32 protein-coding genes are annotated in these 44,085 nt (G+C 70.4%); 10 read left to right on the forward strand and 22 right to left on the reverse strand.

Annotated features, from left to right (window positions below):
* The 6 genes from E1298_RS09785 to E1298_RS09810 all read right to left on the reverse strand — a co-directional run.
* Positions 1-1,964 (reverse strand): helicase-associated domain-containing protein (locus tag E1298_RS09785; protein WP_131891437.1); only part of this gene is annotated, 1,964 nt, incomplete at its 3' end.
* A 61-nt stretch (positions 1,965-2,025) separates the two neighbouring features.
* Positions 2,026-4,170, reverse strand: a complete 2,145-nt coding sequence (locus tag E1298_RS09790) for a hypothetical protein (protein WP_131891440.1) — start codon at positions 4,168-4,170, stop codon at positions 2,026-2,028.
* Complete coding sequence (locus tag E1298_RS09795) at positions 4,170-6,344, reverse strand: hypothetical protein (RefSeq protein ID WP_131891442.1); 2,175 nt, start codon at positions 6,342-6,344, stop codon at positions 4,170-4,172. Before E1298_RS09795 ends, E1298_RS09790 begins: the two co-directional genes overlap by 1 nt.
* Before the next feature lie 77 nt (positions 6,345-6,421).
* Positions 6,422-9,640, reverse strand: coding sequence for a Tc toxin subunit A-related protein (locus tag E1298_RS09800; protein ID WP_131891446.1), 3,219 nt, complete (start codon positions 9,638-9,640; stop codon positions 6,422-6,424).
* The gene (locus tag E1298_RS09805) at positions 9,540-16,229 is read right to left on the reverse strand and encodes a neuraminidase-like domain-containing protein (RefSeq protein ID WP_131891449.1); all 6,690 of its coding nucleotides are present in this window, start codon (positions 16,227-16,229) and stop codon (positions 9,540-9,542) included. The genes E1298_RS09800 and E1298_RS09805 overlap by 101 nt, the downstream gene beginning before the upstream one ends.
* A 48-nt stretch (positions 16,230-16,277) precedes the next feature.
* On the reverse strand, positions 16,278-24,134 hold the full coding sequence (locus tag E1298_RS09810) for a SpvB/TcaC N-terminal domain-containing protein (protein ID WP_131891452.1): 7,857 nt from the start codon (positions 24,132-24,134) through the stop codon (positions 16,278-16,280).
* 435 nt (positions 24,135-24,569) lie between these two features.
* On the opposite strand from E1298_RS09810, the gene E1298_RS09815 reads away from it, so the two are divergent.
* From E1298_RS09815 to E1298_RS09825, 4 genes are read left to right on the forward strand one after another with little or no spacing between them, the layout of a single operon-like run.
* Positions 24,570-25,475 carry a metallophosphoesterase family protein gene (locus E1298_RS09815; protein ID WP_131891455.1) on the forward strand — a complete coding sequence of 302 codons (906 nt, stop codon included), beginning with the start codon at positions 24,570-24,572 and terminating at the stop codon, positions 25,473-25,475.
* Between the two features lie 49 nt (positions 25,476-25,524).
* Positions 25,525-26,076, forward strand: a complete 552-nt coding sequence (locus E1298_RS49375; RefSeq protein WP_207944531.1) for an MFS transporter — start codon at positions 25,525-25,527, stop codon at positions 26,074-26,076.
* A complete protein-coding gene (locus E1298_RS49380) occupies positions 26,073-26,747 on the forward strand; it encodes an MFS transporter (protein ID WP_207944532.1) in 675 nt (224 codons plus the stop codon). The genes E1298_RS49375 and E1298_RS49380 overlap by 4 nt, the downstream gene beginning before the upstream one ends.
* Positions 26,744-27,691 carry a TolB-like translocation protein gene (locus tag E1298_RS09825; RefSeq protein WP_207944533.1) on the forward strand — a complete coding sequence of 316 codons (948 nt, stop codon included), beginning with the start codon at positions 26,744-26,746 and terminating at the stop codon, positions 27,689-27,691. The genes E1298_RS49380 and E1298_RS09825 overlap by 4 nt, the downstream gene beginning before the upstream one ends.
* 107 nt (positions 27,692-27,798) lie before the next feature.
* On the opposite strand, the gene E1298_RS47965 is transcribed toward E1298_RS09825, so the two are convergent.
* The 5 genes from E1298_RS47965 to E1298_RS09850 all read right to left on the reverse strand — a co-directional run bounded on the left by E1298_RS47965 (position 27,799) and on the right by E1298_RS09850 (position 32,928).
* Positions 27,799-28,425: a hypothetical protein gene (locus E1298_RS47965; protein ID WP_165975388.1), complete on the reverse strand. Its 627-nt coding sequence runs from the start codon at positions 28,423-28,425 to the stop codon at positions 27,799-27,801.
* Positions 28,426-28,708: 283 nt separating this feature from the next.
* Positions 28,709-29,578, reverse strand: a complete 870-nt coding sequence (locus E1298_RS09835) for a hypothetical protein (RefSeq protein WP_131891459.1) — start codon at positions 29,576-29,578, stop codon at positions 28,709-28,711.
* A 247-nt stretch (positions 29,579-29,825) separates the two neighbouring features.
* Complete coding sequence (locus E1298_RS09840) at positions 29,826-30,719, reverse strand: helix-turn-helix domain-containing protein (RefSeq protein WP_243725492.1); 894 nt, start codon at positions 30,717-30,719, stop codon at positions 29,826-29,828.
* 94 nt (positions 30,720-30,813) lie between these two features.
* Positions 30,814-31,632 carry an SAM-dependent methyltransferase gene (locus E1298_RS09845; RefSeq protein ID WP_131891464.1) on the reverse strand — a complete coding sequence of 273 codons (819 nt, stop codon included), beginning with the start codon at positions 31,630-31,632 and terminating at the stop codon, positions 30,814-30,816.
* A 348-nt stretch (positions 31,633-31,980) separates the two neighbouring features.
* A complete protein-coding gene (locus tag E1298_RS09850; protein ID WP_131891467.1) occupies positions 31,981-32,928 on the reverse strand; it encodes a TIGR03620 family F420-dependent LLM class oxidoreductase in 948 nt (315 codons plus the stop codon).
* A 74-nt stretch (positions 32,929-33,002) separates the two neighbouring features.
* Here E1298_RS09850 and E1298_RS09855 point away from each other — a divergent pair, with 74 nt between their 5' ends.
* Positions 33,003-33,557, forward strand: coding sequence for a TetR/AcrR family transcriptional regulator (locus E1298_RS09855; protein WP_131891470.1), 555 nt, complete (start codon positions 33,003-33,005; stop codon positions 33,555-33,557).
* A 287-nt stretch (positions 33,558-33,844) separates the two neighbouring features.
* Here the strand turns inward: E1298_RS09855 and E1298_RS50260 are convergent, their stop codons facing one another.
* Entirely contained in the window at positions 33,845-34,165 is a 321-nt protein-coding gene (locus tag E1298_RS50260; protein ID WP_243725490.1) for a hypothetical protein, read from the reverse strand.
* 28 nt (positions 34,166-34,193) lie between these two features.
* On the opposite strand from E1298_RS50260, the gene E1298_RS51785 reads away from it, so the two are divergent.
* Positions 34,194-34,430, forward strand: a complete 237-nt coding sequence (locus tag E1298_RS51785) for an ATP-binding protein (RefSeq protein ID WP_424923090.1) — start codon at positions 34,194-34,196, stop codon at positions 34,428-34,430.
* On the opposite strand, the gene E1298_RS09865 is transcribed toward E1298_RS51785, so the two are convergent.
* On the reverse strand, positions 34,417-35,028 hold the full coding sequence (locus E1298_RS09865; protein ID WP_131891476.1) for a TetR/AcrR family transcriptional regulator: 612 nt from the start codon (positions 35,026-35,028) through the stop codon (positions 34,417-34,419). The genes E1298_RS51785 and E1298_RS09865 overlap by 14 nt on opposite strands.
* Before the next feature lie 198 nt (positions 35,029-35,226).
* Here E1298_RS09865 and E1298_RS09870 point away from each other — a divergent pair, with 198 nt between their 5' ends.
* Positions 35,227-36,186: an alpha/beta fold hydrolase gene (locus E1298_RS09870; RefSeq protein ID WP_131891479.1), complete on the forward strand. Its 960-nt coding sequence runs from the start codon at positions 35,227-35,229 to the stop codon at positions 36,184-36,186.
* Positions 36,187-36,295: 109 nt separating this feature from the next.
* Here E1298_RS09870 and E1298_RS09875 read toward each other — a convergent pair whose 3' ends face one another.
* From E1298_RS09875 to E1298_RS09900, 6 genes are all read right to left on the reverse strand, one after another.
* Positions 36,296-37,342 (reverse strand): CU044_5270 family protein, encoded by a 1,047-nt coding sequence (locus tag E1298_RS09875; protein ID WP_131891482.1) that lies wholly within the window; start codon positions 37,340-37,342, stop codon positions 36,296-36,298.
* Positions 37,339-37,929, reverse strand: a complete 591-nt coding sequence (locus E1298_RS09880) for an RNA polymerase sigma factor (RefSeq protein ID WP_243725491.1) — start codon at positions 37,927-37,929, stop codon at positions 37,339-37,341. The genes E1298_RS09875 and E1298_RS09880 overlap by 4 nt, the downstream gene beginning before the upstream one ends.
* 109 nt (positions 37,930-38,038) lie before the next feature.
* On the reverse strand, positions 38,039-38,491 hold the full coding sequence (locus tag E1298_RS09885) for a hypothetical protein (protein WP_131891488.1): 453 nt from the start codon (positions 38,489-38,491) through the stop codon (positions 38,039-38,041).
* Between the two features lie 81 nt (positions 38,492-38,572).
* Positions 38,573-38,785: a hypothetical protein gene (locus E1298_RS09890; RefSeq protein ID WP_131891491.1), complete on the reverse strand. Its 213-nt coding sequence runs from the start codon at positions 38,783-38,785 to the stop codon at positions 38,573-38,575.
* Positions 38,782-39,174 (reverse strand): site-specific integrase, encoded by a 393-nt coding sequence (locus E1298_RS09895; RefSeq protein ID WP_131891494.1) that lies wholly within the window; start codon positions 39,172-39,174, stop codon positions 38,782-38,784. Before E1298_RS09895 ends, E1298_RS09890 begins: the two co-directional genes overlap by 4 nt.
* A gap of 26 nt (positions 39,175-39,200) precedes the next feature.
* Positions 39,201-39,461: a hypothetical protein gene (locus E1298_RS09900; protein WP_131891497.1), complete on the reverse strand. Its 261-nt coding sequence runs from the start codon at positions 39,459-39,461 to the stop codon at positions 39,201-39,203.
* Positions 39,462-39,655: 194 nt separating this feature from the next.
* Between E1298_RS09900 and E1298_RS09905 the strand changes: the two genes are divergently transcribed.
* Together E1298_RS09905 and E1298_RS09910 are read left to right on the forward strand one after the other, a co-directional pair.
* Positions 39,656-40,813 (forward strand): helix-turn-helix domain-containing protein, encoded by a 1,158-nt coding sequence (locus E1298_RS09905; protein WP_131891500.1) that lies wholly within the window; start codon positions 39,656-39,658, stop codon positions 40,811-40,813.
* A gap of 123 nt (positions 40,814-40,936) precedes the next feature.
* Entirely contained in the window at positions 40,937-41,209 is a 273-nt protein-coding gene (locus tag E1298_RS09910; protein WP_131891502.1) for a hypothetical protein, read from the forward strand.
* On the opposite strand, the gene E1298_RS09915 is transcribed toward E1298_RS09910, so the two are convergent.
* Positions 41,183-42,037, reverse strand: a complete 855-nt coding sequence (locus E1298_RS09915) for a methyltransferase domain-containing protein (RefSeq protein ID WP_131891505.1) — start codon at positions 42,035-42,037, stop codon at positions 41,183-41,185. The two genes, E1298_RS09910 and E1298_RS09915, sit on opposite strands and share 27 nt — an antisense overlap.
* Before the next feature lie 530 nt (positions 42,038-42,567).
* On the opposite strand from E1298_RS09915, the gene E1298_RS51790 reads away from it, so the two are divergent.
* Entirely contained in the window at positions 42,568-42,792 is a 225-nt protein-coding gene (locus E1298_RS51790) for an ElyC/SanA/YdcF family protein (RefSeq protein ID WP_131891514.1), read from the forward strand.
* A 457-nt stretch (positions 42,793-43,249) separates the two neighbouring features.
* Here the strand turns inward: E1298_RS51790 and E1298_RS09925 are convergent, their stop codons facing one another.
* Together E1298_RS09925 and E1298_RS51540 are read right to left on the reverse strand one after the other, a co-directional pair.
* Complete coding sequence (locus E1298_RS09925; protein WP_131891508.1) at positions 43,250-43,897, reverse strand: SDR family oxidoreductase; 648 nt, start codon at positions 43,895-43,897, stop codon at positions 43,250-43,252.
* 36 nt (positions 43,898-43,933) lie between these two features.
* The coding region (locus E1298_RS51540) for a TetR-like C-terminal domain-containing protein (RefSeq protein ID WP_207944535.1) at positions 43,934-44,085 on the reverse strand (152 nt) is incomplete at its 5' end.

A 44,085-nucleotide genomic window follows, 5' to 3' on the forward strand; every position in this document is an offset into this window, starting at 1 on the left:
GAGGGGCGGGCCGGGGCGCGTTCGATCAGCGGCGTGCCGCTGTTGTCCGTTCCGACCGGGATGTAACCGGCTTCCCGGAGAGCGTCCAGCGTCGCGTCCGCCGGCTCGGCACTGGCCAGCACTGTGGGCGCCAGTTCCCGGAGTCCGAGCTTGCGCAGTTTGCGGTGGACGAGGATCTCGGCGAGCAGGGCGGGACGGGAACAGCAGATCGCGCAGGCGAGCGGAGTGACCGTGACCTCGCCATGCCTGCGGTGGACGTCGTCGATCAGGTACGCCAGCGGCTGCGGTAGATCGGCGCCGGCGGCGGATCGCAGGTCGGAGCGGAGCCGTTCGGCGGAGAGACCCGCGTCGAAGGCGCGGCGCACGGTGGACGGGCCGAACCGCCATACCGAGGCCGTGCCCCGGGACTCGCGATCGGCGACGAGATCGAGGAGTTCGGCCAGCCACGGTGCGGGCGGTCCTGGCACCACGGCCGTCAGGTCGCCCTGGAGCAGCACTCTTCCGCATGCCGATTCCACTGCCTCCGCGACGGCCTCGTCCAGCGACACCGGGCTTTCGGCGCCCGCCAGCACTCGGCCCGCCGGGGTCAGCGTGCCGTGGGCGAGCACGCCGAGCAGTTCCGCCTCGCGCCAGACCGCCGTGACGTAGGGCAGCGCTATGCCGGGGTCCTCGAACAGGAGCGGGCGCCGCCATGTCACCGCCGCCACCAGTTCCTCTGGACGGGGCGCGCCGCGCCCTTCGGGAAGGCCCGCGAGGGTTTCGAGTACCGCGGCGCGGAGCCGGGGAGCCGCCGGGTCGTCGGCCCGCGGGTCGAGGGGGGCGCCACGGCCGTCTTCGGGATCGTCCAGCAGCGGGAGGCGCGGCATCCGCACCCAGGTGCGCAGCATCGAAGTGAGGCGCACATCGGCCGGCCGGCCGTCGCTTTCGACGGTCGGGCGCCGGTCGAGCAGGCCCTCGGCCGCTGCCAGCTCCAGCCAGAGCCGGGCGGCGGTCTCGTCGCACCCGGCCTGTTTCGCCGTCCGCCGCAGTTCGCGGATGCCGACGCCGCCGGACTTGAGGCGGGCCGGCGGCGTGGAGCCGCACGATCGGACGAGTGCGGTGGCCTCCGTCACCGCGCGGGCCGAAGCCGCGGCGCACTCGGCCGCCACCGCGGCTGCGTCCACCGCCACCGTGGCGGGGGACGGCTCGTCCGGCGTGAAGGGCGCCCGGTAGGACGGGCCGCGCAGCGCCAGCGCCACTTCCGCGGGCATGACGGGCTCCTGCCAGTCGAGCTGGACGAGCAGTCCCCGCGCCAACGCCCATGCGTACGGTCCGTCATCACGGACCGGGTAGATGACCTGGTAGCCCGCCGGACAGCCGTCGCGCGCGGCCGTTTCGATCAGACTCCGCACCCGCTCGGGCGCGGCGGCGACCGCACGCCGCACCCGATCGGCGTCACGCAGGCCCTCCAGAGCCGCCTCCAGCAGGTCGGCCTTGCGCTTCCCGGCCGGGACGATGCCCAGTCCACTGACGATCCGGCGCAGTTCGTCCGCTCTCAGGCCCGGCAGCAGCGCGGCGACGGGCGGGCCCAGGCCGAGCGGCCCGTACCCGAGCGGCCAGTCCCGCAGCGGTTCCACGAGGTGCAGCAGATCACCCTCCGGCCACACGAGCCCGCGCCGGGCGAGCTCGTCCGCCGCCCTCTCGACGTCGTCCGGCGCCGCGTCCAGCAACGCCTCGGCGTCCGCCCTCGACGCGCCGTCGCCCAGGGCCGCGAGGGCCTCGGCCAGTTGCATCGACGGCAGAGCGCACTCCGCGAACGCCGTGATCACTCCGCGCGGCCAGGACAGCCGCTCCGCGAGCTCGCCCAGCGTCAACGGCTCCGGCGCGGCGACCGCCTCCGGCCGCTCGGCCAGCAGATCGGCCAGTTCCTCGATGCTCAGCTTCGCCAGCCAGATGCCGAACGATCCTTGGCCCGTACTCGTCACCCCTCCACGATGTCACCGGAAGGTGCCTCCCAGCGAGCCGAACCAACGAGTCACCGTGCGCTCAGGTGCGTTCTGGTGTCGCGATGTTGACTCGTCGGTCGGCGTCCAGGACCACTGCGCACGGCATGTCCAGCAGTGTCGCGGCCTTTCCGCCGGTGATCGTGGTCGTGGCGGGCCGGGGGTCCCATCGCGTCCACGCTCCGGGTGTGGTGGAGGGGGTCACCCAGATCTGCTGGTCGCCTCCGACCACCGCTATGAGGCAGCCCGAGGGGTTCGCGGGGTCGGGCATGGTCCCGATGCCGCTGCGGATGCGCGCGTCGGTCGGGCGTCCGTGTTTCGTCCAGTGCGAGGGTCGTCCCCGCGCCCACCGGTGGCACCATACCTGCCCGCTCTGGGAGCCCACCGCGATGTCCAGCGCGGAGGAGTCCGGCAGGTCGGCCACGACCTCGATGCCGATTCCGGCGACGATCTTCTCGGACGGGGCGGGGGTGCCCAGGTCGGTCCAGTGGAACGCGTCGCCGTCCGAATCGGTGATCCAGAGGTGGCCGTCGCCGGTGATGACGACGGCGGCCGGCAGCAGTCCCGCCAGGCTCACGGGGGCGGCCGCGCCGACGATCGCGAAGATCAGCTGCCCTTGCGGCACACCGCAGTCGATCCAGCGCGGGCCTTCGGCGCTCATCCAGATCCGGCCGTCGTCGGCCAGCGCGAACACGGTCGGCCGGCCGCTCAGCAGGTCGACCGCGAACGGCGGCACGCCCGTCTTGATCGATCTGCCGGGAGGAGCGCCGTGGTCGACCCAGGTCCAGCCGCCCCGGTGGCCCCTCTTCGCCCACAGACGCCCGTCGCCGCCGATCACGAATGCCCAGGTGGGCCGCGCGGAACCGATGCCCGCGGTGAACACCCCGACCCCCTCGGCGCAGGTGACGCCGGGTGCGGGCTGGCCGTGGCGGGTCCAGAAGCCGCGCGAGTCGGAGAGGCCGGCGCCCGATCGTCCCCACCGGTCGCAACTCCACAGCGCGCCGTTCGCGTCGATGACGTGGACGACGACCCGGCGCTTTTCGAGAATCTCGAAATCGTCGGTGTGGGCTCCGACGACCGACGCCGCCGGGGCGGGGCGGCCGTGGTCCTCCCAGTGCCCGCCGGTGTCGTCCGACTCGAAGGTCCATAGGTCGGACGACGAGGATACGCCGGCGGCCCACACGCGTTGCCCGTCGAGTTCGAGGGCGGCGGTCGGGTCGACAGAGCCTTCTCGCGGTGTGGCTCCCAGATCCGTCCAGTCTCCGGTCAGCGAGCGCGCCCAGAGGTGGCCGGGGGAGGCACTGGCGACGAGGACCGGCTCGGCGCCGGGTCGCGGATCCGGGCCCTTGTCCGTCAGCACGGCCTCTCTGATCCGGTGCCGGCCGGGCGCCTGCCCGAGATCGACCCACCGCCAGTCCCGGCCCGAGCCCGTGACCATCATGGCGTTGTCGTCCGTTCCGATGACGGCGGCGCACGCCTGGAGGCGGCCGCCGCCGTCGCGGAAGCTCGTCGCCGAGAGCGCGTGGATGAACCCGTCGTTCGGGGGGCTGCCCGGATTGATCCAGGTCCAGCGCGAGTTCTCCAGGACCGCGACGCGGAGGGCGATCTCGTCCCAGGTTTCACGGTCCACGGTCACGGCGAAGATGTGCTGCTGCGGCTCCGCCCCGGACGCGACGGACGCGAGCGCCGTCGCGAGTTCGACGACGATCCAGTCGGCGTCCGCCGCGATCTGGAGCCAGGCGGCGGCGCCGGGGTCGACGCCCTGGCGTATCCACGGCCGTCCCGCCGCGCTGCTGACCACGAGGGTGTCGCGGACTTCCGCGCCGAGGCGCGTGGTGCTCAAGGCGATGTCGGCGGAGTCGAACCGCTCCAGGTCCGCGTCCGGATCCGGGCCGGTGAGGCGGGTCCACGGCCTGCGCCCCGCCTCGGGCTGGTGCAGCCACACCCGCGAGTCGCCTTTGCTGTCGCGGGCGAGCACCGCCGGCGTGCCCGGGAGCAGGGCCGCGCCGAGCACGTCGACGGCGCCGGGCGGTCTCCCGGCGTGCTCCCACCGCCATCCGGCTCCGCCACGTCTGCGCAGGTAGAGGTGGCCGCTGGAGGTGCCGACGGCGATGACCGCGGCGTCGGCGGCCCGCGCCCAGGTGACCTCGCCCAGACCTCCGAGACCGGTCCACTCGGCGGGCGCCATCAGGACATCCCGCCGTCGTCCGGCGACACCGCGACGGTCACGACGTGGACGCGCCGGCCGTCGTCCAGCACCGCCGCGCACGGCCGGCCGCCCAGCAGGACGGCCCTTCCTTGGACGATCGTGGTCGCGGACCGCGGGTCCCATCGCGACCACGCCCCGGGCGCGGTGGAGGAGGTAGCCCAGACCTGCTGGTCGTTTCCGATGACCGAGATGAGGCAGCCCGCCTCGTCCGGATCGCGGACGGTTCCGACACCGGCGCGGATGCGCGCGTCAGCAGGCCGCCCGTGCGCCGTCCAGAGCGGAGGTCTTCCCGGCTCCCATCGGCTGCTCCACACCTGCCCGCTCGGTGAGCTGACGACCACGATGTCCACCGCCGGGGAGTCGTCGGACACGGCCTCGGCGCCGATCCCGACGACGATCTTCTCGGTCGGGGTCGGCGTGCCCAGATCGCTCCACCGGAAGGCGTCGCCGTCCGGGACGCTGATCCACAGGTGCCCGTCGCCGGTGACGGCGGCGACGACCGGCTGCGGTCCCGCCTCGCTCGGCGGGGCGGCCGCGCCCGCGATGGCGAAGATCAGCTGGCCCTGCGGCACGCCGCGATCGGTCCAGCGCCATTCGCCCCCGGAGATGCGGCGCATCCACAGGCGGCCGTCGTCGGCCAGCACGTGGACGGCCGGCGGGCCGCCGAAGACGTCGACCGCGACCGGCGGGGCGCCGGTCCTGATCGGCCTGCCGGCGGGGGCGCCGTGGTCGACCCAGCTCCAGGTGGCCTCGCCGCCCTCGTCGCCGGCCGTCCTCGCCCACAGGCGCCCGTCGCCGCCGACCACGAACACCCAGGTCGGCCGCGGTTCGCTGCCCTCCATGTTGAGCACCCCGACGCCCAGGGCGGCCGTGACGCCGGGGGCGGGCGGGCCGTGGAAGGTCCAGGCACCGGGGTTGACGAAGCCGTCGGACGGGTTCCCCCATACGTCGCAGCTCCACACCGCGCCGTTCTCGTCGACGACGTACATCATCCCCGGGCCGATCGAGACCCCCAGAACCGCGGTTACCGAACCGGGGCGGCCGTGGTCCTCCCACCGCACGCCCGCGTCGTCCGACTCGAAGGTCCACAGGTCGGACTCCCAGGACACGCCGGTGCTCCACACGCGGCGCCGCCCGTCCGGCGCGGCGGCCTCGAAGGCGGACGTCGGGTCGACGACCGCGGCGTCCTGCGGTGTGGTCCCCCGGTCCGTCCAGGCGCCGGTCCGCGAGCGCGTCCAGAGGCGGTGGCCGGCGCGGGCCACGACGAAGGGCTCGTCGCCGGGCTGGGGTGCCGGCCCTTTCTCGGCGACGACGGCCGCGCTGAGGTCGTTCGGGACGGGCGGCCGCCCGAGGCCGGTCCACTGCCAGTCCCGGCCCGAGCCGATGACCATGCCGACGTCGCCGGTGATCGTCTGCCGCACGATGGCGCACGCCTGGAGCCGTCCGCCGCCATCGCGGACGCTGGTCGCCGAGAGCCCGTCGACGCTCAGGTCGGCCCCCGGCGGCGGGCCGCCCAGATCGGTCCAGATCCAGCGGGAGTTCTCCAGGACGGCGACGCGGAGGCGGGACGCGGAGGTCTCGGGGTCCTGGCTCACGGCGAAGATGTGCGGCTGCGGCTCCTGGTCGGACGCGGCGGACGCGAGCGCCGTCGCGAGTTCCACGGCGATCCAGTCGGCGTCCGGCGCGAGCCGGAACCAGGTGGCGCCGGGTTCGATGCCCCGGCGTGTCCACGGTTGTCCTGAAGGGCTGCTGACCACGAGCCTGTGCTGGGGCGCCGCGCCGCCGTGCGAGGTGCTGACGGCGATGTCGCCGCAGGCCGCGAAGAAGGGCAGGTCCGGGTCGGGGACCGGGCCGTCGAGGCCGATCCATGGCGTGGCCGCCCCCGGCCGGTACAGCCAGACCCGGAGGTCGTCTCCGACCACGATCGGTGTGACGGCGCTCGATCCCTCGGCGGCGAGCAGGGTGGCCCCGAGCACTTCCGCCGCGCCGGGTGGGGCCCCGACGTGCTCCCAACGCCACCCGGCCTCCTCGCGTCTGCGCAGGTAGAGGTGGCCACCGGCGGTGCCGGCGACGATGACCGCGGCGTCGCCGGCCGTCCGCGCCCAGGCGACCTCGCTCGGACTCCCGAGCCTGCTCCACGTGACGGGGGCCATCAGGGCCTCCCGTCGCGGGGAGTCGTCATCCAGGGAACCTTCACGCTCATCGTGGCCGGCCCTCTCTCGGCTGCGGGTCAACGGATCGTGTAGCGGACGATGAGGTAGGGGTCGGCGGTCCGGTCGCGGCGCAGGACGGCGTCGTCGGCGGGAACGGCCAGAGTGAACGCGCCCTCCGCGCTGAGCTCGGCGTCGAGCGCAGGCAGCGCGTCGGCGGCCAGCGGCGACGGTCCCCGGACGAGGTCGTCGCCGGTGATCCCGTACAGCTCGACCGCGCTCAGCGTGAGCGTGGCGGACTGGGTGAAGTACGGGAACCAGCCCTTCTCGATCCGCAGCGACAGGTCGTCGCCTCCGGCCAGGAACGCCGCCCATGCCGTGGGGAAGTCATGACGCAGGCTGAACGACCGTGCGAGGGTCCGCTGCGTGGCGGCCGCGAAGCGCTCGCGCAGGTCGGCGGCCACGGCGTCGGCCCGCACACCCGGGCGGGCGGTGTAGCCGATGTGCAGGACGGCGTCGGAGATGGTCGTGTAGTCGAACGTGCGCAGGTCCGCGGGCAGGCTCAGCGTCCATTCGCTGACGGCGCCCGCCCCCTCGAACGGCAGGTAGCGGTCGTCGCGCGGGGCGGCGTCGACCAGCCCGGCGTCGCGGACGGCGGTGCTGGTCACCACCGACTCCAGCGCACCGGGGTAGTCCAGGAACCGCGGGTCCTCCCCCGGCATCCGGGTGTACCGGTTGTCGAGCAGCCCCGGGTCGCGCCGGACGGAGCTGCGCCGCAGCGACAGCGTGGCCGCGACCGAGGTGTAGGGGCCGGTCACGGCGGGCAGGCTGAGCGCCACCGTGCGGACGCGGCGGAAGTAGTGTCCGGGCGCCTCCAGGTCGTACAGCCATTCCGGCACGCTGAACTGGCAGGACCCGCGCGAGCGCAGTTCGAGCAGGGCCAGCGGGTCGAGCATGCGCAGCGAGACGTGGGTGGTCAGCTCGAACTCGCGCCGGTTGTTCTCCAGGTAGGCCATCTGCAGCCGGGTGAGGTCGTGGTGGAGGCGCTCTCCGGCCTGGAGGCCGCGGCGGCCGGTGTCCCAGTGCGAGAAACCGATGAAGGTCGTGTCGTCGATCTCGGGGCGCATGAGCTCCCGCTTCACGGCCTGCTCGGCGGCGCGCGCGACGTCGACCGCCATCCGGTAGCGCTCGGCGAAGCTGCGCGCTACCTCGCCGCGCAGCCACGTGTACAGCTCGGTGTTGGTGTCCTTCGAGGCCAGGTACGCGTCCACCTCCTGGGCCCGCTTGATCTGCTCGCCGGCGGCGTCGTGGTCGCGCCGCGCGACCTGCTCGTGGACGAGCGCGGCGATGAGCTGGCGCCCGTTCTGCATCAGCTCCAGCGCGGCCTGGTTGCTCTGCTGGACGAAGTCGAGGTCCCTGCGCTGGTACCCGGCGATCTTGGCGGCCCGGCCGCCCTCGTAGACGTCCTGCTCGGCGGCTCCGCGGGTGGCCGAGGCGAGCGTCCGCCCCACGGCCGACAGCAGCGGCCCACCGAACTCCACGTGCCCGCCGAGGCCGAACGGCTCGATGTCGATGCCCATGTTCGGCAGCATGCCGAGCACCCCGTACATGATGTCGATGTCGGTGGCCTCGCGCTGCTTGTCCCGCGCCGCGGGCATGTGGATGTTCAGTTCGGCGAACTCGTTGGCGATCAGGTCCAGCGATCCCTGGCTCTGCGCGCCGGCCTGGACCCGCGGATCGCCGTCCCGCGCCAGGCGCGGCGCCGGCCGGCTCTCCTGGGCGATCGCGGTGGCGTACCGTCCGACCAGCTGCTGGTGCACTTCGGAGAAGTTCTCCTCGGTCACGGGCACGCGGGTCAGGCCGACCTCGCGCAGCTTGTCGACCTCGGATTCGGGACGGCCGAGCAGCAGCTGGAAGTGGCGGTAGCGGGCGAAGCTGATGGCGCGCGCACGCAGCAGCGCCTCGGTGTTCGCCTCGGCCTCCTTCCAGCCGAGGAAGCGGACGTCCCGCGCCAGCCGCGCCATGCCGATCTCGTGCCCCTGCCGCAGCCGCGCGAGCTCCTCGCCGTCCCGCCGGTCCATCGCGGACAGCAGCGCGGCTCCGGCCGACCTGACCTCCGCCGTGATCTCCAGCGCCTTCTGGATCAGCAGCGCGGCCCGCACCGGCGAGGCGGGCGCCCTGGTCCCCGCGACCGCTCCGGCGATGTCGATGCCCGCCGCGGTGGCGCGGGACATCAGGCCCGGGTCGAGGGCGGGCGCGAAGAGCGAGAGCCTGCGCACGGCGCCGGTGATGTCCTGGCAGTTGCGGATCTTGAACAGCCGGTCGGCGACGGCGTCCCAGTACCCGACGAGCTGATCGTTGCGCGGGACGCAGAAGTAGAGGCTGCGCCCGATCCCCAGCAGCGCCGTGCCGCCCGTCCCGGCACCGGCCGCCCCCGGCGCGGTCGTCTGGGCGAACGGCAGCAGGTTCTCCAGCTCGACCAGCGCGTTCCCGAACGCGCCGAGACCGGCGTCCTTGAGCCGGCGGTAGCTCATACGCGGCGCGGACCGGTGCCGGGGCACCTCCGCCGGGCGCGGGCCGAGGATGTTCCCCGCCAGGACGTACAGCTGGGTCGCCTCGTTGATCGACTCCGCGGTGTCGAGCCGGAAGAGGCTGTCGCCCCAGGCGATGAGGTTCTCCAGGTACTTCATCACCACGTAGTACTGGTAGGCGACCACCCGGGTCCGGGCCACCCGGTGCGGCCGGAAGGGTTCGCGGCGCAGCGCCTCGTAGCTCAGCGCGGCCGAGGCCAGCAGGATCCGCTCCTCGGGGCCGAGCTCGGAGGGCGGACGGCTCAGCACGGCCACCAGCTCGTCCACCCGCGGCATGTCGCCCGGTCGCGGATCGCGGAACCGGACGAACTTCCAGAACCGGTCGGGGACGGGCGTGGTGGAGTCGGTGTTGGTCGGGTCGAAGACGTGATGGAACCACCGCTGGGCCTCGGCGAAACGCTGGTTCTTGCTCAGGTGCACCGCGATGGTCACCGGCGCGTGGAAGAACAGCTCCCAGTTGTAGACCGAGTACGGCCCGGCCTCGCCGACGTCGATGTTCTTCGGGAACGAGGTGACCTTGAAACTGGCGTCCTCGCCGGGCGCGGCCGGGTCGTTCGGATCGTAGCTCCGGTCGAAGAACGGCTCGGAGACCTGTTGAACCGCCAGGTCAAGCAGGCCGTCCACCGACTGTTGGTTCAGCCGTTCCACCAGCATCCCCACGTACGGATGGAAGTGGTTCTGGAACACGAAGGATTTCGTGTCGGCCATGGCGGATCCTCTCGGCCTCGGATGAAGGGTCGGCCTCGAACGAAGGGTCGGCCTCGAACGGAGGGAACGCCGGCGGCGCGGCCAGCGGCCCGGGGAAGCGTCCGAACGGGTGGGACGGCACCGGATCGGTCGGGTCGGGATGGACGTAGAACACGTGCCTGCTGTCCTGGAAGAAGAACGGGGCCCGGTGCGGATCCTTCAGCCGGTGCATCGGCCCGATGGCACGGTAGGGCGATTGGCCGGCGCGCAGGACCGTCAATTCGTGGAACGGGTCGTCGCGGTAGCTGACGACGAGCGGACCCGAGGTGGAGAACTGCCGGTCGGCGGGGAATCCCGGCGAGCCGCCCGCGTCGTCCTGCTTGCGGACGGGCAGGCTGTGCGTGGTGTAGAGGCGGAAATGGGTGTTGCCCGTCCCGCCCGGGCTGGGATTCAGTACGATGATGCCGAGACTGTCGCGGACCCCGGCGCTGTCGGTCTCGATGTCCGAGGCCAGGCGCAGCGCCAGCGGATCGCCGATCACGCTGAACTCGGCGCCCAGGTCGATCGGACGGTCGGGGTCGGACGTGCGCGGCGACTGCCACCGGCCGTTGTAGTACTCGCTCCAGAACAGGCTCACGGTCAGGGACGCCGTGGTGCGGAGGGTCAGGTCGCGCAGGGCCAGGTCCCCCAGCCGGGTCTGCTTCGGCGCGTTCGCGGCGAACTCACCGGGCTGCCTGCCGTCGGGCTGCTTGGACACCTTCAGCCAGAACAGCAGGAACCGGCCCTTCCAGATCACCGGGAGCACCGGGTCGTCCGGGACGTCGACGTTGACCCGCTCCCATGGCCGCCAGGTCCCGTCCAGGGTCCGGTGGAAGTAGGCGCGTTTCGCCCCGGAGGTGCGCCCGATGACGTGCACCACCGGATCGGGGACCCCGGTGCCCGCCGCGACGCGCTCGTCGACGTGCATGCCGGCGATCTCCAGGTTCGCCACCTCGTCCAGCCGCTCCAGGTAGTGCCCCAGAGCGGTGGCGGCCGCCTGGTCGGTGATGTCGGACTGGAGCAGCTCGGACTCCAGCTCGCGGAAGAACGGCGACTTGTCGTCGCGCAGGTCGGGGTCGAGCCAGTTCTCCGGGAAGAGGAACACCCTGCGGTTGGCCTCCCAGATCCGGTAGCGCTTCATCGCCTCCCAGCGCTGCGGGTCGACCGACTCCGGCGAGACCTCGGGTTCGAGGTTGAGCAGGAACCGCGCGACGAACAGCTGCACCGTCGAGATCGCCTGCGCGATGCGGGACGTCGTCATGCAGGGGTCCATCCGCACGTCGATGAGCAGCTTCTCGTAGAGCTGCTCGGGAGAGGTGAACCCGCCGGTGACCTCGTCGACGTTCAGGTCGGGATCGGGGTTCTCCAGGTGCAGGACCCGCTCGACCAGTGCGTCGCGAGCGGCGCGGCGCAGCTCGTTGTGGACGGGGCGCACCGCCTCCGCCCACGCGTCGTCGTCGTAGCGCGCGCGGATGCCGTCCCGGACGTCGCGTACGTCCTGCGCCGATGGCGTGGTGCGGACGGCCCTGGCGAGCGTGCTCACCGGAAGCGCGACCTTGCGCACCAGGTCCAGCACGCCGGCCACCCGCCACAGCCCGTCGAGCTTGCGCAGCGCGGCGCCGTCCGTCCCCAGGTGGGCGGCGGCATCGTCCACGATCGCCGGGGTGACGCCGCCGAGCGCCGCGACCACCTCGGACGGCGAGCCCGGCGCGGAGCCGTCGAGCAGATCGATGATCGCGGTGCCAGTGACCGCCCAGCGCTCGCACAGCCGCCGGTACCGGGCGAGGTCGGCGACGGCCCGCACCAGCGTCGGCGAGGCATCCGCGCCAGGGGCGGGCACCGCCGACAGCCAGCCGACGTCGCCGATCCGATGTTCGGGTGCGCGCGCAAAGAATTGCATCTCGCGGATCGAGAGCCCGAACGCGGCCGCCAGTTCGAGGGCCGCCAGCAGCCGCCGGTAGCCGCCGGTGAACGCCGCGACGGCATCCGCCGGGCAGCACACCGCACCGGGCAGCACCACCTGGGCGACCCCCTCGGCCCGCCACCGCAGGCTCAGCCGCGCGGTCAGCTCGGTGGCGGTCAGTTCGAGCCGCACCGGCCGGCCGGCGACGAGATCGACCGGCGCCGTCGTCGTCCAGGTCCCGCCCTCGCGGCGCAGGGACACCGCCCGGCCGTCGATCTGGAGGGTGACCGCGGAGCCGTCCGACTCGACCGACAGCGCGTAGGCGCCCGAGACCGCCGGGTCGACGTACGCGGCCCACACTCCGCTGAGCGCTCCGGCGGGTATCTCGGCCGCCTCCCGCAGACCGGCCGCACCCGGCCCGTAGTCGATCTCCGGCGCGAGCGAGATCCGCGCCGGGTCGCCGGCGGATGGGCCGGCCACCGGGCCCGCCCAGAAGCGCACGCTCAGGCCGGTGGCGGTCACGGCGGCCAGGTCGTCACCCACCGACCGCGGCACCTCCGACCCCGGCATGGCGGAGGCGTCCCCGACCAGGGCCGCGACGGCCTCGGGATCCGTGCCGGTCGCGGCGCCGAGCACCTCCCCGAGCCGGCGGCTTCGCAGGGCGGGGCGCAGATCGTCCAGCAGCGCCGTCCCCAGGGCCGCCCGCCGTGCCTCGCCGCCCGGATCGGCGGGGTCGTCGGGCGTGGCGGCCCAGACCCGCCAGCGCTCCGCCAGGACCGGGTGGGCGCGCAGCAGCGGCAGATATTCGGCCTGCCCGGCGTTGACCAGCCGCGCGACGGCCTCGGCCAGGCCCACCGGCAGGTCCGGCAGGGCCGTCACCGCGGCGGCGGCCTCAGGGGGCAGGACGCCGCGATGGATCAGCAGCGACCGGGCCGCGTCGTAGGAGAGCCGCGGCGCGGCCGCCAGCACCGGCTCCGCGAGAGACGCCTGGTCCTGGTTGTAGGCGGTCGTGTACGTCGAGGCCCCCGCGAGCAGGCCGAGGAACGCGTCGCTGACCTCCGGCGCGAACACCGACGTCAGGACGGTCCGCAGCGCCGCCTCGCTCCACTGCCCGCCGCCCGGTGCGCGGGGGTCGGCGAGCGCGGTGCGGACCGAGCGGAGGACCGGCATGATCGCCGCGTCCGGGCTGGCGTCCGTGCCGAGCGCCAGCGCCACGAGGCGCGCGAGCGGGAGGCCGGAGTCCCGGATCGGCTGGACGAGGCGTATCAGCTTCAGGAAGTCGGGGTCGGGCCCGTCCAGCGGATCGAAGGGCCGCCAGCCGGTCGCCTCGATCAGGCCGACCAGTTCGGTCACCCCCACGCGCAGGACGCGGGCCAGGTAGCCGTAGCGGAACAGGAGGCTGATCGAGGCGACCGACAGCGGTGTGGCCGGGCCGACCCCCGCCGCGCGCACGACGGCGGCGAACTCATCGGCGGTGAGCTTCAGCGCCGCTTGCAGGGCCGGGGCGTGGTCGAGCAGCGTCGCGTCCGGTCGCGCGGGCGGGCTGCCGTCCGCGCCGGGACCGAACACCGGATCCGCCCCGAGCAGCGTGGACGTCAGGAACAGCCTGCGGTACGGGGCGTCGGGGCCGCGCTCGCCCAGCGGCGCGAAGCAGCCGAGCAGCCAGGGCAGGTCGGCCTCGGCGTCGAGCCCGAGCAGGTCCACCGCGCTCAGCAGGTGCCCGAGCCGGACCAGGACGGTGTCGAAGCCGGTGTCGAGGCCGCGCCGGACCTCGTCGCTGGACGCCGTGACCGGAATCGGGTCGGGCCAGAGCGCGGCGACCACGTCATCGGTGCGCTCGATGCTCCAGCCGAGCCGGGAGCGCAGGCGGACGAACCGCGCGATTGCGAGCAGGTCGACCGCCCGGAGCCGGTTGCGCGCCGGGTCGGGCAGCGCCCGTCTCAGCTCCAGCGACGCGAAGGCGCCGGTCGAGTCCCCGGCCGGTGGCTCCGTCCCGCTGGGGTCGGTGAGCACGACGATGCTCATGATCCGGTCGTGCCGGGCCGCGAGCCACGCGACGACGTCCCCGCCGAACGGCGCGGTGTCCAGGCCCGGGCGCAGCATCGCCTGGAACTGCGCGTGCGAGATCGTCCCGGCGCGCAGCCCCTGGATCGCGGGAAGGCCGACGCCAAGGGCGCTGAGCGGAACCAGCAGGTCGGCCCCCGGATTGACGAACCGCGTCCGGACCAGGCTTACCAGCTCCGCCGGGGTGAGACCGAGGCGGCGGGCGAGCCGTCGGGCGTTGCCCACGCCGTCCACGAGCTGCGCCTCCGTCACCCGCGCGGGGTCGTCGCCGTAGAGGGCCTGCGGCGTCACCCCGGGCCCGCACAGCAGGTCCCGCTCGGCGGGGCTGACGCCCACCCGTTCCCGGACGACGTCGCTCCACGATCGGCCGTTGGCGTCGTCGGCGGCGAGCACCGCCATCGCGCCGTCCAGCGTCAGCTCCGCCCGGGCCAGGTAGGCGCGCAGGGCGGCCAGGCGCTGGTCCCACGGCAGCAGGAGCGGATAGGACGCGGCGCGCAGGGCCGTGTAGGCGGCCTCGTCCACGAACTGCGGCGACGCGAGCAGCTCGGCCGTGCCGGTGCCCGGCGCCACGTCATGGCCCTGGTACCCCTCGATCGAGGCGTGGACGACGACGTGCTCCAGGATCTCGTTCACCAGATCGACGTACGGCAGCTCGACCTCGGTGTTCTCACAGCTCAGCGCGATGTGCTGCAGATCCGGACGGCGCTGCAGAAGCACGTCGAGCGGCTTGCGGCCGCCCGCCGCGACGGGTTCGACGTCGAGGAACTCCAGCAGATCGACCAGGTAGGCGGCCGGGCTCAGGACCGACTCGCAGTGCTCGCAGGCGCCGGTGTCGCCCGGCCCGAACAGCGTCTCCAGGTTCGGCAGCCTGCGCACGGCCGCCAAGCCCGCAGCCCCGGCGGCGGCCCCGGCCACGCTCTCGGCCGCGGCACGGGCCCGAGCCCCCGGACCGGTCGCGGCGGCCGGTCCGCCGCGCGGCACCGCGAACACCTCGGGCGCGGCCCTGCCCACCAGGTAGCTGGTGGCCGTGGCGAGAGCGGCGCTGTGGATCTGATCGCCGCGCCGGAAGGTCTCCCGGGCGACGTCCTCGCCGCCGAGCGCGGACCCGAACCGCGCGACGAACGCCGCCTCACCGTGCAGGGCCACCGCACGGGCGGAGCCGATCCCGAGCGTCCGCAGCCCGCGTACCGCCTCCGGTGTCGGGGCGACGGCCACGATCCGCTGCAACGCGGCGACCTCGTCCCGGACGGGCGGCGCGAGATCGATCGACCGCGCGCCGAGGTAGTCATCGATGGGGTGCAGGGCCAGCTCGAACCGGTCGTGGTGTTCGGCGAGGAAGCCGGCCACCGCGCGATCGGTCCCCGCCGGGCCGCCGACCGGGATCGTCCCTTCGGCCACCTCGGCGCCCAGCACGGCGGTGGGATGGCGCAGCCGCAGCTCCTCGGCCAGGATCGCCGCGTAGGCGTCCCGCCGGGCGTCCTCGTTCCCGCCCGGGACGTCGTCCGGAACGGGGACGTCGTCCGGAACCGGGACGTCGGCGGTGAGGTCCCGTCGCCATCGCTCCGCGCGGTGGTAGCCGGCCGCCGCGAGATCGCCGACCCGGGACGGGGCCGGACCGTCGTGGAGTTTGGCGATCAGGGGCGCGTTGTTGCGCGTCAGGCCCGCCAGCGCGCCGTCGAGCTCCAGGCGAGCGGCGCTGCCCGGGAACTCCTCTCGCACCCGCGACCACAGCGTCTCGGGCGCGTCGCGGTGCTCGCGGTAGATCTGGGCGAAGCGGTGCCGGTCGGCCTCGTCGGGCAGGGCCGCGCGCAGCAGATCGTCCAGGCGCCCGTCGCCCGCCCCGCCCGGCAGATCGAGGACGGCCCGGCCGGCGAGATCGCGCACCGCGTCGAGGCTCGCGGGGACCTCCGCCACCAGCTCCGGCGCGATGATCCCCTGCTCGGCGGCGCGGGCCCAGACCGTCTCGATCACCCGGGCCGGTGCGAGTGCCCACAGCCGCGGGCCCGCGGGCAGCCCGGCCCGGTAGAGCGCGTAGTGCAGCGGCGCGGGGATCCCGGTGCTCGCGGCTTCGCGATCGGCGAGCGAGGCCATGGCGACGGCCCGGGCGTCCCATCCGCTCTTGGCGGCCGCGAACGTCACGTCCCGGCGTTCGGCGTTCTCCACGAATCCGGCCAGCCCGATCGTGTTCTCGCCCGCGTCGGCCAGCCCGCGGGCGATGTCGCCGACGAGGCGGCTGTGCTCGTCGAGGACGGGCACAGCGTCCGCCGGGAGTACGACGTCGACCCGTTCACGCGGGCCCGCGTCGAAGAGCGGCGCGGAACGGGCGAGCACGTCACGTTCCACCGCGGGGTCGTCGCCGGACGTCCGGACGACCTTGACGACGAGATCCAGGCTCGCGCCCGGGCTCGACCGGACCGGCTCCGGATCGTAGGCCAGCGCGAACGCGCCGTCCGGCCGCACCTCGGCCGTGCCGATCGGGTGCTCGCCGCCCAGCCGCAGGTCGACGACCTCCACGGCGACGCCCGCGGTGACGGGGACCCCCGCGTCGTCGCGCACCGTCCCGCCGATGTGGAACCCCGCCCCCGCCGCATCGGACGCCGTCACAGAATCCACCGCCGCATTTCGTCAGAACGTAGATCCATGAGAAGCGCCCTAATCGGTAAGCCACCCGGCGATCTTCCAGCCGAGGGTCTGGGTATGTGCGGGCTTGCTGGGGTCGGCCCAGATCTTGGAGACGAGATTGTCCTGTGCGGTCAGCGCGTCCCCGATGATCCGGCCCGGGGAGATCTCCGTTCCCAGGTATTTCTTCGAAAGAGCGGCGCTCCCTTCCTGGAGCGCCACCCCGGTCGCCGCGCCGAGCGCGAAAGCGCCGACAACGTGGGGAGCGGCCGCTATGCCTTCGGCGACTCCCATGCCTCCCACGCCGGCGCCGAGGCCGATTCCGCTTGAGGAGACCCCCGTCACGAGGCCCGCCCCGCCTGCCGCGATCTCCGTGGCCGACGTCGCGACGCCGGCGCCGCTCGCCACCGCGCGCCCGTATTCGTGCGCCTTCAAATCCGCTTTCAAGTCCTTGAGGGCGAGGAGCCCGGTCACCACGGTCAGAGTTCCCCTTCCCAGCCCCCGGACGAGGGCCGGATCGGCACTGCCGCGCATGCCGACCCGGTCGACGATCGGCGATCGGGTACTCGGGCTTTTCGGGAGCGGGGCGCCGGTCGGACGCGACGCGGGCGACACGTGTTGCCGAGATGTCGCAGCGGGAGCCGCGGCACCCGGGTCGTGGCCCTTTGTCGTGCGGGCGTAGCCCCTGTTCTTTATGCCTTCGGCGATCCCTTTCCGGATCTTGCCGACCAGGCTTCGGATCGAGCCGGACCCCTTGACGTTCTCCGGCCCTCTCTGCGGTCGCACATATACCGTTTCCCCCGGTCGCGTGGTCGCGGCCTCGCTTCCATACTCATGGGCAAGCTGTGCCTCCTTGCCCGGCCGCCCCGTTGCCGTGTGATAGAACGACTGAGCCTTTTCCCGCATCTTCTGGGTTATCCCGGACGTCTTCTCGGTGGCGACCACCTTGATGCGAAGGAGAAACTCCGGCGGAAGCAGCTCGCCCGCTCGCACACCCTGCCCCGGTTCGGCCGCGAATCCGGTTGGATCCACCATCATCGCCGGGTTTCCATGCGCGTACTGGAAAAGGTTCGCCCCGTCGATCAGCCCGCCGGGATCCGGGGAACACCAGCGACCGATCCACGGAGCGTAGTAGCGGGCGCCGAAGTGATAGAGGCCGCTTTCTTCATCACGTTCCCTGCCGGTGTAGCGGTAACGCTTGGGAGTTTCCGTTTCGCTGCGGCTCGCGGAGTAGGCGGTGGTGCCGTACGGATGGTATTCCTCGTAGGAGATGATCTGGGCGTCGGCGTCGAGTTCCAGGACGACCGAACCGAGATGGTTTCCGAGCTGGAAGCGGACGAGCCGCACCGGCGAGGGGTCCGCGCCGACGAGATGCGTGCGGCTTTCGATGGTCGCGACGCGGGACGAGTCGTCCATCAAATGGAGCGTCTGGCGTTCCAGCGTGAGGGAACCGGCCGTTCGGACCCGGAACACCTCAAGGCCGCCCAGGTAGATCCGTTCTTCGATCAGCCCGGGTGCCTTCTCGCGGACTTTGCGCACCCGCTGCCCGGCGACGTCATAAGTGTAGAAAGCCCGTGCGCCGCCACCGACGTCCACGCTGCGGAGCCGGTCGTCGTCGTCCCATTCGAGCGAGGTCAGATGCGGCAGCGCGGTCATGTTGCCATGGGCGTCGTGCTGGTACTTGGCGCTGTATCCGGGCGCGGTCACATAGTCGGGCAGGTCTTTCGGGTCGCCCGGGAGGCTGGTGGCCATCAGGCGATTGCTGTCGACCGCGTATTGGTAGCGGCGATGCCAGACGACCGCGCCGGGCGAGTCGAGAATAGGGCCCTCGTGGTGGCGTATGCCGAGGATGTTGCCGACGCTGTCGTAGGTGTAGGTCTCTATGTAGTTGCGCAGCGCCTGACCGTCGTTGGGCAGCGTCCGCACCGTCCACGGGTCGGGGTCGTGGCCGACCTGCCGGTCTCCGCCGCGGTGCTCCCGGCCGCGAGCCGCAACGAGCCGGTAGACGGCGTCGTAGCGGTATTCACCGCCGGGGGCGACGACCTGCTGATCGTGGAACACCAGGTCGTTGGCGCCGTCGCGGATGCTGGTGATGTTGCCGACCGGGTCGTGGTCGTAGGTCAGGTCTTGCAGGAGGTCGCCGCCGCGCCGTGTGGTGAGGCGCCGCAGGCGGAACGTGAGCGGGTCGTGGTCGTAGGCGGTCCGGACGCCGTTGCCGTACTCGACGAGCACGCGCTGGCCGCGCGCGTTGTAGTCGATGTTGCCGACGATGCGCTGGGTGGCACTGTCCGGATCGAGCGGCGCGGACGGCTCGTCCGGCTGGTCGAGCCAGGCGTCCATCCGTTCGAGCAGCCCGGCCTCGTTGTAGCCGGGCCGGGTGACGCTGACGGTCGTGTCCGGCCGGTTCGAATGCGGAGCCACCTCCTGGACAGGACGGTTGAGCGCGTCGTAGACGGTGGCGCCGGTGAAGGCCTCCGTCTCCAGGAGGGCGTCAACGGCGGGATCGGACTCGTCCGGCCAGTCGATCTCGGACCGGTGGTCGGACAGGAGCCTGCGGGTGCCGCGCAACAGATTGCCCTTGAAGTCGTACGCCTCGCTGACGAGGAGGCCCGAGCCGTCGAAGACCTTGTGCACGCGGCCCCGATGGTTCGCGCCTTCGCCGATGGCCTCGCCGTAGACGGTCCGCTGGACGCAACGCTCGCCCTCCGCGTCGGTCACGAAGACGGCCAGAAGACGGCGCAGCTCGTCATAGCTCATGCGCCGTTGGAAGCCGCGGCCGTCCCAGGACCGGATCGGCTTGCCGGTCACGTCGGGGAGCGTCCACCGTTCGCCGGCGTCGGGGCTGCGGGTGCATACAGAGTTCCCCGCCATGTCGAAGTCGCCGCGCATCACCGCGATGCCGCGAGCGTCGGTGACCGCACGCCGGTTGCCCTCGATGTCCAGGTCCACCCGGGTGGGGAGGTTGCCGCTCGGCCCGTTGTCCGCCACGGTCAGGAACGGCCGTCCGAGGCTGTCGGAGAAGGCGAGCCCGGGCGTCGCCGCGTGCTCGGCGGCCTTCTTGGCGGCGCTCTGCGCGGCCGCCTGGTCGGCGGGCGTCGTCCCGTGCGCTCCGCCGATCCGCCGGGCGAACCAGGTCTGCCAAATGGCGGGACGGTCGGCGAAGTGGGCACGGACGATCGCGGCGACGTCCGGATCGGTCCGGGGATCGAGCTGGACGGTGTCGTTGGTGTCCCAGTTCGCCTGCCGCCACGGGTCGAAGACGACCTTCTCGTAGGTGTCGTCGGGCCGCAGCGTGACGACGACACGTCCCACCGGGTCGTAGCAGAGCAGCGGTGAAACGCCGGTGTCGGTCAGTTCCTTCTCGTCCTCGCACAGATGGGTGGAGGAGAAGAACGGCTCGTACTGGCGGACGGGGTTTCCCTTGTTGTCGTAGACGGTGCGGCCCTGACCCACCCACCTGCGGGCGGCCGGGGCCGGGGCGCCGCCGTCCCGCAGCGGGCCGGGCCGGATGTCGCCGGTGGGTCGCGGCGGATCGCCCGCCTCGACCGGGAGGTCGGCGTCACGCACCGGCGCTTCGCCCGGCTCGGCGGGGACCTTGCTCTGTACTTCCCGTCCGAACCCGTCCGAGTAGACGAAGGCGACCTGGATGCGCACCCCACCGGCGGGGGCGGGCTCACCGGCGTGGACCTCCCGGGTCAGCGCCGCGGCGAGCGGCGGCTGGCCGCAACGCGCGAAACGGTGCAGGTCGTAGACCACCCGGGTGGTGGCCGAGTCGAGCAACGCCGCCGAGCGGCGATGCGGATCGGCCACGAACGCCTGGAGCGCCGGGAGTTCGGGATCGGTGAACCCGGGGTCGGCGGCGAACGCGGCCAGGGAATCGCCCGCGTCCTGCGTGGCCTTGCCCTTGACGGCGATCGCGACGACCAACCCCAGGCAGTCGAACGCGGCCTCGCTGCGGTTGCCGTTCGCGTCGGTGACCTGCCGTGCGGCGAGGACGCGGTAGTCGTGTTCGGCGCGGACGGTGTTGCCCGCCGGGTCGCGGGTGTGGACGGCCTGAAGATGGTGGGCGTCGTAGCCCACCACGGTGGCATTACCGAAGGCGTCGACGAAGCGGTGCGGGAGAAAGAAGTGCTCGCGGGCGAAGGCCAGTTCCTGTGCGGCGAACGGCTGTTCCTGCCCGGGTGTCGCGGGCCCGTCCGGGTGGTGGAAGGCGCGGCCTGACGGGATCCACCAGCCTGAGTCGCCGTCGAGCCGGACGTATCCCCCTTCGCCGTTCAGCAGGCCGGCGGGATCGGCGGGCAGCAGGTCCTGCCCGGCCCGGCGGTACACGCCGGCGAGCAGGCCGGGGGTGTACGCCAGGCGGTACGACTCGCCGGGCAGCGCGCGCGGCTGCAACTCACCGTCCCGCAGCAGACCGGTCAGATCGTCCGAGCGGAACCGGGTGCGGAGGTGCTCGATCAGCCGCCGGTGCGGACCGGCGGCGGTGATACCGGCGTGGCCGACGTCCTCGTACGGCAGTTCCCGGCCGGGCGCGGCGGCCTCGTCCAGGCGTGTCCGCAGCTCCTCGAAGTTGAACAGAGGGGTGACCGGACGGCCGGTCTCGTCGAGGCCCGGGGCCGCCGGTGCCGTCTGGAGCAGCTCGTACGTCCGGCTCGCGCACGACAGCGGGACACGGTACGCGTCCGGCTCGTGCACCGGGTTGGTGTAGTCGGTCTCGGTGCAGGTCAGCAGAAGTTGCCGCTGTTTCGCGCGGTCGTCGTCGGTGAGGACCGGATGAGGGTCGGCGACCCGCCGGCCATAGGCGATGGACACCGCACGCTGCACGTTCCCGAACACGTCCACGTCCAGCGTTACAGCGTGGCTGACCCGCGGATCGGCGAACCGATCGCTGCCCAATCTGTATTGGGCTCGCTCGTAATGGAACTCGACACTTTCCCGGGGGTGGGTGAAGAAGACGGCATGCCGGTTATCGGCGATGCGCGGTTGCAGCAGCTCCACGGTGTAATTGCGCTCGGCAACGCGATACGGAAGGCCCGCCGCCTCGGTGCCGTCGAGTGCGTAGATCTCCTGCCGCAGCACCGAACCGCGCAACGCCCGGCGGGCTTCCCGCTCCTCTTCCGCGCTCAATGGCCACGACGACCGAGACCCGTCCGGCTGCCGCACGGTGGTGGGCAGCACGGTGTCGGCGAGCAGCATGGCGGCGCCCCCTGCCGCGCCCGGTCCGGGGACATCCGGGCGGCCGGGGGTCTCCTCGCGGTAGTACTCGCCGGCGAAATGGCCGCTGATCCGGTCGGCGTCGACGTGGGCGCCGGTGTGGAACCAGGTGCGCGTGAGCACCGGCGGCAGATCGGTGGCAGGTTCTTCGTTGGTGCCCGAGCGGAACCCGAACTCCTCGGTGTCCCACTGCTCGACCATGCCGAAGCCGCGGAACTCTCGCTCCTGGCCGTCGAAATAGCCGTGGTGGTAGCCGTAGCGGGTGACGAAGCGATTGCCGCTGACGGCGTCGATGGTCTCGATCCGCTCGACCACGTGGACCGGAAACGGAAGCTTGGTGATCCACGGTTTGCCCGCGTACTTGTCCCGCAGATAGAACTTGACGGACGAGGCGTACTCGACCCGCGTTTCTGCGCCGAGGTTGTTGACCGTCCTGACGAGCAGATGCGGCTTCTGCTCGCCCATGAGATTGACGTAGCGCATGCGGCGCTGCGCATCGCCCGGCAGGCGAGACGACCACACCAGGCAGACGGTGCCGTTACCGAGGAGGTCGGCGAGCGTGACCGCAGCGAGATTCTCCACCTGCGGAAACGCGTCCAAAGGCCGGGGATCGCTCCAACTGTTTCCGGACTGGTTGAAATAGAGCCGTACACCATCGCCGCCCAGGTAGACGATGTCGGTGGTGCCGCTGCCGTCGATGTCGGCCAGCCTGACACGAGCGTGGTCGAACTGATCGGGGCAGTCGAAATGGGGCGCGTTGTCCATGGTGACCTTGGCGCCGAAGCGGCCGTAGCCGAGGTTCGGCCAGTAGCAGACCTCGCCGTCGCGAATGCGCACCAGATCGGTGAGCCCATCGCCGGACATGTCGCCCAGATAGACGGACTGGGCGCCATCGGCGAAAACCAGCCGCGGACCCGTTTCCTCATCGAGCGCTCGATGAACCCGCCGGGCCGGGCCGAAGCCCTGCTCGCCCAAGGAGTCGTGCCAGACGAACGCGTCGTTCTCGGTGACCAGCACATCGGCATGGCCGTCGCCGGTCAGGTCGACGAACCTCAGGTTGGGATCGCGCATGTCGCGGTTGAGGCGGGACACGAACGGACGGAAGGGCTCCCATCCCCGATCGCCATCGTGCTCGTACCAGCCGGGCATGGGGCCGTCCTGTACCACCAGGTCGGGCCGACCGTCACCGGCCAGATCCATGAACTGCGCCTGTCCACCGGCCAGGGCGACGCTGGGCTTGCTTGCCGCACATTCCATCGGCGCGAGTTCGACCTGACGTGCGCTGATCGGGCTGAGATTGCCCTTGTAGAACCAGGCGCCGCCCTGCTCGCTGAAGACGCCGGGGATGCCCTCGCCGTGTAGATCGGTCCATTGGTAGACCGAGCCGTCCAGCCCGATCGGCAGGTTCTCCAGGTCGGAGGCGTCGACGTCGTGCACCGTGTGCTGCAAGACGGGCCGGGTGTATTCGTACTCGACCGCCGGCATGCTGCGCCGAAGGTACCCTTCACCCTTTCGCTTGTAGCCGGTTTGGGTGACGGCATGCAGAAAGGCGTACACGGGCTCGCGCGTGTCCACGGGGTTCTGCTCGCCGGAGAAGGCGAAGTCGGTGGAGCGCACGAGGCAGTCGTTGCCGACTCCGTCCTCGTGCTCGAAATGATGGAACATCAGCACGCGCCGGCAAAGGCGGCTGGTGCGCACCTCGAAGCCGGCACGGTAGGAGGAGAACGCGTCTTCGCGATGACGCCACGGACCGCTGTCGCCGGGTTTCGGGACGGCGGTGTCGTGCTCGCCGTAGTCGAAGACCACCTCGAACATCCATCCGGCGTTTTTGATCTGGTCGTCGGTGAGCACGCCCGGTCGGCGGCCGGCATCGTCGAGCAGTGACGTCCGATTGCCGTAGCGGATGCGCTTGATATAGCGGTTGGCCGTCCGTCGCGGATCGCCGAGCCCGCCGCGGTTGCCCTCGTGGCCGTGTTTCAGGTCCACGCCGACGCCGTCGTCCTGCTTGTACTCGTAGACGACGCCGTCGCCCTTGTCGTCGCGGGTTTCGCAGATCAGCCAAGCGAAAATCCGGCGCGGGTCCGCCGGGTCGGCGATGCGGGACCGCTGGTCCTTGCCGTAAACGCTGAGGATATTGTCTCTGGAGATCGTGCGCCAATGCACGTCGCCGTCGCCGTTGCGGGTCCAGCGCTCGATGCGGGCCATAGGCCCTTCGACGCGCGGACGGTATCGATGGACGGTGTGACCCGGCACGGTGGTCGCGTCCTCGAAGCGGCCGCCGTCCGGGCCGAGCACCGGGACGAGGTCTTCGGAGCCTGAGAGCACGAAGACGTCCGACTCCTCGGCGTCACGGTACTGCGGCAGCCCCTTGTCGGTCTGGCGGGAGATCCGCGGCAGGCCGAGCGACCAGCCGAAGCCGAACGGGCCGTTGCCCGCACCCGAGTCGTAGGAGAGGGCGAGCTGCGGTCCGAGCCCGGAACGGCCCGGGCTGGTGGCGATGGGGACGGTCGACACCCCGGTCCCGGTGACCGGATTGGCGGCGAATTTCTCGCCGATGCCCCGAATGGCTCCCCCGCCCTTGGGCAGCGAGATGGACGGCGACTGGACGGGCGAGTACAGCGCAGGCGACGCGGCCTTTTCCGCGCGTGCGGGACCGCCGTCCCGCCCATTGCTCAAAGGCGGCAGGTTTGGCTTTGCGATCTCAACCCCAATCCCCGTTTGCCCTGTTCGTCACTATGAGCACTCTTATCTGGCCTGTAAAGCCGCCGACCGGATATGACAACATGTGGCCACGCGGCGCCCGCGCCCCGGCGCTCCGGGACCCGCCACGACGGGGACGGACGCGCCGGACGGAGCGGGGGAGCCGCCCCGCCCAGTCGGCAATGGTCCCTTCCGACGGCGCCATTTCCCGGAAAAAATCGTGCCTGGCAATTCCGGTTCCCAATCCAGGTAAGCGACCGACCCAATTCGTGACCCTCATTTCTGACTTGATCCTTTTAAGGGGGTCATTCATCCGGTGGACGGCGCCCGCTCATCGGCGCCTAGCTGGAATTTGCGGTGGCGTGATTACTCTCCGAATCGCCCCAAACCCCCTGCGAAGGAGTGGACGACATGTCCCCAAGCAGAAGCGTGATCGCGGCCGCCCTCACGGGCGTCCTCGGCGCCTCCGCGCTGACGGCGCTCGTGCTGCCGGGCGGCTCGGCCTCGGCGGCGGACGACCCGGTCCTGGTCGGCGCCGGCGACATCAGCAACTCCGGCTCCGGCGACACCGCGACCGCGGCGCTGCTCGACACCATCCCCGGCACGGTCTTCACCGCCGGGGACAACGTCTACAACAGCGGCACGACCAGCGAGTTCAACACCTACTACAACCCGACCTGGGGACGGCACAAGGCCCGCACCCGGCCGTCGCCCGGCAACCACGACTACAACACGTCCGGCGCGACGGGCTATTACGGCTACTTCGGCTCCGCCGCCGGCGACCCGTCCAAGGGCTACTACTCCTACAACATCGGCACGAGCTGGCACGTCGTGGCCCTGAACTCCAACTGCGGGTCGATCAGCGGCGGCTGCGCCGCGGGCGGCGCGCAGGAGCAGTGGCTGCGGGCCGACCTCGCCGCCAATCCCAAGCCCTGCACCGTCGCCTACTGGCACCACCCGAGGTGGACGTCGGGCGCGAACCACTCCCCGAACACCGCGGTGGCCCCGCTGGTGAAGGCCCTCTACGACCACAACGCCGAGGTCATCGTCACCGGCCACAACCACCAGTACGAGCGGTTCGCCCCGATGAACCCGAGCGGCGCCGCCGACTCCGCGCGCGGCGTCCGCGAGTTCGTCGCCGGGATGGGCGGGGCGAGCCACTACTCGTTCGGCACCATCCAGCCCAACAGCCAGGCGCGCAACAGCGACACCTACGGCGTCCTCAAGCTGACGCTCCACGCCAGTAGCTACGACTGGCAGTTCGTCCCGCAGGCCGGAAAGACCTACGCCGACAGCGGCACCACCGCCTGTCACTGACCCTCCGGGCCCGGCGCGGCGACGCGCCGGGCCCTCCCAAGGAGCCGGTGTGTACCTTTCCACCCTCACCCGACCTGCCCCCGGCGGACGCCGAGGGGGACCCGTCGCGGCGAACGTGCTCGCCCTGGGCGCCGTCAGCCTCGTCACCGACGTCTCCGCCGAGATGGTCACCGCGATCCTGCCGCTCTACCTGGTGGTCGGCCTCCAGTTCAGCCCGGCCGCCTACGGGGCGATCGACGGGATCTACACCGGGGCCACCGTCCTGCTCCGGTTGATCGGCGGGTACGCCGCCGACCTGGCCGGCCGACGCAAGCACGTGGCCGTTCTGGGGTACGGCATGTCGGCGGCCGCCAAGCTCGGCCTGCTCGCGGCGGCGGGCTCCGGCGTCGGGATCGGCCTCGCCATCACCGCCGACCGCGCCGGCAAGGGCCTGCGCACCGCTCCCCGGGACGCGCTCATCACCCTGTGCACCCCGCCCGAGCACCTCGGCCGCGCCTTCGGCGTCCACCGGGCGATGGACGCCGCCGGGGCCTTCGCCGGCCCGCTCGTCGCCTCGCCGTCCTGGCCGCGGCCCCCGGCTCGTACGACTCGGTCTTCATGACGAGCTTCTGCGTCGCCCTGCTCGGCGTGATGATCCTCCTGCTCTTCGTCCGCGACACCCCGGGCCCCCGGCCGCCCCGCGAGGCGCTCCGGTGGCGGGCGCTGCTGGACGGGCCCGGCGCGCGGCGGCTGGCGCCCGCGTCCTGCCTGCTCGGGCTGGCCACCATCGGCGACGGCTTCACCTACCTGCTGCTGCAGAAGCGCGCGGACCTGGCGCTGGGCTGGTTCCCGCTGCTGGCGGTCGCCACGAGCGGCGTCTACCTGCTGCTCGCCGCGCCCGCCGGCGTCCTGTCCGACCGGATCGGACGGCTGCCCGTGCTGCTCGGCGGCTACCTGACCCTCACCGTCACCTACCTGCTGCTCAGCGAGGCACCGGGAGGGCTCTGGCTCATCGCGGCCGTCGTCATCCTCCACGGGACGTTCTACGCCGCGACCGACGGAGGGCTGATGGCCCTGGCCGGTCCCCTGCTGCCGGCGGACCTGAGGACCACCGGCATCGCGCTGATCCAGAGCGGGCAGGCCCTCGCCTACCTCGTGTCCTCGCTGCTGTTCGGGGTGGCCTGGCAGGTCTGGGGCATCCGCCCCGCCCTGCTCGCCGCGGCCGCCGTCAGCTTCATCGCCCTCGCCGGAACCGCCGTCCTGCTCCGTCCCGCCGGAAAGGCGACACCGTGAACCTGCGCTCCCGCGTCATCGCCCTGCTGGCCTCGGCCGTCCTTCTCGCCGCCGTGGCCGTCGTCTACACCGTGTCCCGCGGCGCGGACCCCGCTCCCGCCGACAGCGGGGCCGCCATCGGCCAACGGCTCCAGATGCTCACCAACGGCCGGCTCTCGTACACCTCCGGCACGGGATCACGCCAGGTGACCCCGGTACGGTGCGACCGGGCCCACGCCGCCGCCGGCACCGTCGCGTGCCTGCGCCCGGTCGGTGCGCTGAGCGCGGGCGCGCTGGTCGTCATGGACGCCTGGCTCCGCGAACGGCGGCGCGTCCCTCTCACCGGGTTCCCCAACCGCCTGCGGGTGTCGGCCAGCGGGCGGATGGTCGCCTGGACGCTCTTCATCGACGGCCACACCTACGCGACCTCGGGGTTCTCCACCCGGGCGGGCATCCTCGACACGCGGACGGGCCTGCTCGTCGACTCCTTGGAGGACTTCGCGGTCATCAAGGACGGCGCCCCCTACCGGAACAGGGACGTCAACTTCTGGGGCATCACCTTCGCCGCCGACGACAACCGCTTCTACGCGACCCTCTCGACGGGCGGCGGGCGCTACCTCGTCCAAGGCGATCTGGCGGCCCGGACGGTCCGCACCCTGGCACCCGGCGTCGAGTGCCCCTCCCTGTCGCCGGACGGCAAGCGCCTCGCCTTCAAGGCCGCCGTCGGAGGCGACCCGAAACGGGGCTGGCGCCTGTCCACGCTCGACCTCGCCACCCTCAGGACCACCCCGGCCGCCGAGCCCCGCAGCGTAGACGACCAGCCCCTCTGGCTGGACGCGCGCACGATCGCCTACGCTCTCCAACTCAGCGACGGCACCAACCAGACCTGGGCCGTCCCCGCCGACGGCTCCGGAACGCCGCGCCTCCTCCTCGCCAACGCGAACTCGATCTCCCCCGCACCGTGATGCCCACGACCACGGCGCCGGCCGTCTCTCACCCGCCGTCGAGTCCTCCCCTCCGGGCCCGTCACGGTCCGGACGTGGCCGTCGCCCGGTCAGGGCCTCACCCCGGGTCACCGCCCGCCGCAAGAGGTGAGCATCCAGGCACGGCTCCGCGTCTCCTTGACATTGACGTCGATAGGGGTGGCGATTCTTGGGTCGATAAGGTGAAAACTGGCGGCGTCGTGATAGAGGTCGGCGGAGACGATGACGGCGAAGGCCGCGCCATGTTCAGCCATCCGGTCTTTGAATGCGGGCGCGTCCAGCAGCCGGGAGAGATGGTTGACCGCGTCCCCCGAGAACCCGTGAGCGTCTCTGTGGAGGAAGCCGGCGTGAAGGGCCATGCGCAGCCGCATGCGCGAATCCTTCCGAGCGAGACGGGCGTTGTGCTCTCTTACGCCGGCCCTTGCGCTGTTGATGAAGGTCGGGAATACCGCTTCCAGACCGATCTTGGAGTCGGCGACCATCAGGAGTCCGTCGCCCCGGTCCTCGACTCGACAGAGCCGCGGCGGTATACAGGCGCTTCTACACGCTTCCTGAAAGATCTTGAAGCTGGAATCCCTCAGCTGTATCTGCGCACTCTGATCACACCGGGAGTAGCCGCAGATGTCGGTGCCGAAGAGCAGATAGTGGCGAGTGCGGGCAGGTGATGACCCATTTTCCGCGAACGCGGCCATGAGCCGTGCGACTTGTCGGATCACGAAGTGCTGCCGGAGGGTGCGGGAGCGGCCGGCCGTCCACCAGGGCGCACTTCCAAGGAGTGGATGTATCGAAACACGGAGTCACCTTGGCCCATGATGTCACCACGCGTACGGCGAACAAGAAAATATAAACCAAGACGCCCGGCTCGAACGCAACGAAAAATAGCCAAAGTCCACGGAAGGTCCGTGAAATAGCTGCGCCCGCTCGAAGCCGTGTGATTCATCTCAGCCGGAATGGACGAACTCCCGGGAGCACGAGGCCGTCCCGTGCCGACTCGGGGGGCTACGGCCGCGGGGGCGGCCGATCGGCGCCATCGCACACCCATGCCTGGGTCGCGCAGGACCGGAAGGTGGCGTGCGCTCGGTCATCGTCCCGGCGCCGATAGTGATCAGCCAGTTGACGCGCGTGCGTCAGGGCCGCCGGCCCCAGCGGCCCGGTGACGCCGGCCTCCCAGAGCTCCAGAGCAGGCTCCAGGCCGGCCGCCGCCGCGCTCTTGAGCAGGGCGATGGCCGTGTCGCGATACGCCGCGTCACAGCCGAAGAGCACGCCTTCCTGGTATTGCGCAATGGGATCGCCTTTGGCGGCGCGTACAGCGAGAGTCTGGGCGTAGGCCCCGTATTTCATCAGATGGCTGAGCTGGGTCGGCGACAGAACGACCGGCTCTGCCCGCACAATGTGACGCGGTGCACGGGCCTTCGGCACCGCAATCCCCACCTCGGAGGAGAATGGGGAGTCAGCCTTGCCGCCGGTATCCTCGTCATCGACGAAGACGCCGTCCCGTGCTTGCTGTTCGGCCTTGTTCTTGGTTTGGCGGAGCAGCTCCTGCCATTCCCGGAGGGTTGACCGGTCCGGTTCTTCCTCCAAGATCCCGACCTCGACGCCATAGCGCCCCACGGCAAGAATGAAGGCCCTGAACTTATCCGCGCTCGGAAGCGGTGTCAGCTTCCCGCTCAGCAGCTGACTGAGCCAGGGAGCGCTAAGGCTGACCTCGATCTCAGAATCACCCTTTTCGGGCGGATAAAATTCACCTAACCTGGATGCCAGTCTGATGATCTGCGTTTGCTGAGGTGAGCCGCAGCGGGCATAATAGGATTTTACGAGATACATGAACGCGATGTATGCGGGAGTTCTGGTGATCGGCAGTTTCGCCATCGCATTCGCTTTCCGTTGCTCCAGTCCCGAGCGACGAACCGTACGCCGGAGATCATCAAGGGTCCGCACGCGTGAGGGCCGGGGACACACGACCCGCTGCTCCGACCTGCCGGCTCGGGCAATATCACACAACGGCGTCACCCGCAAAAATCGGCATATGCGCCCAACCGGCTCACGTAGCCACAGGACTCTACGTCAGAGGATCACCCTGACCGACCCCCAGGATTGCACACTCACCCCCCGAACTCTATGCAATTCGCCACGTTCCGCCCTTGCCAGGTAACAGCCTGCTGATCATTTCCTGTAGCCGGGCCGGGGTCTGGTCGGGAGGCAGGGACAGGACCGCCAGGGCGTTCATCTCGTGTCGGTGAAAATCCGGCTCCTCGGGATAGACCGCCGCGCCGAGCCGTTCCAGGAAGACCACCTCATCGATGTCATGCTCGGGCAGCTGGACCAGGGTGAGCGGCGCTCCGAACCCGGCATCGCCCGCCGGGGTGAGCTGGATGGTCACATTCGGCAGCTCGCAGAGATCCTGAAGATGGGCGAGCTGGCGGAACATCGAGCCGGTGTCGGCCACGGGACGGTGGAACACGGCCTGGTCCACGATGGCCCACAGACGGGCCGGCCGATCACCGAGAATGATCTGCTGTCGCCGCAGCCGTAGCCGCAACCGCTGACCCAGCTCGTGCTCATCCGCGTGGGGATGCTTGAGCCGGATCAGCGCACGGGCGTAGTCGGCATGCTGCAACAGGTCCGGAATCGTCTCCCGCGCGTAGCAGCGGATGAGCTTCGCCGCCTGCTCGACTCCCAGATACGGCAGGAACCAGGATCGGATCAGCTGGCGATAGGGCGCCCACCAGCCTTCCTGCCGGGACAGCTGTGCCAGTTCCAGCAGGACCATCCGTGTCCCGTGGTCGGTGATCCCGTACGTCTCCGCGAGCGCGATCAGCGCACGGGGATCCGATGCGGTCACGCCGCGCTCCATCGCCTCCAGCCGCGCCGGAGAGCCGATCGCCGCCGCCGCTTCGGCCAGGGCGAGGCCGCTGCGTTCCCGCATCCGCCTCAGCCGGGCGCCGAGCACCATCCGCGGCCGGGTCAGCGCGTCCGTCTCAGATGCGGCCGGCCAGGCCACCCATCCCATGCTCACGTCGCGCTCCTCGGCCGCAGCCCACCGCCGCGCCCGGGTGTCCCGGCACTCCCGTTTGGGCCCACACGGGATGATACGGGATCGCGGGTCAGGGTTTCCGGCCTACCGCAGCGAACTGGTCGGTCTCCGGGAGCTCGAATTGCTCGGTCTCAGGCCGCCAGCGCGTGCACGTCACCACCCCCGGCTCGATCAGTTCCAGGCCCTGTCCGCGGAACAGGTCCTCGATCTGCTCGGGAGAACGCCAGACACCCGGCGGGCTGCCGCGCTCATTCCATAGCCGGACCGCTCGGGCCGCCTGTTCTCCCGTGACTTCGAGCGTTTGCTGGCTTACGGCCAGGTAGCTGCCTGAGGGCACTCGGGCCAGCAAGCGACCCATAATTCGACTCGCTTCCGAATCCTCTAGTATATGCCAGAATACTCCGAGCATCGTGATCGCGACCGGCTGCGACAGATCGAGCGTGTTCTGCGCTTGATCAAGGATATAGTCCGGCTCGTGCATGTCCGCGTCCAGATACGCGGTTTCCCCCTCGGGGGTACTCGTCAAAAGAGCTCGCGCGTGCGCCAGCACCAAGGGATCGTTGTCGACGTAAACGATCTTGCAGGCGGGGTTCGCCCGTTGCGCCACCTCGTGGGTGTTGTTCGCCGTCGGCAACCCGGTCCCGATGTCCAGGAACTGCGTGATCTCCGCCTCACCGGCCAGGAACCGGATGACACGACTGAGGAACAACCGGTCCGCGCGGGCCTGCTCCACGATATCGGGCAAGAATGCAGCGACCTCTTCGGCCAGCTCGCGATCGATCGGATAATGTTCCCGGCCGCCGAGCAGATAATCCCAGATCCGCGCGGAGTTCGCCCTGGTCGTGTCGATACCGGGCACGGAACGAAAATCAGGGCCGTCGTCCGACATTCGTCTCTCCTCACCACGCTGAGCAGGACCGTCTCCCAGGCCCGGGCGAACGAGCCGAGAACCCACGTCTGGTGACACCGGCAGCCTAGTCGACCCACCCGGCATCAGTGAGAACTTCTACGTCGAGCCTATGACTTGTGGCGGCGCAGACAGATTCAAACCCTTCTATGTTGACGTTCGAACACCTCTATTACCAGGCGCAACGAAACGATGAGACCACATCAGTCGCAACAAAGAGCCGCGGCCCGCCATTGGAACAGGAATTGCGTCACCGGCCACGCCGCCCCCACGAGGCGCAAGTGTAATGGACCTCATCATGGCCCTTAGCGCTTTCCGCAGGTCAACGGGTCACCGCGGATTCGTGGTGGCGCTCTGCGTATCCGAACCGCGAGGGTTGAGCGCGGCCAACTCGCGCCATTCGGCTATGGGCGCGGTGGTTCGATGGGCGGTGAGCACTTGCAGGCAGACGTGATCGGCCCCGGCGTCGAGGTGGGCTCGCACCCGCTCGGCGATGGCGTCGAGCGCTCCGCGCCCGCCCCCGACCACCAGCGCGTCGACGACGCGATCGGCCGGGGTGCCCGACAGTTCGTCCTGGGTATAGCCGAAACGCATCATGTCCTTGACGTGCGCGACGCCGCGTTCCATGTAGGTGCCGACATGGGCTCGTGCGAGATCGCGGGCCGCGTCAGGGTCGGGGTCGAGCATGACCGCCTGCTCCACGGCCAGCAGCGCGTCAGGACCGAGCCGGGCGCGGGCGTCCTCGGTATGGGCGACAGGCACGAGGTAAGGAAGCGCGCCGCTGGTCTTCTCGGCCGCCAGGTTCAGCATCTTCGGCCCGAGCGCGCCCAGGACACGGGGGCTGGGCACGGCCGGGGGCGGACTCTGCAAGGGCACCGCGTCCATCGCGTCGAGATAGGCGCCCATCGTCGAGACGGCACGCCCCCCGGACGGGACGCGATGCCCCAGATACATCAGCGGCCGGTCATCGACCCGATGCCCGCCGAGGCCGAGGATGAACCGGCCGGGATATGCCTCGGCGAGCGAGCGTTCCGCGGCTGCCATCGCGATGGGATCACGGAAGAAGATGTTCGCTATCCCGGTGCCGATCACCAGGCCGTCCGTCGCGCCCAGGAGGATCCCCGCCTGCGTCAGCACGTTGCGGCCGAACTCCTCACCGATCCACAGGGCCCCGAAACCCAGCTCTTCGATCTCGGCCGCCGCCTCGCGTACCCGCGTGGCGGGCTGTGCGTCCAGGGCCAGTGTCCACACACCAAGACGGCCCGCTGCTGCGTCCATGCGTCCTCCAATAGAATGAGCCCCTCTCACTTAAACTATATAGTGAGGGGTGCTCACTTTGTCGAGGAGGCCGTGTGCCCAGAGCGATGCGTGCCGACGCACGCCACAACCGCGAGCGTCTTCTGAAGATCGCGGACGCCACCTTCCGCCGCGAGGGGGTGAACGCCTCGCTGGCGGAGATCGCGCGCACCTGCGGGATCGCCATCGGCACCCTCTACCGGCACTTCCCGACCCGCGACGCCCTTCTCCAGGCCCTGATCCACGACCAGGTCACGAGCCTGCGGGAGAACGCCGAACGGCTCGCCGACTCCGACACGCCACGCGAGGCGCTCATCGAGTGGCTACAGGAGTTCGGCCGGTGCGCGTCCGCCTACCAGGGCCTGGCGGAATCGATCCTGGCCGCCGCCGCGGCCGAAGGGTCAGACCTGAACGCCGACGTCGAGAGCATGCGCGCCGCCGCCGCCGTGCTCCTGACCAAAGCGCAGAAGGCCACCGCCATCCGGCCCGATGTCCGCCCCGCCGAGGTGTTCGCCCTGGCCTGCGGGGCAGGCACCGCGAGCCACTACGCCACCGCCGACCCCGACCGCCTCCTGCGACTGGTCGTCGAGGGCCTCGCCCCACGCGAATAGCCCGCGACGTCCCCGTTCTCAGCGCGCAAGCGTTTCCGTCCAGGAGCGGACACCTCGCGGGCACAGGAACCTCGCCGGGACCGGCGGACGTCCGAAGAGGAAGAGGTGCTGGCAGGGCACTGCTGACCGCCGGAGTACTCAACGATGGACGTGTCGACCCTCCTGAACGCCGGTGCCCTCCTCGTCGCGGGAGCCGCGCTCGGCACCTCGACCTGGCTCGCGGCCCGGCAGAGCGGGCTGCAGAGTCTGCCACCGGCTGGCCGAGGAGCACAGCAGCGACCTCGGGATCACTGGTCTGCCCGAACCGGCGAGGGACGCCTTCTACGACATCGCGTACTACTTCGCGGCTGCTGTCGACCAGCGATCAGGGACTGGACCGCCCCGAACCGCTCGACGCCGCCGGAATCGTGAAGGCCGTCCTCAGTGAGCACCAGGCCGACGCCCGGGACCGTGACGTCACGGTCGAGCCGCACGTCGAACCCCTGCTGCTGGGCGACCCGACCCTCTTCCGGCATCTCGTCCGCAACCTGGTGGAGAACGCCCTGCGCTACAACAGGCCCGGCGGCCGGATCGTCGTCCATCTCGACGGCGGGGGAACTCGCCGTCACCAACACGGGACCGACGGTCCCTCCCGACATCGCCTCCCACCTCTTCGAACCGTTCCGCCGCCTGACCCGCGGCGAAGGCGTCGGCCTGGGGCTGTCCATCGTCGCGTCGATCGCGCGGGCGCATGGCGGCGAGGCGACCGCGCGAGCCAACCCGGACGGCGGCCTGACCGTCCGGATCGCCTTCGACGCCCACGTGCCGGAGCCGGCCGTCAGCGGACCTGCGGATCCGCAACCGGCGATCTCACACCGCGTCAGTCGCGGGTGAGGCCCTTGGATGTCGCCCGGGCGAGGGTGTCCGCCACCGTTGTGCATGCGAGGGAGGCCACAGAGCGCAACTGCGCGTCCGGCACCCTGGCGCGGCTCAGTACGGCCAGCGACTGGTTGACGGCGACGACGAACGTGGCGAGCTCATCGAGCACTTGGGCATCGGCCGAGGCGCCCGCGAGCGCTTCGCGCACCCGCCGGCGCTGTACGTCGAGCAGCCCGCGAATCCGGGTGCCGTTCTCCTCATTGAGCGTCGGCGACTGCGCGGCGGACTGCGCGATGAGGCACCCCGTGGGGACCGACGGGTCGGCGATGCGGGTCAGAATGACGTCAAAGAATGCCTCTACCGCGCGCACCGGATCACCAGGATACGCCGCGAGTGCTCGCTCGTACTGCGTGCCGTAAATGGACGAGTAGTGGTCGAGGCACTTGCGGAACAGGGCGTCCTTGTTGCCGAACGCGCCGTAGAGGGAGCCGCGGCCAAGACCGGTGGCGGAACCGAGGGCATCGAGCGAGGCGTCGGCATACCCGCGTTGCCAGAACACTCGCATTGCCTGGTCCAGGACCGCGTTGACGTCGAACTGCTTCCGGCCCGGCATGCCCTGCACCTCCCACCTTCTTGCCTCCGCTGAGGAGCCTATCACCATCTTGGATCGATCAGTCAAAATAATCTTTGACTGATCGATCCAAGATGAGTAGCGTGGGCGGGACGCTACCGAATCCGCTGCACCGCACGCCATCCCCTCCTGGCCGCCGCCCTCCGGCATCTCCCTCAAGCCCCTTGAAAGGGGATCATCATGAGTTCGTCCCACCTGCCAACGCCCGAGGGGCTCGGTTCCGTCTCCCAGGCGCCGAACCTCCCGTCCGGGTTCACCGACACCTTCACCAGCCGTTACGTCGACATCGGCGAGTTGCGGCTGCACGCCGTCATCGGTGGCGAGGGACCGGCGCTGCTGCTTCTGAGCGGCTGGCCCCAGACGTGGTACGCCTGGCGATTCTTGATGCCGGCGCTGGCCCGCGACTTCACGGTCGTCGCGGCCGATCCGCGCGGAGTCGGCCTGAGCGACAAACCATTGGACGGGTACGACACCGGCACGCTCGCAACCGACATGGTGGCACTGATGAACGCGCTCGGGCATGAACGGTTCGCCATGGTCGGTCACGACATCGGGATGTGGACCGGCTATGCCCTGGCCGCAGATCACCCGGACCGCCTCGAACGTCTGGTCGTCGCCGAGGCCCTCATCCCGGGGCTGTCCCCCTCACCGCCTCTTTTCAGCGGCCGGGAGGCGAACACCCGCCTCTGGCACTTCGCTTTCAATCGTCTCGCCGACATGAACGAGGAGTTGGTGAGCGGCCGGGAACGCCTCTACTTCGGCCACCAGTTCGCCACGAAAGCCGGACATCCACTGCCCGACTACGCCGTCCAGTACTACGTCGACATTCTCGCTACCGTCCCAGAAGCCCTACGAGCGAGCTTCGAGTCCTACCGTGCCCTCGACACGAGCATCGCGCAGAACGAGCAGCGCAAGGCCCGGCGGCTGATACTCCCGATCTTGGCGATCGCCGGAGCAAAGAGCGCGGGTGAATCGGTCAGCGACACGATGAGGCTTGCCGCAGACGATGTGGAAAGTGTCGTCCTCACTGACTGTGGCCACTATCCCGCCGAGGAAGCCCCCGAGGCGATGCTGTCTGCGCTCACCGCATTCCTGGCCCCGTACCGGGACGGGCCGACCACTACCCTGCCTGGTAGCTGACGTGCAGGCGCGCCTTGATGGCAGGCTCGCCGCAACCGCGGCCAGCCGGGTTCGAGAAGGGTTTCGCCCCCTCGAACCCGGCCTGGTCAATTCTGCGGCCTGGCCCGCCTCACCTGAGTCCGGGCTTGCCGACCACGCGCAGGGCGGTCTGGGCGGTCCACTGCAGGACTGTCCCCTTCTTGACCGTGCCCTCGCCGTCCCCTGGCGAGTGCTCCTTGATGGCGTAGGAGTACGTACCGAGGAAGCGGTACGTGACCGGGTCGAGGATGATCATCTGACGGTTCCAGCCCTCGAAGGTGTGGGTGAACGCGATGCCTCGCCGGCCCGCGGCGTCCCGGACATCCCGCTCGACGCTGACACTGCGGATCTGTGGCAGCGCCCGGTAGAGGGCGGCGCGGAGCGCGGACGGAAGCGGGCGCTGCAACAGCTCGGTGATGGTGCCGAAGACCGACCGAGCCGACTCCCTTCCACCCGCAGGCGGCACCGGCGTCGCAGGCCCGGGGCCGCCGGATCCCGCTTCCTCGGGATCCCAGTACGCCATCCGCATGGTCTTCGGGTCGTACAGGGTCCGCAGCAGGGCACGCGGCTCGGTCGGCAGCATCTTGGTCAGGCGGTACCCGGACTGGTCGGGCGACTTGTAGCCGACGGGCTTTCCATGCTCGTCATACCGCCAGCCCGCCTTGGTGACCTTGAGTTTGCCGTCGACGATCTCGGCCGATTCCCGACCGTCGACGCGTTCCCACCCCTCGACGGTGTTCAGCCTGCTGGTGTCCATGCCCTTCCACCAGGAGTTCATGTCGCCCTTGAACTCGGCGTTCCGGCTCCGGGCGTAGATCCACTGGTGCGGGCCCGGCCCCTTGTCCGGTGTCTTCTCGACCGCCACGGCCGCCCGGTCGCCGAGCTCGGCCGCGCTGGCGACGGAGAGATTGTGCTTGCCGCCCGTGAGCTGGCTGAGGGTGACCGCCGCGACGATCGTGACGCCGAGGACGCCGGCGACAGCGATCCGGGTCACCGGCCTGGGCATCGTCCACCCGCGCACGGGGCGCGGGGCGGCCGTCCACTCGGCCTGGAGACGGGCCCGAGCGGCGGACGCGGCCTCGGGGGTGATCTGCGGCGTGCCGCCGCGCAGGGACTCGATCATTTCCAGGTCGTTCATGCGTCATCTCCCAGGGTGAGGTCTCCAAGCACCGCGCGAACCTTGCGGCGGGCGCGGTGCAGCCGCGAGCGGACGGTGCCGACGGGAACGCCCAAGGCGCGGGCGGCCTCCTCGTAGGTGAGGTCGCCCCAGGCCACGAGGAGCAGGACGTCGCGGTCGCCCCGGGACAGGCCCGCCAGGGCACCGGCCAGGCGGCGCTCCTGGTCCTGAGCCGCCACCCGGCTGACCACGGCGTCCGCCATCGGTTCGGGCAGAGGGTCGGAACCCGTACGGGCCAGCGCCCGGAAGTAGCGCTCCTCCGCCCGGCGGTGCCGCGCGACCAGGGTGGTCGCGATCCCGTACAGCCAGGGGCGGGCCAGCGGCTGGGCAAGGTCGTAACTGCCGCGGCGGCGGAACGCGATGAGGAAGGTCTCGGCCACGATGTCATCGGCGGCCTGGGTCCCCAGACGGCGGGCCGCGTAGTGGTGGATCCGGCGGTGGTGCCGGTCGAAGAGCTCGGCGAACTGTTCGGGATCGGTCAGGGAGAGTCGGATGACCTCGGAGTCGGACAGGTCGTCCTCCACCTCCGCCGCCAGCGCCGGCCTCACGAAGAACCTTTGAGTCGATGCACCGATGCGGTCCCTTCGGAATCGGGGGTCAAGTGAACACCCGGTTGTCTCCCGAAGCACCTTGGAGGGTTCTCGCTCGGAATCCGGGTCACCTGCCGCCGCGGCGGCCCTCGTCCGCCATGGCGTGCGCCGCCTCTGCGATCGGGCCCAGCCGGTCGGCGATGCCCTGCACCGCTCCCGCGAGGTCATGACACGGAGCGATCGGGTCACCCGACGAGGACACGAACCACGGCACCCCGCCCACGCCCGGCTTCACCCACACGCTTTCGCCGAGCGCGGGAAGGTGGGGCGAGAAGACACGCAGGAGAGCGGGGATCTCCTCGTACCGGGGGCGGGACGCCCAGCCAGCGGTGGCGAGCACACCAGCGAGGGCGCCCAGATGATCGGTCGCGGTCACCGGCAAGGCGGCGCGGCGACCGGGAACGCCGACGACGTCGTCCCCGGCCGTCGCGCCAGGACGCTGGACTTCCGCCTGTCCGGCCGTGGAATGCCGGACGGCTAGTCCCGCGAGGAACAGGCGGGCGCGGGAGGCCGCCCGCACGGAACCTCCCGCGCCCGGTAGGGACGGCGCGACGCGGGGGCGTGATGCATCGCGCCGTCCCGGCTTGAGAAGGCGAAACACCTAGATCGCCGACCTACGCAGATACCAATCGACCGTGACGGCCAGGGCATCTGCGCTCGGCGCCTCGACCAAACGCGGCCCATACCGCGACGGCACCAGGGCCCACCACATCCGGGTTGACTCTCCCCACCACGTGGTGATCCCGGCGGGGATGCTCGGGGGCGCATCTCGGACGGGCGGCAGGTCGAACACGGTGTCCGTCGACCGGTTCATGGCCGCTCCTCGAAGGCCGCCAGGACGGCGTCGACGGTGACCAGCGGGTCCCCGATCGGGCCGATCACCCGGCCGCCGCCCAGCCAGCGGAACATCCCCCGCCGACAGGCCACCAGCCGGGTGCGCCCACCCGAACCCGTCGCCGTCAGCGTCGTGTCATAGGCCGTGGCGGTGACCCCGCACTTGCGCAGCTCGACCGCCAGATCCCGCAACGCCAGCCAGGAGTCGACCCCGTCCGCCTCCTCCAGCAACTCGCGCAACAGCCCGAGCCCATCGGCCTGCGCACCGAAGAACCCACCCCGCCCCGGCGAACTCGGACGCCAAGCGTGCCACCCGGCACCGCCCGGCACGTCCTTAACCTCCACCAGCCAGCCGGGAAACTCCTTCATCAGACCGCACTGCGTCTCCGACCCACTCACCGCGCACCCGCCTCAGCCTCGGCGACCGCACGCAACTTCGCGCGCAACTCGTCCGCCGTGTCAGCGTCCAGCTCCGTACACACGCGCGTCCCGAGCAACGGGCCGTCCAGCCGAGCACGCCTGGCGGTGCGTACCGCCCACCACCGCCCGGTGTCGCTGGTGTGGACGATCGACCAGCGCGGGAACGCCTCCCGCAACGCGGCCTTCTCCTTCTCGGCGGCGGCCGCTCCCGGCGGCTGCTGCTGTGCCTTACTCACAGCCGGACCTACCTTTCGGTCAAGCCCCGGATCCTCTGATGCTCGCCCACCAGCCGAGGCCGTCCTTGCGTCCTGTGACACCTTCCGCCCACCACCAGACCGCGCCCGGCGCTAGCGTGGAAGACGCTGGCCGCTGACTCCCCCGGCGGACAGCATCCTGTAGCGGGTCAACCCGGGGCGAAACGGGTGAGGCGATGACCTTCGGTGAGAAGCTGCGTCAGCTCATGGCGGAGCGGCAGATCAGCCAGCGCAAGCTGGCCGCGCTGGTTCCGTGTAACGACGGCTACCTGTCCAAGATCGCGAGCGGCCTGAAGTGTCCCAGCCCGGAGGTAGCTGAGCGGCTGGACGAATTGCTCGGCGCGGGCGGCACCCTGGCCGCGCTGCGGCCCGCCGATCCCCTGGCGGTCTCCGATCCCCTCGACCTGACCGGGGTGAGCCTGCCCATGGCGACCGGCCGTCCCGCCGACGCCGACTATGTCGACTCAGTCCGGCAGACCAGCCAGACGCTGGTGCGGCTGGACACCGAGCACGGCGGCGACGACGTGCTGCCGCTGGCGCTGCGCGCCTTCCGCGCCGTCAACCACCGGCTCGGGAACGGCGCGTACAAGCCCGCGGTCGAGCGGGACCTGATGGCTGCCGCCGGCGAAGCGGCCGAGGTCGCGGCGTGGCTGGCCTACGACGCCGACCGGCAGAACGTGTCCCGGCAGGTGATCCACGAGGCGCTGATGCTGTCGCGGCAGGCGGGGGACTCGGACATGGAGCTGTTCGAGCTGACGCACCTGGCGATGCAGTCGGTACACCTGCACCGGCCCGCCGAGGCGATGCGGATCACCACAGACCTGCTGGACGACGGACTGCCGCCTCGCGCGGCGGCGCTGACGGGCATCCGCCATGGTCGAGCGCTCGCCCAGCTCGGCCGCCATGACGAGGCGCTGGCCACCCTCGGGAGGGCGCGGGCGGCGTTGCTGGACGGGTCGGGGACGCGGGATGCGGTATGGACGTGGTGGATCACTGACGCCGAGGTGCTGTGGCACACCGGCATGGCCCGCGCCGAGCTCGGCGAGTGGAAGGCGGCGATTCCACTGCTGCGCGAGTCGGCCGAACTTCGAATCGGGTACCGGCGGGCCCGCTACAACGACCTGACGCACCTGCTGAACGCGCTCGCTCACGTCGGCGACTGGCGGGAGGCCGAGCCGGTGCTGACCGAGGTCGCCGGAGACGCGGGCGCGGTGGGATCAGGCCGGACGAGGAACCTGCTGCGCAGGGTCACCCACCGAATCTCGCGCGCGGGTGCGCCCTCGGGGGTCGCGGACCTGGCCGAGGACGTGCACCGGGTCCTGAACGCCGCCTGAGCCAGGCGTGGCCGACAAGTACGCGGGCGCCCGGCAAGCTGCGGACTACCACGCCCGGTACCTGGAGGCGTTCAACCTCGCAGCCGCGGGCAACCGGCAGCCGGCCGCACATGACGAGGATCGATGATCGACGACGTCAACCCTGAGCAGATTCCTGCCATCACCCGGTTCGCGGACGTCCAGGCGCTCCCGCCGGACGAGCCGACCGCGTGCTTCCTCTTCGGGACCAACCAGGTCCCGCCTGTGGACATCGTCGCCGAGCGGTATCACCGCGGGCTCGCCCCGCTGATCATCGCGACCGGGGGCGTCAACAGGCGCAACCAGATCGTCGAGGGACAGGTCTTCGGCGAACGAATTCACTCGCTGCCACTAAGCCCAGATCTCTTGACCTTCTGATGTGACAGTCATTCCCGTTCCGATAAGCGTTGTTGTTTTCGGGACTATGGAACGTTGACCGCGAAGCATCATGTAATTGACGTCGCCATAAAAATGGCCGCGTGCAGTTCCGTCCTCGGCAACGATTAGGCGAACCAATTGCCCGACGTCCATAGCGGCCATCCAGGGGAACACAATAATGCCGCCTGGTCGCGTCTGACGTATCCACTCATACGGGACATTGGTCACACCACAGGTCACGTGTACACGATCATATACTGCCCCTTTCAGCCAGCCGTTCGCACCGTCCCCCAGAATTAGCCGAGGATTGCAGTCGGCCTCCAATATATTCTCGCTAGCCCTGTTGAATATCTCCTCGTCAACTTCAATGCTAGTAACATTTTCATTGCCGACAACCCGCGATAGCAATGAAGCCGTCCAACCCGTACCCGTCCCAATTTCCAGTACACGGTCGTCGTTATGTGGATCGAGCAGGGATAGGCCCGCAAGAATTACACTCGGCGCAGACAAGGACGATGTAAACGCACCCTTTCCTGCGGAGATGTCAGTTGATCCGTCGTCCAGTTGGGTCACAATCGCCATATCCGAGTACGCCGCTTCCAGCCATTGATGCGGGTCTCTGTCCCGATCGATAAGGAATCGGTCTCCGTCATCGGGGGTACAGAAAGCTCGGGTCGGCACGAACAGATGGCGGGGCACCCGCCGAAGGGGTTCCCGCCACCGTTCGATATCGCCGAGCCGTTCCAGTCCGGCAATCATCTCTTCGAGAAATGAGTTCACCTTGATTGCCGACCGACTACTTGCCATCGTCCTTTTCGTGCTTTCCACCGCCCCCGCCCTATTCTTTTGGAGGCGTCGCTGGAGGTATCGGCTTGTCCCATTTGCCCTCCTTGCCCGGTGTGTCGTGTTTACCCACGGGTCCTCCTTTAAGACTGCACAGAAGCCGAAGTAATTCGTTAGCCGGAAGAATAGACCTCTATCGGCAACGGTTCAACCCCCAGCAACGCCCCGGTAAGGATAATGTGTCTGCTTTGAGACGCCGTCGACCTAGAAAGGGCCAGGCACTGGAGATTCACGCTAGGGGTGCAGTCCGGCCGGCCAGCATCGGTGATTTTCTTCGCACAATAAAAAGGGGATCCGTGAAACGGGCAATTTTGTCATCGCTTATCGGAACAATCTCGCTTGGAAATGCGACCCATTGCCAAAGTGCACACAATCGGCAAGTTATGGTGAGAAGCTGCGTCAGCTCATGGCGGAGCGGCAGATCAGCCAGCGCAGGCTGGCCGCGCTGGTGCCGTGCAACGACGGTTACCTGTCCAAGATGGCGAGCGGCCTGAAGCGTCCCGGCCTGGAGGTAGCTGAGCGGACAGGTCTTCCGCGCACTGCTCATCGAACGCGGAGTTCCCGCCGACGTCATCCGCGTCGAGGACCGGTCGGCCAACACCTGGCAGAACGTGGAACTGGCACTGCCGTTCCTGCGCGAGGCCCTGGCCGCCGGGCTGACGATCACGGCCGTGTGCAAGTGGTACCACCGCCGCGCGATCCATCCGCGAGTGGGACGAGGTCTCTCGCCGTGTGGCTGACGGCCGCTTCGCCGAGGCCGAGCGGCGCGACGGCGCCTGGCATTGACCACATCCCGAGTTCCCGAAGCCTTCCGGCGATGCACACTGCTACAACTGGGAGACACGGGCCGCCGTCCGCTCTCCGGATGACGGTCGGCTCGGCCGGATGGTTTGCTGCGTTTTACGTGCGACGCACCGGCGCCCAATCTCCTCGCGAGGCGGCGTCAGTCTCGTCTCCAGAGAACTCCTTCATAAGGCCGCACTGCGCTCACCGCAGGCCCGCCCCGTCCTCGACGACCTTACGCGACCTCGCGCGCAGCGCATTCGCCGTCTGGGCGTCCAGTCAAGACCTGGTGGTGGCCAGCGCGGCTGGTGATAGATCGCCGGCGAAATGGAAGTCGGGATCGGGCGGGAGGTGATCAAAGGTCTGGAGTCGTGGGACGGGGTCCCCTCCGTGAGGGAAGAGTTCGGATGTCGTTTAGCGCTCGGTGCTTTCGAGGGCGTTGACGATGTGGGCGGCAACCGACTGCGGGGAGCCGGCGGCGTCCGGGTCGTAGGGCTGACCGAATTCGGCGCGCACTCGTTCCAGCAGGCCGGTCGCGGTCCCGGGGGGATAGACAGTGGTCACGCGCACGTTGTTTGGGGCCTCTTCCTCGCGCAGCGAGTCGGCCAACTCGCGCAAGGCGGCCTTGCTGGCCGCGTAGGCCGACCAGCGCGGTACCGCGTGCACCCCGGGCGCGGCGTTGATGAAGATCACATGCCCGGCGGCCGCACGCAGTGCCGGGAGCAGCAGCCGGGTGAGCTCAGCGGCCGCCACGACGTTGACCGTCAACACGTCCTGCCACATCGCATACGGTGTGTCGGCGACGGACGCGACCGGTGCGACCGCGGCGTTGTGCACCAGCCCATCGAGGTGTTCGACGTCCCCGACCAGCCCCGCCAGCGCCTCTGGACGCCGTAGATCCGCGGCGACCCACCGCACGACACGTGGGAAGCTGACGGCCAGATCCTCCAGCCTCGCCGCGTCTCGTCCCAGGGCGATGATCTGGTGGCCACGCTCGTGCAGTTCGCCGACGATCGCCGCTCCGATACCACCGTTGGCCCCTGTCACCAAAACAGTGCGCATGACAGGGAGCATCGCATTCGCACGTCTAGGCCCTGCTCAGGGCGTTAGCAGGGCGTCGAGTTCGGCTGTGAAGAGTTGGGCGGGGTCGAATCCCATTCCGGTGAAGTGGCCGGCCAGTTCCAGGGACAGGACGCCGTGTAGCCGGGTCCAGAAACTCAGGGCCTGGTGGAGGGCGGCGGGTGGGGCGG

The organism is Actinomadura rubrisoli, assembly GCF_004349215.1.
Taxonomy (GTDB): Bacteria; Actinomycetota; Actinomycetes; order Streptosporangiales; family Streptosporangiaceae; genus Spirillospora; species Spirillospora rubrisoli.

Coding starts and splice junctions, on each gene's coding strand:
- E1298_RS09905 (WP_131891500.1), top strand. CDS start 39,656: ATGACCTTCGGTGAGAAGCTGCGTCAGCTCATGGCGGAGCGGCAGATC.
- E1298_RS09870 (WP_131891479.1), top strand. CDS start 35,227: ATGAGTTCGTCCCACCTGCCAACGCCCGAGGGGCTCGGTTCCGTCTCC.
- E1298_RS09800 (WP_131891446.1), bottom strand. CDS start 9,640: ATGGCCGACACGAAATCCTTCGTGTTCCAGAACCACTTCCATCCGTAC.
- E1298_RS09875 (WP_131891482.1), bottom strand. CDS start 37,342: ATGAACGACCTGGAAATGATCGAGTCCCTGCGCGGCGGCACGCCGCAG.
- E1298_RS09815 (WP_131891455.1), top strand. CDS start 24,570: ATGTCCCCAAGCAGAAGCGTGATCGCGGCCGCCCTCACGGGCGTCCTC.
- E1298_RS09795 (WP_131891442.1), bottom strand. CDS start 6,344: ATGGCCCCCGTCACGTGGAGCAGGCTCGGGAGTCCGAGCGAGGTCGCC.
- E1298_RS09925 (WP_131891508.1), bottom strand. CDS start 43,897: ATGCGCACTGTTTTGGTGACAGGGGCCAACGGTGGTATCGGAGCGGCG.
- E1298_RS09850 (WP_131891467.1), bottom strand. CDS start 32,928: ATGGACGCAGCAGCGGGCCGTCTTGGTGTGTGGACACTGGCCCTGGAC.
- E1298_RS09895 (WP_131891494.1), bottom strand. CDS start 39,174: ATGAAGGAGTTTCCCGGCTGGCTGGTGGAGGTTAAGGACGTGCCGGGC.
- E1298_RS09835 (WP_131891459.1), bottom strand. CDS start 29,578: ATGGCGAAACTGCCGATCACCAGAACTCCCGCATACATCGCGTTCATG.
- E1298_RS49380 (WP_207944532.1), top strand. CDS start 26,073: ATGACGAGCTTCTGCGTCGCCCTGCTCGGCGTGATGATCCTCCTGCTC.
- E1298_RS09845 (WP_131891464.1), bottom strand. CDS start 31,632: ATGTCGGACGACGGCCCTGATTTTCGTTCCGTGCCCGGTATCGACACG.
- E1298_RS09910 (WP_131891502.1), top strand. CDS start 40,937: ATGATCGACGACGTCAACCCTGAGCAGATTCCTGCCATCACCCGGTTC.
- E1298_RS09840 (WP_243725492.1), bottom strand. CDS start 30,719: ATGGGATGGGTGGCCTGGCCGGCCGCATCTGAGACGGACGCGCTGACC.
- E1298_RS09890 (WP_131891491.1), bottom strand. CDS start 38,785: ATGAACCGGTCGACGGACACCGTGTTCGACCTGCCGCCCGTCCGAGAT.
- E1298_RS09790 (WP_131891440.1), bottom strand. CDS start 4,170: ATGGCGCCCGCCGAGTGGACCGGTCTCGGAGGTCTGGGCGAGGTCACC.
- E1298_RS09865 (WP_131891476.1), bottom strand. CDS start 35,028: ATGCCGGGCCGGAAGCAGTTCGACGTCAACGCGGTCCTGGACCAGGCA.